This is a genomic window from Streptomyces sp. NPDC002386, assembly GCF_053593175.1.
In genome coordinates, this window is sequence record NZ_JBSFBX010000007.1 from 173,015 (window position 1) to 230,685 (window position 57,671).

18 protein-coding genes (2 of these 18 running past the window's edge) are annotated in these 57,671 nt (G+C 75.8%); 14 read left to right on the forward strand and 4 right to left on the reverse strand.

Annotation, left to right across the window (positions count from 1 at the left end; translation table 11 throughout):
- The 8 genes from ACWCPN_RS16545 to ACWCPN_RS16580 all read left to right on the forward strand — a co-directional run.
- A protein-coding gene (locus ACWCPN_RS16545; RefSeq protein WP_451206376.1) for an amino acid adenylation domain-containing protein crosses the window boundary here: on the forward strand, positions 1 to 905 show its 3' portion. Its footprint begins 7,192 nt before the window's first position; the window shows 905 of its 8,097 coding nt (coding positions 7,193-8,097); its start codon lies off the left edge, out of view; it ends in the stop codon at positions 903 to 905.
- Positions 906 to 1,038: 133 nt separating this feature from the next.
- Entirely contained in the window at positions 1,039 to 16,113 is a 15,075-nt protein-coding gene (locus tag ACWCPN_RS16550) for an SDR family NAD(P)-dependent oxidoreductase (protein ID WP_451206379.1), read from the forward strand.
- The gene (locus ACWCPN_RS16555) at positions 16,110 to 19,580 is read left to right on the forward strand and encodes an amino acid adenylation domain-containing protein (RefSeq protein ID WP_451206381.1); all 3,471 of its coding nucleotides are present in this window, start codon (positions 16,110 to 16,112) and stop codon (positions 19,578 to 19,580) included. The genes ACWCPN_RS16550 and ACWCPN_RS16555 overlap by 4 nt, the downstream gene beginning before the upstream one ends.
- Positions 19,581 to 19,651: 71 nt before the next feature.
- Positions 19,652 to 20,785 (forward strand): adenine nucleotide alpha hydrolase family protein, encoded by a 1,134-nt coding sequence (locus ACWCPN_RS16560; RefSeq protein ID WP_199212360.1) that lies wholly within the window; start codon positions 19,652 to 19,654, stop codon positions 20,783 to 20,785.
- Between the two features lie 29 nt (positions 20,786 to 20,814).
- Positions 20,815 to 23,463: a type I polyketide synthase gene (locus ACWCPN_RS16565; protein WP_451206384.1), complete on the forward strand. Its 2,649-nt coding sequence runs from the start codon at positions 20,815 to 20,817 to the stop codon at positions 23,461 to 23,463.
- Positions 23,464 to 23,599: 136 nt separating this feature from the next.
- Positions 23,600 to 41,695, forward strand: coding sequence for an amino acid adenylation domain-containing protein (locus tag ACWCPN_RS16570; RefSeq protein WP_451206387.1), 18,096 nt, complete (start codon positions 23,600 to 23,602; stop codon positions 41,693 to 41,695).
- Positions 41,692 to 44,961, forward strand: a complete 3,270-nt coding sequence (gene fabD, locus ACWCPN_RS16575; RefSeq protein ID WP_451206389.1) for an ACP S-malonyltransferase — start codon at positions 41,692 to 41,694, stop codon at positions 44,959 to 44,961. Before ACWCPN_RS16570 ends, fabD begins: the two co-directional genes overlap by 4 nt.
- A 151-nt stretch (positions 44,962 to 45,112) precedes the next feature.
- The gene (locus ACWCPN_RS16580) at positions 45,113 to 45,814 is read left to right on the forward strand and encodes a GNAT family N-acetyltransferase (protein ID WP_451206392.1); all 702 of its coding nucleotides are present in this window, start codon (positions 45,113 to 45,115) and stop codon (positions 45,812 to 45,814) included.
- Positions 45,815 to 45,856: 42 nt separating this feature from the next.
- Here the strand turns inward: ACWCPN_RS16580 and meaB are convergent, their stop codons facing one another.
- The 4 genes from meaB to ACWCPN_RS16600 all read right to left on the reverse strand — a co-directional run bounded on the left by meaB (position 45,857) and on the right by ACWCPN_RS16600 (position 52,689).
- A complete protein-coding gene (gene meaB / locus ACWCPN_RS16585; RefSeq protein ID WP_451206395.1) occupies positions 45,857 to 46,861 on the reverse strand; it encodes a methylmalonyl Co-A mutase-associated GTPase MeaB in 1,005 nt (334 codons plus the stop codon).
- A gap of 6 nt (positions 46,862 to 46,867) precedes the next feature.
- Positions 46,868 to 49,042 (reverse strand): methylmalonyl-CoA mutase, encoded by a 2,175-nt coding sequence (scpA, locus tag ACWCPN_RS16590; RefSeq protein ID WP_451206397.1) that lies wholly within the window; start codon positions 49,040 to 49,042, stop codon positions 46,868 to 46,870.
- Positions 49,042 to 50,859, reverse strand: coding sequence for a methylmalonyl-CoA mutase family protein (locus tag ACWCPN_RS16595; RefSeq protein WP_451206400.1), 1,818 nt, complete (start codon positions 50,857 to 50,859; stop codon positions 49,042 to 49,044). The genes scpA and ACWCPN_RS16595 overlap by 1 nt, the downstream gene beginning before the upstream one ends.
- Positions 50,860 to 50,967: 108 nt before the next feature.
- On the reverse strand, positions 50,968 to 52,689 hold the full coding sequence (locus ACWCPN_RS16600) for a hypothetical protein (RefSeq protein WP_451206402.1): 1,722 nt from the start codon (positions 52,687 to 52,689) through the stop codon (positions 50,968 to 50,970).
- A gap of 269 nt (positions 52,690 to 52,958) precedes the next feature.
- On the opposite strand from ACWCPN_RS16600, the gene ACWCPN_RS16605 reads away from it, so the two are divergent.
- The 6 genes from ACWCPN_RS16605 to ACWCPN_RS16630 form a co-directional block, all read left to right on the forward strand.
- Positions 52,959 to 53,348 carry a cell division protein SepF gene (locus ACWCPN_RS16605; protein ID WP_199212371.1) on the forward strand — a complete coding sequence of 130 codons (390 nt, stop codon included), beginning with the start codon at positions 52,959 to 52,961 and terminating at the stop codon, positions 53,346 to 53,348.
- 96 nt (positions 53,349 to 53,444) lie between these two features.
- Entirely contained in the window at positions 53,445 to 54,725 is a 1,281-nt protein-coding gene (locus tag ACWCPN_RS16610) for an AAA family ATPase (RefSeq protein WP_451206405.1), read from the forward strand.
- Positions 54,722 to 55,066: a nucleotide pyrophosphohydrolase gene (locus ACWCPN_RS16615; RefSeq protein ID WP_451206407.1), complete on the forward strand. Its 345-nt coding sequence runs from the start codon at positions 54,722 to 54,724 to the stop codon at positions 55,064 to 55,066. Before ACWCPN_RS16610 ends, ACWCPN_RS16615 begins: the two co-directional genes overlap by 4 nt.
- A gap of 179 nt (positions 55,067 to 55,245) precedes the next feature.
- Complete coding sequence (locus ACWCPN_RS16620; RefSeq protein ID WP_199212374.1) at positions 55,246 to 55,731, forward strand: DUF6099 family protein; 486 nt, start codon at positions 55,246 to 55,248, stop codon at positions 55,729 to 55,731.
- Between the two features lie 114 nt (positions 55,732 to 55,845).
- Positions 55,846 to 56,769, forward strand: a complete 924-nt coding sequence (locus tag ACWCPN_RS16625) for an LLM class F420-dependent oxidoreductase (protein WP_451206410.1) — start codon at positions 55,846 to 55,848, stop codon at positions 56,767 to 56,769.
- 109 nt (positions 56,770 to 56,878) lie between these two features.
- Positions 56,879 to 57,671, forward strand: partial view of a 3' terminal RNA ribose 2'-O-methyltransferase Hen1 gene (locus ACWCPN_RS16630; protein ID WP_451206413.1) — the 5' portion only. The gene runs 731 nt beyond the window's last position; the window shows 793 of its 1,524 coding nt (coding positions 1-793); the start codon lies at positions 56,879 to 56,881; the stop codon falls past the right edge of the window.

Sequence of the window (57,671 nt, forward strand, 5' to 3'; positions counted from 1 at the left end):
CCGACTTCGCCCGCCGGCAGGCCACGGCCGTCACGGCCGAGGAGCTCGACCGCCAGCGGGACCACTGGCGGCGACGCCTCGACGGAGCGCCCGGCCGCCCGTCGACTCGCACCGACTACGAGCGGTGCCCGGTGAAGACGTACCAGGGCGCCCAGGTCGAGCTGAGCGCCCCCGGCGACGTGGCCGCGGCTCTGCGGCGGCTCGGCCAGGAGCACGGCGCCACCCTCTACATGACGCTGCTGTCGGCGTTCGCCGTCCTGCTCGGCGGCGAGAGCGACGACCCCGACCTGGTCATCGGCACCCCGGTCGCCAACCGGCCCGACGCCGAACTGGAGGGCGTGGTCGGCTACTTCGTGAACATGCTGCCGATGCGTCTCGACGCGGACCCGGGGCGCGCCTTCACCGAGTTGCTGGCCCAGGCGAAGGACGCCACCGGCGAGGCCCACGCCCACAAGGACGTGCCGTGCGCGGACCTCGTCGGCGCCCTGGTGCCGCACCGCGACCCGTCCCGGTCCCCGCTGTTCCAGGCCACGTTCAACCTGCTGCCCACCTGGGACGTGCCGTCGCCCGAGGACGCCGGCGCACTGGCGGTGACCCAGCTCCGCACCGACGCCGGCACGTCCCGGTACGACCTGAGCCTGGTGGTGCAGGAGACCGGCGCGGGACTGGCCGGGTACCTGGAGTACAGCACCGACCTGTTCACCCCGGACACCGCCGACCGCCTGGCCCGTGCCTACGAACACCTCCTCGCCCGGATCGCCCGGGACCCCGGCGGCTCGCTCGCCGAACTGCGCGCCCCGGCACCGGACACCGGCGGAGGCCGGCCGCCCGCCCCGCGCTCCGGCGCCGCCCGGACCCAGCCCAAGGGCGGCCGCCGTCCCGCACGACGCCGGAGCGGACGGTGAACCGCCCCCGCCGGACACGGCAGCCGCGGTGCCCGGCCCCGGCACCACCGACGGGCACCCGCCCCCACCCCAGTACAGCCGGCAACCGGCCGTCCGCACCCGGACGGCCACACGAGAAGGAAGAGTTGGCCCAGTGAGCAGCCCCGAGGTCCAGGCGGCCGAGACGGATGTGGCGATCATCGGCATGGCCGGGCGTTTCCCCGGCGCCGACGACCTGGACTCCTTCTGGCAGCTCCTGCGCGAGGGCCGCGAGGGCATCACCCGGTTCAGCCCCGAGGAACTGGCGGCCGCCGGCGTGCCCTCCCGGCTGCTGACGGACCCCGCCTACGTCCCGGCGCACGGCATCATCCCCGGCGTCGACCTCTTCGACACCGGGTACTTCGAGTTCACCCCGGCCGAGGCCGCCATGACCGACCCGCAGCACCGCGTCATGCTGCAGACCGGGCACGCGGCCCTCGAGAACGCCGGCTACGACCCGGCCCGCTTCGACGGGCTGATCAGCGTCTACGCCGGCGCCGCCATCAACACCTACCTCCAGCAGCACGTCCTGCCGCACGTCGACCAGACCACCACCTCGAACCACTTCGCGGTGATGGTCGGCAACGACAAGGACTACCTGGCCACGAGGCTGTCGTACAAGCTCGACCTCAAGGGCCCGAGCTACACCGTGCAGACCGCCTGCTCCACCTCGCTGGTCGCCCTGCACCTCGCCTGCCAGGGCCTGATCAACGGCGAGTGCGACATGGCCCTGGCCGGCGGCGTCACCGTCAAACTGCCGCAGGTCAAGGGCTACTTGTACGAGGAAGGCGCCATCCTGTCCCCGGACGGGCACGTGCGCGCCTTCGACGCGGACGCCGGCGGCACCGTCCTCGGCAACGGCGTGGGCGTCGTCGTCCTGAAGCCGCTGCGGGACGCCCTCGTCGACCGGGACACCATCCACGCCGTCATCAAGGGCACGGCCACCAACAACGACGGCAGCGGCAAGGTCAGTTTCGCCGCCCCCGGCGCCGCAGGGCAGAGCGCCGTCATCCGGGAGGCGCACACCGTCTCCGGTGTCGACCCGCGCTCCATCGGCTACGTCGAGGCCCACGGCACCGCGACCCGGCTCGGCGACCCCGTCGAGGTGTCCGCCCTCACCAAGGCCTTCCGCGAGGCCACCGCCGACACCGGCTTCTGCGCGATCGGGTCGGTGAAGTCCAACGTCGGCCACCTCGACGCCGCCGCCGGCGTCGCCGGCGTCATCAAGACGGCGCTGATGATGAAGCACCGCACCCTGGTGCCGACCGTCAACCACCACACGCCCAACCCGGCCGTCGACTTCGCCGCGAGCCCCTTCCAGGTCAGCACCGCCACCACCCCGTGGACCGGGGACGGGCCGCTGCGCGCGGGCGTCAGCTCCTTCGGCATCGGCGGCACCAACGCGCACGCCGTGCTCCAGGAGGCGCCGCCCGCGCCCGCCGCCGGCGACTCCCGCCCGCGGCAGGTCCTGGTGGTCTCCGCCCGCACCCCGAGCGCGCTGCGCACCGCGGCCGACGACCTGGCCGCCCACCTGGAGAGCGACGACCCGGCCGCGCTCGCCGACGTCGCCTACACCCTGGCGGTCGGGCGCCGCGCCCACGAGTACCGGCTCGCCGTCACCGGCGCCGGCCCCGCCGCCCTCGCCGACGCGCTCCGCGGCGCGCAGGTGCCCGAACGGCCCGCCACGGGCGAGGTGTCCTTCGTCTTCGCCGAGGAGGTGCCGGACGCGGCCGGGCTGGCCGAGCGGTGGTGCGCCGCGGAACCCGCCTTCGCCGGGCACCACGCGGCGGCCGTGGCCGCCGGCGCGCTCGACCACGGCGCCCCCGGCGCCGCCTTCGCCGTGCAGTACGCGCTCGGCAGGCTGTGGCTGGACCTCGGTCTGCGGCCCGTCGCCGTCCACGGCGACGGACTCGCCGCCCACCTCGCCGCGTGCGTCACCGGCGCGCTGACCCCCGGCGAGGCCGTGGCCGCTCTCGGCCGTTCCGGCGCCGAGGCGCCGCGCCCCGCCCCGGGCCGCGACCGGATCGCGCTGCGCGGCGCGGCGGACGAGGTGCGCGGGGCCGCCCTCGGCGTCGCCGACGGGCCGTACGGCGGCGTGGCCCGCGCCTGGCAGGCCGGGGCCGACGTCGACTGGGCCGCCTGGTTCGCGGGCGAGGAGCGCGGCCGGGTGCCGCTGCCCACCTATCCGTTCGAGGGCCGCCGCTGCTGGCTGACCGGACCGGACCGGGCCACCGCCCCGCAGCTCGCCGCCCCGGGCCCGCACCCCCTGCTCGACGAGAACGTCTCCACCCTCGACACCCTCGCCTACCGCACCACCCGGACCGGCGAGGAGTTCTACCTCGCCGACCACCGGGTCCAGGGCGAACCCGTCATGCCCGCCGCCGCGTACCTCGAACTCGCCCGCGCGGCCGCTGAGTTGTCGCTCGGTACGGCCGTCTCCCTGCACGACGTCTCCTTCGAGCGCCTGCTGAGCCACGCCACCGGGCCGCGCACCTCGCTGATCTCGCTCTGGCGCGAGGACGACGGCGCCGGATTCGAGATCACCGGCGACGACACCGTGTACGCGGCCGGAGCCGTCGAGCCGGGACCGGCCGACCGGCCCGCCCCCGTCGACCTCGCGGCGGCGGCCGCCCGCTGCACCGAGACGCTCCGGCACCCCGAGTGCTACGACACGCTGCGCCGCCTCGGCCTCGACTACGGGCCCCGGATGCGTGCCCTCACCGAGGTCCGGCTGGGCGAGGGGGAGGCCCTGGCCACCCTCGAACTGCCCGACGGCGCCACGCTCGACGGCGCGGTCCTCAACCCCGCGCTCCTCGACGGCGCCCTGCACGCCCTGGTGCTGCTCCTCACCCGCGCCTACGGCGACACCGCCGAGGGCTTCCTGCCCCTGGCCCTCGCCGGACTGTCGGTGCACGCCCCGCTCACCGGTGCCTGCCGGGCGCTGGTCACCACCCGCCCGCTGGGCGAGCGCTCGGCCCGCGCCGACCTGACCCTCACCGACGACCACGGCACCGTCCTCGCCCGGCTGACCGACCTGACCGTACGGGTGCTCGGCGGAACGGGCGGGGCGCCCGCGGCCGGACCCGCCGCACCGGGTGAGCGGGCCCTGCTGGTGCGCCGCTGGACCGACGCGCCCGCCGACCCCGCCGGCACCCCGGCCGGCGCCACCGGCGTCGTCCTCGCCGCGACCGCCGCCCGCCGCGAGCGGCTCACCACCGCCCTGACCGGACAGGGCGTCGGCGAGGTGACCGCGCCGGACAGCGGGACCGGCCTGCCGGACGGGGCCGTACCGGACCTGCTGCTGGTGGACGAGCCCACGGCCGAGGAGGCGCTGGCGCTGGTCCAGCGGCTGTTGCGGGCCCGGCCCACCACGCCCGTGCGCGTCCTGCTGCTGCACCGCCACGACGCCGGCGGCGCGCGGCCCGAGCGTGCCGCGCTGGGCGCCTTCGCCCGGACCGTACGGGCCGAGAACCCGCTGCTCGCCGTCCAGGCCGTCGGACTCGCCGAAGGCGTGGACGAGACGGCCGCGCTCGCCGCCGAACTGGCCGGTGACGGCCGCGACCCCGAGGTCGCCCACACCGCCGCCGGCCGCCGGGTGCCCCGGCCCGCGCCCGCCCCGGCCGCCGAACCCGTCGCCGTCCGCGACGGCGGCGTCTACGTCGTCTCCGGCGGCGCGGGCGGACTCGGCCGTGCCGTCGCGGACTGGATCCTCGGCCGCGCCGACGCCCGCGTGGTGCTGCTCGGCCGCTCCGAGCAGCCGCCCGCCGCACTCGGCGAACGCCTCACCTACCGCACGGTGGACGTCTCCGACCAGGCGGCGGTGGAGCGGCGGCTGGCGTCGGTGCGCGCGGAGATGGGCCCCGTCACCGGGGTCGTCCACGCGGCCGGCGTGCTGCGCGACGGCTTCGCCCTGACCAAGTCCGCCGACGACTTCGCCGCCGTCCTCGCGCCCAAGGCGGGCGGAGTCCAAGCGCTCCACGCCGCCACCGCCGACGACCCGCTGGACTTCTTCGTCGCCTTCTCCTCGATCGCCGCCCACATCGGCAGCCCCGGCCAGACCGACTACGCGTACGCCAACGCCTACCTGGACGCCTACGCCGAGCGCCACCCGGGCATCACCTCGGTCGCCTGGCCCATGTGGGCCGACGGCGGCATGCGCCAGACCGACGAGGCCGCCGCGGACATCGCCGACCGCACCGGCTTCGGCGTCCTGCCCACCGGCACCGGCCTCGCCCTGTTCGAGCGGGTCCTCGGCGTGCCCGGCGCGTTCGTCGCGGCCCACGGCGACCTGACGCGGATCGAGGCCGCGCTGGCGGGACGCGCCCCCGCCGGCCGGGCCCCGGCCACCGCCGAAGCGGCCGGCGCCCCGGGCGGCGCGGAGCCCCGCGCCCTGGCCGTGACGCTGCTGCGGACCCTGATCGCCGCCGAGACGGGCCTGGACCCGGCCGAACTCGGCGAGGACGACCCGTTCGAGCGCCACGGCATCGACTCACTGACGATCACCAAGCTCAACCGCGAACTGGACAAGCGGTTCGACCGGCTGTCCAAGACCCTCTTCTTCGAGTACGCGACCCTCGGCGAACTCGCCGGCTACTTCGCCGAGCACCACGGCGCCGAACTGCGCGGCACCGCGGGGGCCGGGGAGACCGGCGGGACGGCCGCCGCGCCCGCGCCCGCCTCTCCGGTCACCGCGACGGCGCGCGCCTCCCGCACCGCCCGCGCGGGCCGTACCGCGCGTACGGCCCGCACCGCACCCGGCGACCGGTCCGCCGCGCCCGAACCGGCCGGCGAGGACGACGCCATCGCGGTCATCGGCATCGCGGGCCGCTACCCCATGGCGGACGACATCGAGGAGTTCTGGGCCAACCTGACGCAGGCCCGCGACTGCGTGACGGAGATCCCCGCCGACCGCTGGGACCACACCCGCTGGTACGACCCGGACCCGGCCGCGCCCGGCCGCGCCCACACCCGCTGGGGCGGGTTCCTGCGCGACGTCGACCGCTTCGACCCGCTGTTCTTCGGCATCTCCCCGCGCCAGGCGGAGCTGATGGACCCCCAGGAACGGCTGTTCCTGCAGAACGCCTGGCACGTCATGGAGGACGCCGGCTACCGCCGCGCCGACCTGGCGGGCCGTCCGGTCGGCGTGTACGTCGGCGTGATGTACGGCGAGTACCAGTTCCACGGCGCCCTCGACGCGCTGCGCGGCGGACGCCCGCTGACCGGCTCGTCGTTCGCGACCATCGCAAACCGGGTCAGCCACGCCCTGAACCTGTCCGGCCCGAGCATGGCGCTGGACACCATGTGCTCCTCCTCGCTGACCGCGATCCACCTGGCCTGCGAGAGCCTGCGCCGGGGCGAGAGCGAACTGGCCCTGGCCGGCGGCGTCAACGTCTCCGTCCACCCCTACAAGTACGCCTTCCTCAGCCAGGGCCGCTTCCTGTCCTCCGACGGCCGCTGCCGCGCCTTCGGCGCCGGCGGCGACGGGTACGTGCCCGGCGAGGGCGTCGGCGCCGTCCTGCTCAAGCCGTACCGGCGCGCCCTGGCGGACGGCGACCGCGTCCACGGCCTGATCCTCGGCAGCGCCGTCAACCACGGCGCCAGGACCAACGGCTACACCGTGCCCAGCCCGCGCGCCCAGCAGCGCGCGGTCACCGAGGCCATGGCGCGGGCCGGGGTCACCCCGGACGGCATCGGCTACGTCGAGGCCCACGGCACCGGCACCGCGCTCGGCGACCCGATCGAGCTGACCGGACTCGGCCAGGCGTACCGCACCGCGGAGGCCGGGCCCGGCACCTGGCCGATCGGCTCGGTCAAGTCCAACGTGGGCCACCTGGAGTCCGCCGCCGGCATGGCCGGACTCACCAAGGCGCTGCTCCAGTTCACCCACCGCACGCTGGTGCCCTCGCTGCACGCCGAGGAGCTGAACCCGAACATCGACTTCGACCGCTCCCCGTTCCGCGTCCAGCGCGAGCTCGCCGACTGGCCCGCCGGGGACACCCCGCGCCGTGCCGGCCTCAGCTCCTTCGGCGCCGGCGGCTCCAACGCCCACCTGGTACTGGAGGAGTCGCCGCACCCCGAGCCCGCGACCGACGTCCCCGCCGCGCGGCAGCACACCGGTGAGCCGGTGGCCTTCGTCCTGTCCGCCCGGGACGGGGAGCGGCTGCGCGCCCACGCCGAACGCGCCGCCCGCTTCATGGAGACCGAGCGAGTGCCGCTCGCCGACCTGTGCTTCACCAGCCAGACCGGCCGCGAGGCCATGGACGCCCGCTTCGCCGTCGTCGCGACCGACGGTGCCGCCGTCGCCGCCGCGCTGCGCCGGTGCGCCGCCGGAGAACCCCAGCCCCCGATCACCGACGACGGCCCGCTCGGTGAGCTGACCCGGCGCTGGCTGACCGGCGACGACGTCGACTGGCGGGCCTGGCACGCCGGCCGGCCGGGTCCCGCCCCGCGCCGGACCCGCGCACCGCTCTACCCGTTCGCCCCCGAGCGCTACTGGATCCCGCTCGACGCGGACCTCGGCCCGTCCGCGCCGCACCCGCTGGTCGACGCCAACGAGTCGACCGTCGACGAGGTCCGCTTCGCCAAGACCCTGCGCTCCGGCGACCCGCTGCTGCGCGACCACGTCATCGAGGGCCGGCGCATGCTGGCCGGCGCCGCGACGCTGGAGTTCGTCCGCGCCGCCGCCCACCTCGCCCGGCCCGGCGTCCGGCACGCGCTGCGCGAGGTGGTGTGGGGCCGCGCGGTGGAGGTCGCCGACGGCGAGCGGACGGTGTACGTCTCCTTCCGCCCGGACGGCGACGCCCTCCTGTTCGAGGTGTACGGCGAGACCGGCGGCGAACGCACCACCCACGCCCGGGGCCGCGCCGTCCCGGCTCCGGCCGCGGCGCCCGCCGCACCGGAGGACCTCGACGCGCTGCGCGCCCGGCTCCCCGTCCTGCGCGACCGGGCCGGCGCCTACACCGACTACACGGCCGCCGGGTTCGGCTACGGCCCCTCCTTCCAGGTCATCGACGAGATCCGCGCGGGGGCCGGCGAGGCCCTGGTCCGGCTCGACGCCGGCGACGGCGGCCCGGTCACCGAGATGCCCCCGGCGCTGCTCGACGGCGCCCTGCGGGCCTGCCACTGGGCGGGCCGCGACACCGCGCCCCGCGCGGGCGAACTCGCGGTGCCCTTCAGCCTCGGCGCGCTCGACGTGCACGCCCCGCTGCCGCCGGTCTGCCTCGCGCACGCCCGGCGGACGGGGGAGACGGCCGGTGTCCGCCGCTTCGACCTGACCGTCTACGACGAGCGGGGCCGCGTCCTCGCCGAACTCCGTGACTTCGCGGGCCGTACCCCGGCGCCCGCGACCGCGTCCGGGACCACCGGGCCCGAGGCGGCCGGGACCGCGTCCGCCGCGGGCACCACCGCGGGCGGCGAGCCGCGCCTGTACGAGCCCCGCTGGGAGGCCGCCGGCGAACCCGCGCAGGGGACCGCGGCCGACACCCTCGCCGTCCTCGGCCGGCACCCCGAACTGGAGGCGGCCCTCGCCGCCACCGGGGTGTGGCGCCGCGTGGTGAACGTCCCCGAGGACCCCGGCGCGCTCGCCGACGCCCTCGCCGGGCTCGCGCACCCCGGCGGCCTCGACCTCGCCGTCGTGGGGGGCCTGACCGCACCCGCCCCGGCCGCGGACGGAGGGGACCCCGCCGGCCTCCTCGACCGGGCCTGCGGCACGGTGCTCCAGGTGCTCGGCGCCGCCCGGTCCGACGACCTGCCCGGCCGGGTGCGCCTGCTCGTCCTCCACGCCCAGGAGGACGGCCTCGACCGGCCGGAGTGGGCCGCCCTGGCCGGATTCGCCCGGTCCACGGCGCCCACCGCGCCCCGCCTGGAACTGCTCACCCTGGGCGTCGACCCGGCCCTCGCGGCCGACACGACCGCCGAGGCCGTGGCCGCCGAACTGCGCGCCGTGCCCCGCGCGGCCGGGCTGGAGGCGCGCCGCACGGCGAAGGGCGGCCGGGAGATCCGCGTCCTGCGGCCGCTGCGGCCGTCCGGCGCCACCGCGTCACCCCTGCGGGACGGAGGCGTCCACGTCGTCACCGGCGGCGGCGGAGCCATCGGCCGCGTCCTCGCCGAGCACCTGGCCCGCACCCGCGCGGCCAAGCTGGTGCTGATCGGCCGCTCCGAGCCGGACGCCGGCGCCCGCGAGTGGCACCGCACGCTCACCGGCCTCGGTGCCGAGGTGCTCGCCCTGCGCGCCGACGTGGCCCGCGCCGACGAACTGGCCGCCGCGCTGGCCGCCGCCCGCGACCGCTTCGGGGCCCTGCACGGCGTGTTCCACCTGGCCGGCGTCGCCGACGAGGGCCGCGCCGACCCCGGCGACCGGGAGCGGTTCACCCGGGTGCTCGCGGCCAAGACCCACGGCCTGGTCCACCTCGACCGGCTCACCCGTGACGACGACCTCGACTGCTTCGTGGTGTTCTCCTCCGTCTCCTCCGTCATCGGTGACTTCGGAGCGGCCAGCTACGCCACGGCCAACCGGTTCGCCGACCTGTACACGGCCCGGCGCGAGGGCTGGACGCGGCAGGGCCTGCGGCACGGCCGCAGCCTGTCCCTGGCCTGGCCGCTGTGGGCCGTCGGCGGGGTCGACGGGCTGGTCCGGGAACAGGAACTGGCCGCCTACACCCGGCGCACCGGCATGCGGCCGCTCGACGGCGCCCAGGGCGTCGCCCTGCTCGACGGTGCCCTCGGCGCCGGCACCGCGTGGCTGGTCCCCGCCTGGGGTGAGACGGCCGCCGTCGACGCGGCCCTGACCGGCGCCGGCACGGCGCCCCCGGCCGCCGTCACCCCGGCGGCGCCCGCCCCGAACCCGCCTGCCGCAGCCGCAGCCGCGGCCGGCACGCCGGCCGCGACCGCCCGCCCCGCGGCGGACGACCGTGTGCGGGCCCGGCTCGTGGAGCATCTGCGCACCGCCCTGGCCGGGGTGCTGAAGCTGCCCGTGGGACGGCTCGACAGCCGGATCCCGCTCGACGACTACGGGCTGGACTCGGTGCTCGTCATGGAGTCCAACTCCCTGCTCGGCAAGGACTTCCCCGGTCTGCGCGGCACCGTGTTCTTCGAGTGCCGCACCGTCGACGAACTGGCCGACCACGTCCTCGCCGAACACGCCGACGCCGTGGCCCGCCTCTTCCCGGCCGGCACCGCCGGCACCCACGGCGCGGTGGGCACCACGACCGCGCCGCCCGTCACCGCGCCCGCCCCGGTCCCGGCGGCCCGGCCGGAGCCGGCCCGCCCGGCACCGGCCGAGGACGAGCCGATCGCCGTCATCGGCATCAGCGGGCGGTACCCCGAGGCCCGCGACCTGGACGAGTTCTGGCGCAACCTCGCCGAGGGACGCGACTGCGTCACCGAGGTGCCGGCCGACCGCTGGGACGCCGACGCCCTGTTCGACCAGGACCCCGCCGCACCGGGCCGCAGCTACGGCCGCTGGGGCGGCTTCCTGGACGACGTCGACAGCTTCGACTCGCTGTTCTTCCGGATCTCGCCCAAGCAGGCCCGCACCATGGACCCGCAGGAACGGCTGTTCCTGGAGACCGCCTGGTCCGCGCTGGAGAACGCCGGCTACCCGCCCTCCCGCATCCCCGCGCCCCGCTTCGGCGGCCAGGGACACGACGTCGGCGTGTTCGTCGGCGTGATGTGGGACGACTACGCCGTCCTCGCCGCCACCGAGTCGGCGCGCGGCAACCACCAGGTGGTCCTCGCCAACCGCGCCTCCATCGCCAACCAGGTCTCCTACTTCGGCGACTTCCGCGGTCCCAGCGTGGTCGTGGACACCGCCTGCTCGGCGTCCCTCGTCGCCGTCCACCAGGCCTGCGAGAGCATCCGCCGGGGCGAGTGCTCGTACGCCCTCGCGGGTGGCGTGAACGTCTCCGTCCACCCCGACAAGTACGTCCACCTCAGCCACCGGACGATGCTGTCCACCGACGGCAGGTGCCGCGCCTTCGGGGCCGGCGGCACCGGCTACGTGCCCGGCGAGGGAGTCGGCGCCGTGCTGCTCAAGCGGCTGTCGGACGCCGTGCGCGACGGCGACACCGTGCACGCCGTGATCCGCGGCACCGCCGTCAACCACGGCGGCCGCACCAGCGGCTTCACCGTGCCCAACCCGCAGGCCCAGCAGGCCCTGATCGAACAGGCCCTGGCCGCCGCCGGCGTCGACGCGCGGACCATCGGCTGCGTCGAGGCCCACGGCACCGGCACCGCCCTCGGCGACCCGATCGAGCACACCGCGCTCGCCCAGGCCTTCGCCCGGGACACCGGTGACACCGGCTTCTGCGCGCTCGGCTCGGTGAAGTCCGCCATCGGCCACCTGGAGGGCGCCGCGGGCATCGCCGGGCTCACCAAGGCCGTGCTCCAGCTCCGCAACGGCACCCTGCTGCCGACGCTGCACGCCGAGGAGACCAACCCCGTCATCGACTTCACCCGCTCGCCGTTCACCGTGCAGCGCGAGACGCGGCCCTGGCCCCGGCCGCACGACGCCGACGGCCGCCCGCTGCCGCGCCGCGCCGCCGTCAGCTCCTTCGGCGCGGGCGGCACCAACGCCCACGTCGTCGTCGAGGAGTACCTCGCACCCGAGCCCGCAGACGCCGGTCCCGAGGCGCCCGGGCTGATCGTGCTCTCCGCCCGTGACGAGAACCGGCTGCGCGCCTACGCGGCCGAGATGGGCCGCGCCCTCGGCGCCGCCGCGACCGGCCCGGCCGCGCCCCGGCTCGCCGACGTCTCGCACACCCTGCGCACCGGCCGCGAACCCCTCGCCGAGCGCCTGGCGTTCGTCGCCACCGACCTCGCCGACGCGGCGGCCGCGCTCACCGCGTTCGGGCGCGGCGAGGACGACCAGCGGCTGCACCGCGGCCGGGTGGAGCAGCACCCGGCGCTGGCCGGCCTGCTGACCGAGGCCGCCGGCGGCGGCGACTTCCTGGCCGCCCAGATCAGCGCCGGGGGAGACGACCTGCTGGCCCGGATGTGGGTGTCCGGCGTCACCGTCGACTGGGACCTGGTCGACCGGATGCGCCCCGGCACCCTCCGCCGGATACCGCTGCCCACCTACCCGTTCGAGCGCGTACGGCACTGGCTGGACACCGGCCCCGCGGCGGCTGGGGCCCCGGCGCCCCGGCCCGGCCCGGCCACCCCGCTCCGGGTCCGGGTGCCCGCCCAGCGCGTCCCCGAGCGGGCGGCCGCACCCGCCGCCTCCCGCGAATGGCGGCGGCGGCTCGCGGCGGACGAGCCCGTGCTGCGCGACCACGTCGTCGGCGGCCGGCCCATCCTGCCGGGCACCGGCCACCTCGACCTCGTCGCCGAGGCGCACGGCGCGCTGACCGGCCGGGCGCTGACCGACGTGCGCTGGATGGCGCCGCTGGCCCTGTCCGGCTCCGGCGACGACGTGTCCGTGGCCCTGGACGGCGACGGCTACGAGGTGCGCGGCCCCGACGGCACCGTCCGCTCCCGCGGCCGGGTCGGCGACGCCCAGGACGCCCCGGCCGCGCTCGACGTGGCGGAGCTGCGCGCCCGCCTCGACGCGGGCCCGGACGGGGACGCCTTCTACCGTCTGCTGAGCGGCCAGGGCCTGCCGTACGGCCCGTTCTTCCGCCGGGTGCGCGAGGTGTGGACCGGCGACGAGGAGGTGCTGGGCCGGATCGGCGGCGTGGACGGCGACGCGGACCACGCCCTGCACCCGGGCGTCCTGGACGCCGCCCTGCACACCGTCGCGGCCCTGATGGCACGTCACCGCCCGGACCGGAGCACGCCGATGCTGCCCTTCGCGGCCGACCGCGTCGACGTCCTCGGCCAGGTCCCGGTCACCGGCTGGTCGTACGTCCGCCGGACCGGCACCGACCGCTACGACGTCCTGCTCTGCGACGACGCCGGCGCCGCCCGCGTCCGGTTCACCGGCCTGACCTACCGCCGGGCCAAGGACCCGGCGGTGGTCGTCCACCGGCCCGTGTGGACCGCCCGCCCGGCCGGCGAGCCGGCCGGACCCGCCCGGACCGTGCTGCTGGTCGCCGAGCGGCCGGACACCGGCCTCGCCGCGGACCTCACCGCCGCCCACCCCGGGACGGACGTACGGCTGCTGCGGATCGGCGCCGACGGCCTGACCGACGCCGGCCTGGACCGCGCCCTGCGCGAGGCCACGCCGGACCTGGTCTACTTCCTCGGCACCGGAACCGGTGCGGAGACGGGCGCCGAAGCGACTGACCCCGCCGGACGCGAGCCCGCCGGAAGGCGTGAGCTCCGGGCCCTGACGGACCGCTCGGTCCTCGCCCTGCACCGCCTGGTGCGGGCCCTGGACCGGCACGGCGTCCTCGACCGGGCGCTGCGGCTGAAGGTCGTCACCACCGACGTGCACCCGCTGGAGGCGGGCGACGCCTCCGCCCCGTGGGCCGCCGGCCTCGCGGGACTGGCGTCCGTGGCGGCCAAGGAGTACCCGAACCTGAGGGTCGCGCTGGTCGACGTGCGCTCCGCGGAGGCCGCGCAGACCGCGCGGGCGATCGCGGCCGAGCCGTTCCCGGCCCGTCCGGCCCCGGTGTCGATCCGGGGCGGCGTGCGCCGGGTCCGCACCCTCGAACGCGTCGAACTGCCCGCCGCCGCGGCCCCGTTCCGGCAGGGCGGGGTCTACCTCGTCGTCGGCGGTCTCGGCGCCGTCGGCCGGGACACCTGCCGGCACCTCGCCCGCGCCTACGGGGCGAAGCTGGTCGTGGTCGGCCGTTCACCGCTGGACGAGACGAGCCGGCGCACCATCGCCGGGCTGGAGAAGGACGGGGCCGAGGTGCGCCACCTCGCCCTGGACGCCGGCGACCCGGCCGCGCTCGCCGAGGCCGTCCGGCTGGCCCGGCAGGAGTTCGGCGCCCTGCACGGCGTGTTCAACGCGGCGATGGTGCTGGTCAACCGGGAGCTGCGCGAGCTGTCCGAACCGGAGCTGCGCGGCGCCGTGGAGTCCAAGACGGACACCGCCTTCGCGGTGCTCGACGCGGTGCGCGAGGAGCCGCTGGACTTCGTGCTCTTCTACTCCTCCGGCGTGGCCTTCGAGGGCAACCACGGCCAGGCCGGGTACGCGGCCGGCTGCACCTTCGCCGACGCCTACGCCGCGCACGCCGGGCGGACGCTGCCCTTCCCGGTGCGGGTCCTGAACCTCGGGTACTGGCACGCGGGCGGTGACCCCGAACGCGAGCGCGTGCTGCGCCGGTTCGAGGCCGCCGGCATCCGGCCGCTGACCGCCGAGCGCGGCATGACCGTGGTGGAGCGCACGCTGGCGGCCGGCCTGCCGCAGGTGTTCGCGCTGGACGCCGAGCGGCACATCCTGGACAACCTGGGCATCGACCCGGACCGCACCCTGACCGTGCTGCCCGGCGCGCCCGGCGGCACCGCCGGCCCGCTGCCCGGGATCGGTTTCTCCGCCCGGACCATCACCGACGACGGCGAACTGGCCGGGCACCAGCGCGCGGTCGACCTCCTGGAGGATCTCGCGCACCGGCTGCTGGCCGGGGCCCTGCGCCGGGCCGGCCTGTTCGAGCGGTTCACCCCCGGCGCCCGGGCGACCGGCCCCGGGGAACTCGCCGCCCGGCTCGGTGTCGTACCGGAGCACCGGGCCCTGTTCGAGGCCCAGCTCGCCATCCTGGTGACGACGGGTCTGCTGCGCGCCGACGACGACGGCGGGCTCCGTCCGACGGGCCGCGCCGTGGAGGACGAGGCCGCCCTGGTGGCCGCGCTCGGCGACCTGACGGACCGGCACCCGGCCCTCGCCCCCATCGGCACGCTGCTGCGGGACTGCCTGGCCGCCCTGCCCGACGTGCTCACCGGCCGCCGCTCCGCGATGGACGTCCTCTTCCCCGACGGCTCCGCCGAGCGCGTGGCCGCCGTGTACCGGGGCGACCCGGTCACCGACCGCTGCAACGCCGAGGTGGCGCGGCTGGTGACCGAACGGGTTCGGGACCGCCTGGCCGCCGAGCCCGGCCGCACGGTACGGATCCTGGAGGTCGGCGCGGGCACCGGCGGGACCACCGCGACGGTGCTGGCCGCGCTGGCGCCGTACGCCGGTTCCGTGGAGTACGTCTTCACCGACGTCTCCCCGGCCTTCGTCCGCAAGGCCCGGACCCGGTTCGCCGCCGGCCACCCCTTCGCCCGCTTCGAAGTGCTCGACATCGAGGCGGCCGCCGAGGGCCAGGGCGTCGAACCCGGCGCGTACGACGTGGTGCTCGGCACCAACGTCTTCCACGCCACGCAGCGCCTGACCGGCACGCTGCTGCGGGCCAAGGCGCTGCTGCGGCGGGGCGGGGCCCTGCTGCTCGTCGAGGGCACCCGGCCCCGGGACCAGCTCGCGCTCGTCTTCGGACTCACCCCCGGCTGGTGGCTGTTCGCCGACCCCGAGCAGCGGCTGCCCCGCTCGCCGCTGGCGAGCGAACGCCAGTGGCGGGACGCGCTGGCCGTCTGCGGGTTCACCCACATCGGCGCGGCGGCACCGGCCACGGAGGCCGGTCCGGCCTTCCAGAGCGTGATCGCCGCCGTGAGTGACGGCCTGGTCCCCGCGTCCCGGCCCCCGGCCGTCCAGGCCGCGCCCCGGGCCGCGGGCGCCGAGGCCCCTGCCGCTCGCGTCGCCGCCCCGGCCGCTCCCGCCGGTGACCGCACGGCCGTCGACGACGAACTGCGCAGGGTGACCGAGGTGTTCGCCCGGGTGCTGGAACTCGCCCCGGACCAGCTCGACCCGGACCTCACCTTCGAGAACTACGGAGTGGACTCGCTGGTCGTGCTGGAACTGACCCGGGCCCTGGAGGCCGTGTACGGCCCCCAGCCGGCGACGCTGCTCTTCGAGCGCATCACCGTCCGGCGCCTGGCCGAGCACTTCCACGGCCTGCGGGCGACGACCAACGGTCCGGCCCCGGCGCCGGCCGGTGAACCGGTCCCGGAGCGGTCCGCCGGACCGGCCGCCGAGGCCGCGGTCCGGCCCGCCGAGCCGGCCGCCGCCGGGTCCCGGCCGGTCCCGGCACCCGCCGGGCCCGCCACCACCCCGGGGTCCGGCACGGTCCCCGGACCCGCCGCCGCCCCGGCCGGTCCCGGCCGGGCCGACGACGCCGGGCGTCTGATCGAGGGCCTGTCCGACGCGGCCGTGGACGAACTGCTGGCCGTACTGCTCGCGGAGCGCGGGAAGTTCGAAGGAGACGGACGATGACTGCCGAGCCGTTCGCTTGCGTCGTGATCGGCGAGGAGACCCTCCTCGTCGAGTGCACGAGACTGCTCCTGGCCCGCGGGCACACGGTGGCCGCCGTGGTGTCCCCGTCGCCCGAGCTGCTCGCCTGGGCCGAGGGCGAGGGCCTGCCCGCCGTGCGGTTCGGCCCGGATCTCGCCGAGCGGCTGGCGCCGCTGCGCTTCGACCACCTGTTCAGCATCGCCAACCTGCGGATGCTGCCCGAGGAGGTGCTGGCGCTGCCGACCGGGCTGCCGGTGAACTTCCACGACGGCCCGCTGCCCCGGCACGCCGGTCTGTTCGCCACGAGCTGGGCGATCCTGGAGGGCGACAAGCAGCACGGCGTGACCTGGCACGTGATGGACCGCGAGGCCGACACCGGCGACGTGCTCAAGCGGCGCGCGCTGCCCGTCGAGCAGGACGCCACCGCGCACGACCTGGACGTCGCCTGCTTCGAGGCGGGTATCGAGTCCTTCGCCGAACTGGTCGACGAACTCGCCGCCAGCACGGTCACCCGCACCCCGCAGGACCTCGGGCTGCGGACCTACCACGGCCGCTACGACGGACTGCCGCGCGCCGGTGTCTTCGACTGGCACCAGCCCGCCGCCGAGCTGGACGCGCTGGTGCGGGCCACCTCGTTCGGGCGCCGACGCAACGACTTCGGCACCGCGCTGCTCGCCCTCGGCGGTGAACTGGCCGCCGTCCGCGGCGTGGAGGTCACCGGCCGGGCCTCCACCGCGGCGCCCGGCACGGTCGTCGGCTTTGGCCCCGACGCCCTCACCGTGGCCACCGGCGACCGGGACGTGCGCCTCACCGGTCTCGCCGGTCTGTCCGGCGAACGGCTCGACCCCGTCGCGCTCGCCGCGGTCCTGGCCGAAGACCACGACGGCCGCTTCCCGCACCTCACCGACGACGAGGCCGCCGAGCTGGCCGAGGCCGCCCGCGCCGCGCACCGGCAGGAGCGGCACTGGCTGCGGCTGCTCCGGTCGCTGGAGCCCATGCTGCCGCCCCGGTTCGGCGGCCTGGCGGACCAGGACCGCCCGGCCGGGCCCGTCGCGCTGCCCGCGGCCCTCACCCGTGACGGCGCCGGGCCCGAGCGGGTCGCGCTCGCCGCCGTCCTGGCCTTCCTCGCCCGGCTCTCGCGCGGCGGTGAACAGGACGTCGCCGTGTCCGTGCCGCCCACCGGCGGCGCGGCGGCCGGGCTGCTGGCCCCCGAGGTGCCGCTGCGCGCCCCGCACGGACTGCTGGAGGACACCCTCGACGGCCTCACCGGCCGGGCCGGCGCCGAACTGGACCGGATCCGGGCCCGCGCGCCGTACCGCCGTGACGTGGCGCTGCGCCACCCCGAGCTGGCCGGTGCCGCCCGCACCGGGCTGCCCGTCGCCGTGATCCTGCCCGACGGGCCGGCCGGGCCGGCCCGCCACCCGCTGACCGTCCGGATCGACGCCGACGGCTCGGTACGCTTCGGCGGCAGCGAAGTGACGGAACGTCAGGAAAGCTGGCTGGCGGCGCACTTCGCCCGCTTCCTCGACGGCGTCGCGGCGTCCCCCGAGGGCCCGCTGGGCTCCGTCGACCTGCTCGGCCCCGGGGAGCGGGAGCTGGTGCTGCGGCGGTGGAACGACACCGCCGCCGACTATCCGCGCGAGCGCACCGTCAGCCGGCTCATCGGCGACCTGGCCTGTGCCGCCCCCGACCTCACGGCCGTGCGCTTCGAGGACCGTGAGCTGACCTACGCCGAACTGGACGCCGCGGCCGACCGGCTGGCCCGGCACCTGGCCGGGCTCGGCGCCGGACCCGGGAGCGTGGTCGGCGTCCTCCTGGAGCGCTCGGCGGAGCTGCTGGTCAGCCTGCTCGCGGTGATGCGCAGCGGCGCCGCCTACGTGCCGATCGACCCCATCTACCCCGCCGCCCGCATCGGCCACATGCTGACCGACTCGGGAGCCGGCCTCGTCCTCACCGACGAGACCCTGCGCGGCACCCTCGCCGGCTTCCCCGCCACCCCCGTCGTGGTGCCGGAGGTCCTGGCCGGCACCGCCCCCGCGGCGGACGGGACCGGGCCGTTCGACCGGTCCGAGCCGGGCGCGCCCGCGTACGTCATCTACACCTCCGGCTCCACCGGGGCGCCCAAGGGCGTCCAGGTCGGGCACCGGGCCCTGGTCAACTTCCTGTGGACCATGGCCCGTACCCCCGGCTTCGGCTCCACGGACTCGCTGCTCGCCCTCACCACCGTCTGCTTCGACATCGCCGGCCTGGAGCTGTACCTGCCGCTGGTGCGCGGCGGCACCGTGGAGGTGCTGTCCGCCGCCGTCGCAGCCGACGGCTTCGCCCTGCGCGAGCGGGTGGAGCGGTCCGCGCCCACGGTCCTGCAGGCCACCCCGACCACCTGGCAGATGCTGCTGACCGCCGGCTGGCCGGGCGATAAGGCGCTGCGCGCCCTGTGCGGCGGCGAGCCGCTGCCCGGTGAACTCGCCGACCGGCTCGCCCCGCTCGTCGGCGCCCTGTACAACATGTACGGGCCGACCGAGACGACCATCTGGTCCACCGTCGACCGGGTGCGTCCCGGCGAGCCCGTCACCATCGGCCGGCCCATCGGCAACACCCGCTGCCACGTCCTCGACGAGCGCGGCGTCCCGGTCCCGCCCGGGGTCCCCGGCGAGCTGTACCTGTCCGGCGACGGCGTCGCCGACGGCTACCTGGGCCGCCCGGAGCTGACCGCCGAACGCTTCGTGACCGCACCCGGGGACGGCGCCGGCCGGGCCTACCGCACCGGCGACCTGGTGCGGCACCTGCCCGACGGCCGTCTGGAGTACCTGGAACGCATCGACGGCCAGGTCAAGCTCAACGGTTACCGTGTCGAACTCGGCGAGGTGGAGTCCGCGCTGCGCCGCGCCGAGGGCGTCACCGCCGCCGTCGCCGTGGTGCGCGAGGACCGGCCGGGCGAGCGCCGTCTGGCCGCCTACGTCACCGGGCCCGGCGCCCCGGCCCCGGACGCGCTGCGCGCCGGCCTGCGCGAGGTGCTGCCCGCCTACATGGTCCCGGCCGCCGTCGTCGCCCTGCCGGAGCTGCCCCTCACCCCGAACGGCAAGGTGGACCGGGCCGCGCTGCCCCGGCCCGGCGGCACCCGGGTCGCGGGCGGCGGGGCGGCCGCCCGCACCGACCTGGAGCGCCGTATCGCCGGTATCTGGTGCGAGGTGCTGGGCCTGGAGGAGGTCGGCGCCGAGGACAACTTCTTCGACGCCGGCGGCGACTCGCTGCGCCTGACCTCCGTGGTCGCCGCCCTGCGGGAGCGGCTCGGCCTGGAGGTCACCCGCCTCGACATGTTCGGCCACCCGACCGTACGGGCCATGGCCGCGCACGCCGGTGAGGACGCCGCTCCCGCCGCGCGCCGGCCCCGGCGCTCCCGCGACGCGGGAGCGCTGGCCCGGCGCCGCGACCGGAGGCAGCGCCCGTGACGACCGGCCACCGCACCGCACCGACCACACACACCGCACAGCCGTATCCGACGGGTTCCACAGGGGGTTCCGTGTCCAGTTGCACCGTCTGCTCGCTCAAGGCCGATCACCCGGGGGTGGTGCTGGACGACCAGGGGGTGTGCAACCTGTGCAACCTGGACTTCGCCTCCGACCTCCTCGTCAACTACCGCTACACCAGTGAGGTGTTCACCGAGTTCCAGCAGGCGAAGGCCGGACCGGGTGAGTACGACTGCCTGTTCATGTACAGCGGCGGCAAGGACAGCACGTACATGCTGGACAAGTTCGCCAACGAGTACGGCAAGCGGGTGCTCGCCTTCACCTTCGACGTGCCCTTCGAGAGCGTGCACGCCGCGCAGAACATCGCGCTCGCCCGGGAGAAGATCCCGGCGACGTTCGTCCTCGACGCCGACGACGACAACATCAAGCTGATGATGCGCGAGGTGTTCAACCGCCCCGCGCCCAAGAAGCCGGGCAACTACCTCGACGAGAAGCTGCCCTGCGTCTCCTGCCGCACCTTCTTCGTGCTCCGCGCCATCCTCATGGCCTACCGGCAGAAGATCCCGTACATCGCGCTGTGCGCCGACCCGCAGCAGATCCTCACCATGGAGTCCAACGTCCGCGAGATCGTGCGCGGTTTCTACAAGACGTTCGGCGAGCGGCTCACCGACACCCTCTTCGGCGGACAGCTCGAGGAACTGCTCTTCGACGACGACGAGAACCTGCCGAAGATCGTCTTCCCGTTCATCGCGATGCGCCACGACTACGACCCCGACCGGATCGTCGAGGAACTGCGCGCCAAGGGCCTGTACGAGTCCTCGCCGATGGAGACCCACTGCACGCTCTTCCCGCTCCTGAACTACTACTCGTTCAAGAACTTCGACTGCATGTTCTACAAGCTCAACGCGGCCAGCCACGTCCGGTCCGTCAAGCGCAACGCCTCGTACGACCGGAACACCTTCAGCATCAAGTTCCCCCGCTCGCTCGACCTCGCGGACGTCGAGGAGCGGCTCGGCACGGTGGTCCGGGAGATCGCCGCCGGCGAGGGCGACCGCGACGAGCACGAACGCGCCCTGATCGACCTGTTCCAGCGCATGGACGCCGGCGAGGACGCCGCCCGTTTCGTCGCCCGGAGCTTCCTCGACATGCGGTCCGTCGCCGCGGACCTCGGCATACAGCTCGGCTGAGACACCAGCAGCAACAGGAGACAACCACCATGACCCCTTCCGACTCCGACATCGCCATCGTCGGCATGGCCTGCCGGTTCCCGGGCGCGGACTCCGTCGAGCGGTTCTGGGACGTGCTCAGCGAGGGCCGCGAGACCCTGACCCGCTACACCGACGAGGAACTGCTCGCCGCCGGCGTACCCGCCGAACGGCTGGCCGACCCCCGCTACGTCCGGGCCGCCCAGACCATCGACGGCACCGACCTGTTCGACTCCGAGCTGTTCCAGTTCACCCACGACGAGGCCGAGATCCTCGACCCGCAGCACCGCGTCTTCCTGGAGTGCGCCCTGGAGGCCCTGCAGCGGGCCGGATACGACCCCGGGCGCACCGACGGGCACATCGGCGTCTACGCGGGCGCCGGCCTCAACACCTACCTGCTGCACAACCTCGGCGAGCGCTACCGGGCCGCGTCCACCGTCGACCACTACCGGCTGATGCTCGCCAACGACAAGGACTTCCTGGCCACCCGGGTGTCCTACAAGCTCGACCTGCGCGGCCCCAGCATGAGCGTCAACACCGCCTGCTCCACCTCCCTGGTCGCCGTGCACACCGCCTGCCTCGCCCTGCTCGGCGGCGAGTGCGACATGGCCCTCGTCGGCGCCGTCCACCTCGCGCCGCCGCGTCAGGGCTACCAGTACCAGGACGGCATGATCTTCTCTCCCGACGGCCACTGCCGGGCCTTCGACGCCGAGGCCCGGGGCACCGTCATCGGCAGCGGCGCGGGCGTCGTCGTCCTCAAGCGGCTCTCCGAGGCGCTCGCCGACGGCGACTGGATCCACGCCGTCGTGAAGGGCTCCGCCGTCAACAACGACGGCTCCGCCAAGACCGGTTACACCGCGCCCAGCATCGCCGGGCAGGCCGAGGTCATCGCCGACGCCCAGGACGTGGCCGACGTCGACCCCGCGAGCGTCGGCTACGTCGAGGCGCACGGCACCGGCACCCCGCTCGGCGACCCGATCGAGGTCGCCGCGCTCACCGAGGCGTTCCGGCGGGGCGGCGCCGAGGGCACCGGGACTTGCGCGCTCGGCTCGGTGAAGACCAACATCGGCCACCTCGACACCGCGGCCGGGATGGCCGGCCTGATCAAGGCCGCCCTGATGCTGGAGCACCGCACGCTGGTGCCGAGCCTGCACTACACCCGGCCCAACCCCGAGATCGACTTCGCCGCCAGCCCGTTCTACGTCAACACCGGCACCACCGACTGGAAGGCCGAGGGCGACCACCCGCTGCGGGCCGGCGTCAGTTCCTTCGGCATCGGCGGCACCAACGCCCACGTCGTCCTGGAGGAGCCGCCGGCCCGCACCGAGACGGACCCGGGCCGCGCCCCGGAGCTGCTGGTGCTCTCCGCGCGCTCCGAGAACTCCCTGAAGCAGTCCGCCGGCGCGCTCGCCCGCCACCTCAGGGCTCGCCCCGGCCTCGACCTCACCGCCGTCGCGCAGACTCTCGGGCTCGGCCGCCGCGCCCACCCGCACCGGCTCGCCGTGGTCGCCCGCGGCACCCGCGAGGCCGCCATGGCCCTCGCCCTCGGCGACGAGGCACGCACCCGGCGGGGCGTCGCCGGAGCCGACGGGACCGGCGCCGTGCTGGTCCTCACCGGCACCGGCGCCGACGCGGCGGACACCGCCGAGCTGTACGGCGCGGTGCCCGCCTACCGGGACGCCGCCGACGCCTGCGCCGCCGCCCTCGGCCGGGCCGGCCGCACCGCGGACCTGCTCGCCGGGGACGACCCGCACGCGGACTTCGCCCACGAGTACGCCCTCGCGACCGCCCTCACCGCATGGGGCCTCACCCCGGCCGGCCTCGCCGCGGCCGGCACCGGAACGGCCGTCGCCGCGGCCCTGTCCGGGGCGCTCCCGCTCGCCGCCGCCCTCGCCCTCGCCACCGGCACCCGGCCGGAGCGCGCGCAGGCGCCCCGGCTGCCCGTCCTCAGTCCGCGCACCGGCCGCTGGATGACCGAGGACGAGGCCCGCGACCCCGCGGCCTGGACCGGCCCGGCCTCCCTCGACGCGCTGGACGCGCTGCTCGCCGGCACCGGCGGCTTCGCCCTCCCGCTCACCCCGCCGGACGGCGCCCCGGCCGGCCACGCCCACCTGCTCACCGTCGCCGCGCAGGCGTGGACACTCGGCGCCGCCCTCGACTTCGCGGCCGTCCACGGCGACCGGGACGTCCACCGCGTCCCGCTGCCCACCCAGCCCTTCGAACGGCGCCGCCACTGGGTGGAGCCCGGCAGCCACGGCCCCGCCACCGGGACCGGCCAGGACGACGACCGGCTGCTGCACCGGTTCGACCCGGACGACCCCGAGCACAACGTGCGGCTCGTCACCGACTACCTCACCGGCGAGATCGGCAAGGTGCTCGGCGGCCGCGACCGCGCCGTGCCCGACACCAACCTCTTCGACCTCGGCCTCGACTCGCTGGTCCTGATCGAGGTCGTCGCCAAGCTCGGCGAGCAACTCGACTTCGAGGTCCCGGCCACGGCCTTCGTCGAGTTCCCCACCATCCGGTCCTTCGTCGGCAACCTCGCCGAGCTGATGGGCCTGGCACCGGCGCCCGGCACCGGAGCGGCCGCGCCGGCCGAACCGGCCCGCGTGTCCCGGCGCGCCCAGCGGGCCGCGGCGCGCGCCACGGACCCGGCCTGACCCCCGGCGGCCCCGGACGTACCGCACCGGCCGCCACCTCACCCGACCGGGGCCGGCCACGGCCCCGGCCGGACCGCCCACCGGCGGCGAACTCCCGGCCCGCGGCGGCCGATCGAAGACCTGAGAGAGAGCAACTGTGGACGACAAGCGCAAGCTGCTGCTGAGCCTGCTGGCCGCCCGCGACCCGGGCCAGACCCCGGCGGCAGGCGACGGCGTGGCGATCGTCGGCGTCTCCGGCCGCTACCCGCTGGCCGGCACCGTCGGCGAGCTGTGGGAGAACCTGCGGGCGGGCCGGCACTGCATCCGCGAGGTGCCCGCCGACCGCTGGGACGCCGACACGCACTACGACCCCGCGGGGACCCACGGCAGCTACAGCAAGTGGGCGGGGTTCATCGACGACGTCGACAAGTTCGACCCGCTCTTCTTCCAGATCTCGCCCGCCGACGCCGAGGCCATGGACCCGCAGGAACGCCTCTTCCTGCAGACCGCCGCCGCCGTCCTGGACGACGCCGGCCACCCGGCCGCCCGGCTCGCCGCACAGGGACCGGTCGGCGTCTTCGTCGGCGTCATGAACAACAACTACGAGTGGATGGGCGGCGAGGCGAACGCGCGCGGCGTGCGCACCGACGCCCACTCCAACCACTGGTCGATCGCCAACCGGGTGTCCTACACCTTCGACTTCACCGGCCCCAGCCTCGCCGTCGACACCGCCTGCTCCGCCTCGCTCACCGCGATCCACCTGGCCTGCGAGAGCATCCGGGCGGGGGAGTGCCGGGCCGCCGTGGCCGGCGGGGTCAACCTGATCCTGCACCCCATGCACCTGCGCATGCTGGCGGACCGCGGGATGATCTCCCACGACGACCGGCTGAAGAGCTTCGGCGCCGGCGCCGACGGCTTCGTGGACGGCGAGGGCGTGGGCGCCGTGCTGCTGCGCCCGCTCGCCGACGCCGTCGCGGACGGTGACCGCGTGCTCGGCGTCATCCGCGGCTCCGCCATCAACGCCGGCGGCAAGACCGGCGGTTACACCGTGCCCAGCGCCGCCGCGCAGGCCGAGGTGATCCGGGCCGCGCTGCGGCGCGCCCGGGTGGAGCCGGCCGGAATCGGCTACGTGGAGGCCCACGGCACCGGCACCCCGCTCGGCGACCCCATCGAGATCGCCGGTCTCACCGAGGCGTTCGGCGGGCGGTCCGGCGCCGAGCGGCCGGCCGTCGCCGTCGGCTCGGTCAAGTCCAACATCGGCCACCTGGAGTCCGCGGCCGGCATCGCCGGACTGACCAAGGTGCTGCTCCAGCTGCGGCACCGCGCGCTGGCCCCGTCGCTGAACTCCGCCCGCCGCAACCCCGACATCGAGTTCTCCGGCACGCCCTTCGAGATCCAGCAGGCCCTCGCCCCCTGGACCCCGGCCGAGCCCGGCGCGCCGCTGCGCGCGCTCGTCAGCTCTTTCGGCGGAGGCGGCGCCAACGCCTGCGTCCTGGTGGAGGAGTACCGGCCGGAGACCGACGGCCGGCCGGCCGCCGAACCGGACGGCGAGCAGCTGCTGGTGCTCTCCGCCAAGAGCGAGGACCGGCTGCGCGCCGCCGCCGCGGACCTGGCCGCCCATCTGCGCCGCGCCGCCGAACCGGCCCCGGACGCGGACCCCGACAGGGCGCTCGCCGAGGCGCAGCGCCTGTGCCTGGACCTCGCCGCGCGCACCGTCGGCGTGCCCGCCGAACACCTCGACCTGGGCACCGACCTGGCCGAATGCGGGTTCTCCGTCACCGAACGCGCCCGCTACCAGGAACTGCTCGCCGCCGAACTGGACGGCGAACCGCCCGCCGCGCTCGGCGCGGCGGCCACCATCGGCGCCGTCGCGGCCGCGGTGGCGGCCGCCCGGCGCTCGGCGCCCGCCACCGCGCCCGCGGCCGGTGCGCCGTCGCTCGCCGACGTCGCCCACACCCTTCAGGCGGGCCGCACGGCCCACGAGTTCCGCCTCGCCCTGCCCGCCCGCCGGTTCTCCGACGCGGCCGCGGCGCTGGAGGCGTACGCCGTCGGGGGGACCGACGCACGGATCACCACCGGCCGCGCCACCCGCGCCCGCGTCGTCCTCACCGGAACCGAGGCCGAGGCCCTGGAAGCGGCCCTGGACCGGCGGGACCTGACGGCGGTCGCCGAGCGCTGGGTCGCGGGCGCCGACGTCGACTGGTCCCGCGTCACCCCCGCGACGGCCAGGCGGACCGAGCTGCCCTCCTACCCCTTCGCCCGCAAGCGGTACTGGATACCCCAGCCGCCCGCCGCCCCCGCCGCGCCGGTCCCCGAACCCGCCGTGGAACTGCCCGACTTCTACCGCCCGGTGTGGGTGCGCGAGGCCGCTCCCGCCGCTCCCGCCGCCCCGCGCGCCGGACGGACCGTCGTACTGGTCACCGCCGCCTCACGGCGGCTCGGCGAGGCGATCGCGGCCCGCGACCCGCTCGCCCGGGTCGACCTCGTCGCGCTCGACGAACAGCCCCTGGAGACCTGGCTGAAGGCCACCGAGGGCGCCGACCTGGTGATCCACCTCGGCGGCGCGGGCGCCGCCGTCACCGACGCCGTCGGCCTCGGCGAGGCGCGCGCACACCTGCGGCACGGCCCGCTGTCCCTGTTCCACCTGGCGCGCACCCTCGCCCCCGCCCGCCTCGTCGTGGTCACCAGCGACGTGCACGCGGTCGCCGGCGGCACCGCCGCCAACCCGTTCGCCGCCGGACTGCACGGACTGCTCCAGGTCGTCGCCAAGGAACGGCCCGACCTGAGCGTCAGCGGCCTCGACTACGCGGTCGCCGACCTCGACGGCGACCGCGCCACCGAGGCCCTCGTGGACGCCGTCCTGGCCGCCCCCGCCGACCCCGCGGGACGCACCGTCGCCCTGCGCGGCGGGGTCCGCTACGTGCGCCGCCTGGGCCGGGTCACCCTGCCCGAACCCGGCCCCGTCTTCCGCGACCGCGGCGTCTACCTGCTCGTCGGCGGCACCGGCGGCATCGCCCAGGAACTCAGCCGCCATCTCGCCCGGCACCACCGGGCCCGCCTGGTCTGGTTCAGCCGCAACGAGCCCGGCCCCGCGCAGCGCGCGGTCGCCGACGAGATCCGCGCCCTCGGCGGCGACGTCACCCACGTCCCCGGCGACGCCTGCTCGGCCGCCGACCTGACCGCCGCCGTCGACGAGGCACACCGCCGCTACGGCGCCCTGCACGGCGTCGTGCACGCCGCCATGTCCTTCGACAACCACCCGCTGGCCGAACTGGACGAGGCCGCCTTCACCGCCGCCGTCGAGGTCAAGACCGTGGGTGCCGCCGCGCTCGCCGCCGCCGTGGCCGGCCGGCCGCTGGACTTCCTGGCCTACTTCTCCTCCGCCGGCTCCTTCGGCAGCTTCGCCGGCAACGGCGCCTACATCTGCGCCTCCGCCACCGAGGACGCCTACGCCCTGTTCCTGCGCGACCGGCTGCCCCACCCCGTCACCGTCGTCAACCAGGGGTACTGGGGCCAGGTCGGCTCCGGCGCGCGGCCGGGCCTCGCGGAGATCTTCGCCGGACTCGGCATCCGCGACTTCGGCCCCGCCGAGGGCATCGCCGCCGTGCGCCGCGTCCTCGGCAGCGGACTGCCGCAGGCGATGCCGATCCGCGCCGGACGGCGCGCCCTGGAGGCCATGGGCCACGACCCGGCCCTGGACGGCGAACTGGCGGCCGGCGGCCACCCGGCCACCCTCGCCGGATCCGCCGCGGAGCTGGCGGCCGGACCGGGCCCGGACCCCGCCGCCCGCCGCGTCCTCACCGGCTACGAGGAACTGGAGGCCGTCTCCGCGCCCATGCTGCTCGGCGTCTACCAGCGCATGGGCGTCCTGCGGCGCTCCGGCGAGCGGCACGGCGCCGCGGAGCTGCGCACCCGCCTCGGCATCCTGGACCGGTTCACCCGCCTGCACGAGGCACTGCTCAACATCCTCACGGAGGCCGGCTACCTGACCCGCGACGGCGACCGGATCACCACCACCGCGGCCGTCGACACCGTGGACCAGGCCGAGGCGGCCGGCCGCTGGGAGGCGGAGTTCGACCGGATCGCCGAAGCCCACCCCGACATCGAACCCACCGTCACCCTCAACCGGCTCTTCCTCGACGCCTACCCGCGCATCCTGCGCGGCGAGGTGGGCGCCACCGAGATCATGTTCCCCGGCTCCTCGATGAAGCTGGTGCAGAACTTCTACAAGGGCAACCCGCTCACCGACTCCTTCAACGTCCTCGTCCGCGACACCGTCCGGCACTTCCTCGAAGCCCGGCTGCCGCAGCTCCCCGCCGACCGCGGCATCGAGGTGGTCGAACTCGGCGCGGGCACCGGCGCCACCAGCGAACGCGTCCTGCCCGCCCTGGCACGCCACGCCGACCGGGTCGGCTACACCTTCACCGACATCTCGCCCCGCTTCCTGGAACACGGCCGCGAACGTTTCGCCGCCCAGTACCCCTTCGCCCGCTTCCAGGTGCTCAACCTCGAACGCGGGCTGGCCGAACAGGGCTTCACCCCGGCCACCGCCGACCTGGTGCTCGCCACCAACGTCGTGCACGCCACCAGCGACCTGCGGGCCACCCTGCGCAAGGCCAAGGCCCTGCTGCGCCCCGGCGGCTGGCTGGTGCTCAACGAGCTGACCTCCGTACGGCCCCTGCTCACCATCGGCGGCGGTGTCCTGGAGGGCTGGTGGGCGTTCGGGGACGGCGAACTGCGGCTCCCGGACTCGCCGCTGGCCTCCCCCGGGGGCTGGACGCGGCTGCTGCACGAGGAGGGCTACGCCCCCGTCACCGCCCTCGGCGCCGACGACCCGGCGCTGGGCCAGACCGTGCTGGTCGCCGAGAGCGACGGCGTCGTGCTCACCTCGGACCCGGCCCCCCGCCCCACCGCCCCGGCCCCGTCCCGCCCCGCCGGGCCGCAGGCCGCCCAGGCTCCGGCCGCCGAGCCGGCCGGCCCTGCCGCCGGCGGCGCCGACGGCGTGGGGGAGCGGCTGCGGGAACTCGTCGAGCGCGTCCTGAAGCTCGACGAGCGGATCGACGCCGACCGGCCGCTCGCCGACTACGGATTCGACTCGCTCAGCGGCATGAAGATCGTCGCCGCCGTGGACGAGACGTTCGGCGTCGCCGTGCCGCTCGGCGACTTCTTCGAACGCCCCACCCTGCGCGAGCTGACCGCCCACCTCACCGCCGGCTGGCTGGCCGACGCGGCCGCCCCGCAAGCCGCACCGGCCGACGCCGCGCCGGCCCCGGCCGGGCGGCGGAGCGAGGACCCCGGTCCGGGATCCGGCGCGGCCGCCGAACTCGTCCTGCGCCCCCGGACCGACGCGGAGAGCCACGTCCACCCGCTGAGCGAGGGCCAGCGCGCGCTGTGGGTGATCGAGCAGATCGCCCCCGGCACCTACGCGTACAACCTGCCCCTCGCCCTCTGGCTCGACCGGGACCTCGACGTCCTCGCGCTGCGCACCGTCCTGCAGGACGTCGTGGACCGGCACGAGGCGCTGCGCGCGACCCTCCGCACCGGCGACGACGGCACCCCGTACGTCCGGGTCGCCGCCGAACCCGAACTGCCCTTCCAGCAGGTCTTCCTGACCTCCGTCACCGACGACGACCTGCGCGAGCGGATGCGCGCCGACCTGCGCCGCCCGTTCGAGCTGCCCACCGGGCCGCTGGTGCGGGCCACGCTCTACACCCTCGGCGACGGCCGCAACGCGCTGCTGCTCACCTTCCACCACGCGGTGTTCGACGGCGTCTCCATCGCCCTGCTGCTGCGCGAACTGGAGCGCGGCTACCGGGCGGTCCGCTCCGGCCTGGCACCGGACCCGGAGCGCCCCGCCCGCGGCTACGCCGACTTCGCCGCCTGGCAGCGCGACCTGCTCGCCGGCGACGAGGGCGCACGGCTGCGCGCCTACTGGACCGAACGGCTGGACGGCCGCCGCACCACCGTCCCGCTGCCGCTGGACCGGCCCCGCCCGGCCGTCCCCGGCCACCGCGGGGCGAGCCTGGACGGGCACATCCCGCAGGACGTCACGAGCCGGGTCCGCGCGCTGGCGTCCGCGGAGCAGACCTCCCTGTTCGGCGTGGTCCTCACGGCCTGGTTCGCGCTGCTGCACCGCTACGCCGACCAGGACGACATCGCCGTGGGCACGCCCACCGCCGGCCGGCCGCCGAGCGGCTACGACGACGTGCTCGGCTACTTCATGAACATGGTCGTGCTGGCCGAACGCGTCGACGGCGGCGAGGAGTTCCGCCGTCTGCTCGGCCGCGTCCACCGGACCGTGCTGGACGCCCTGGAACACAGCGCCTACCCGCTGATCACCCTCGCCGAGGACCTGCGCCGGGCCGACCCCGAGACCGGCGCCCCGTTCAACGTCGCCTTCTACTTCCAGAACTGGACGCGCGCCGCCCGTACCGGCGGACCCGCGGACGCCGTCGTGCTCGGCCCGGTCGAAGGCGTCCACCAGGAGGGCGAGTTCGACCTCACCCTGGAGGTGGTGGAGCAGGCCGAGGGCTGCCGCTACACCCTGAAGTACGACCCCGACCTGTTCGACGAGGCCACCGTGGCCCGTCTCGGCGAGCACTTCGCCACCCTGCTGGCCGCGGCCGTGGACCGGCCCGCCACCGCCGTCGGCGAGCTGGACCTGCTCACCGCCCCCGAACGGGCCCTGCTCGCCGCGCCGGAGCCCGCCGACTACCCCGAGGACACCCTCGTCTGGCAGCTCGTACGGCGCCAGGCCGAGGCACGGCCCGACGCGACCGCGGTCCGCCACCGCGGCACCGAGCTGACGTACCGCGAACTCACCGAACGCGTCGACGCCCTCGCCGCCCGGCTGACCGCGGCCGGCGTCGGCCGGGGCCGCACCGTGGGCGTCCTGCTGCCGCGCGACGCCGGTCTCCCCGTCGCGCTGCTCGCCGTCCAGGCGGCCGGCGGCACCTACGTGCCGCTCGATCCCGCCTACCCGCGCGACCGCCTCGCCTACATGGCCGAGGACGCGAAGCTCCACCTGATGCTCACCCACTCGTCGGTGACCGGCGACCCCGGCGGTGTGCCCCGGCTCGTCGTGGACACCGGCGAACAGCCGCCCGCCCTGCCCGCGCCGGGCCCGGCCGGCCCCTCCGACACCGCGTACGTCATCTACACCTCCGGGTCCACCGGCCGCCCCAAGGGCGTGTGCGTCCCGCACCGCGCGCTGACCAATTTCCTGTGGTCGATGGCCCGCGAGCCCGGCTGCGGCCCGGGTGACACCCTGCTGGCCCTGACCACCGTCTGCTTCGACATCTCCGGTCTCGAGCTGTACCTGCCGCTGATCACCGGAGCGACGGTCGAGATCCTCCCGGCCGAGGACGCCCGGGACGGCCTGCGGCTGCGCGAGGCGCTGGAGGCGAGCGCGGCCACCGTCGTCCAGGCCACCCCGGCCACCTGGAGCATGCTGCTCGCGGCCGGCTGGCGGGGCGACACCCGGCTGAAGGTGCTGTGCGGCGGCGAGGCGCTGCCCGCGGACACCGCCGAGGCCCTGCTCGCCGGGAACCAGGAGGTGTGGAACCTCTACGGGCCCACCGAGACCACCATCTGGTCCGCGGCCCGCCGCCTCGCGCCCGGTGAGCGCGTCACCATCGGCACGCCCATCGCCAACACCGTCCTGCACGTCCTGGACGGCGCCCGCAGGCCCGTCCCCACCGGAGTGCCCGGCGAGCTGTACATCGGCGGCCACGGCGTCGCGGACGGCTACCTCGGCCGGCCCGAACTGACCGCCGAGCGCTTCCTGCCCGACCCGTCCGGCGCCGGCCCCGACGCCCGCGTGTACCGCACGGGCGACCTGGTGCGCCGCCTGGCGGACGGCCGGATCGAGTACCTCGGCCGGATCGACTCCCAGGTCAAGGTGCGCGGCTTCCGGGTGGAGCTGGAGGAGATCGAGGCCACCCTGCGCCGCCTCGACGGCGTCCGTGAGGCCGTTGTCGTGGCCCGGGGCGCCGCCGCGGGCTCGCACACCCTGCTCGCCTGCTACGTCCTCGACGACGGCGCGGCCGAGCCCACCCGCGACCGGCTCGGCGCCTGGCTGCCCGAGCACATGGTCCCGGAGACCCTGCTCCGCGTCACCGGGTTCCCGCGCACCCTGAACGAGAAGGTGGACCGGGGCACCCTCGCCGCCCTGCCGCTGCCCGAACTGCGCGCCCGCTTCGGCGCCGGACCCGCGAGCCGGGAACCGGCGTCCGCCGCGCGGCCCGCCGCCGCGGGCGGCCGTACGGCGCTCGAGACCGACCTGGCCCGCATGGTCGCCGGCCTGACCGGCCTGCGCCCCGAGGACATCGGCACCCACACCCCGCTCGGCGAGACGGGCATGAACTCGGTGAGCTTCACGGCGCTCAGCGCCGAGCTGCGCAAGGCGTACGGCATCACCGTCTACCCGACCCTCTTCTACCGCCGGGGCACCCTGCACGCCCTCGCCGAGCACCTGTGGCGGGAGCACGCCCACGAGCTGCCGGCCCGCTTCGCCACCGCGGGCACCGACGGCGGGACGCCGGAACCGGGCGGCTCCACCGGGGCGCGCGCGGTCACCGTGACGCGGGACGCGAACGCGTCCGCCACGCGGGCGCCGGGCACCTCCGGCGACGGGCGGCACACTCCCGCCGACGTCGCCGTCATCGGCATGGCCGGCCGGCTGCCCGGCTCCGCCGACCTGGAGGAGTTCTGGACGCATCTGGCCGCCGGGGACGACCTGGTCGGCGAGATCCCCGCCGACCGCTGGGACTGGCGCGACCACCCGCGCTCCCGTTCCCGCTGGGGCGGCTTCGCACCCGGCGTCGACCGGTTCGACGCCGCGTTCTTCGGTATCTCGCCCCGCGAGGCCGAACTCATGGACCCGCAGCAGCGGCTGATGCTGGAGACGGTCTGGTCGGCCGTCGAGGACGCCGGGTACCGGCCGTCCGAGCTGGCCGGAAAGCGCGTCGGCGTGTTCGTCGCCGTCACCAACTCCGACTACCTGGAGGTGCAGCGGGCGGCGGGACGCGGCACCGAGGGCCACACCCTCACCGGTGCCGCCCTGTCCGTCATCCCCAACCGGGTGTCGTACCTGCTGGACCTGCGCGGCCCGAGCATCGCCGTCGACACCGCCTGCTCCGGTTCGCTGACCGCCGTCCACCAGGCCTGTGCCGCCCTACGCGACGGCACCTGCGACCTGGCCATCGCGGGCGGCGTCAGCCTCATCCTGGCCCCCGGCGTGTACGAGGCGCTGAGCCAGGGAGAGATGCTCAGCCCCGACGGCCGCTGCAAGGCGTTCGACAGCCGCGCCGACGGCTACGTACGCGGCGAGGGCGCGGGCGTGGTCCTGCTCAAGCCGCACGAACGGGCCCGCCGCGACGGCGACGCCGTGCACGCCGTGATCAAGGCCGCCGCCGTCAACCACGGCGGCCGGACCACCTCGCTCACCGCACCCAACCCCGACGCCCAGGCCGACCTGCTCGTCGACGCCTACCGGGGCGCCGGCGTGCCGCTGGACACCGTCGGCTACATCGAGGCGCACGGCACCGGCACCGCGCTGGGCGACCCGATCGAGACCACCGGTCTGAGCACCGCGTTCCGGCGGATCCGGGCGGAGCAGGGGCTCGCGGAACCCGCGCGGCCCTGCGCCATCGGCTCGGTGAAGACCAACATCGGCCACCTGGAGGCCGCCGCCGGCATCGCCGGCCTGTTCAAGGTGGTCCTCGCCCTGCGGCACGGCACCATCCCGGCCAGCCTGCACTTCCGCGAGCGGAATCCCTACCTGGATCTCGACGGCGGCCCGTTCGAGGTGGCCGCCACCGCCCGGCCCTGGCCGCGTCCGCTGGACGCCGCCGGAGCGGAGCGGCCGCGCCGCGGCGGCGTCAGCTCCTTCGGCTTCGGCGGGGCTAACGCGCACATCGTTCTGGAGGAACCACCCATGCCGGATGACCGCGACGACAGCGCGGCCGAGCAGCTCTTCGTGCTCTCCGCCCGTGACGGCGAGGCGCTGCGCCGCTCCGCCCAGCGGCTCGCCGACCACCTCGGGCGGCACGACGTCCCGGCCGCCGACCTCGCCCACACCCTGCAGACGGGCCGCGAGCCCATGGCGCACCGGCTCGCCGTCGTCGCGGACAGCGCCGCCGGACTGCGCGCCGAACTGCTGGCGCACCTGGCCGGGCGGCCCTCGGCGGTGCGCACCGGCCGGGCGGCCGACGACCGGCCCGGCACCCCGGCCGCCGGCTCCGGCGACCTGCGGGGCCACGCCGCCGACTGGCTGCGCGGCGCCGACGTCGACTGGTCCGCCCTCCACCGGGGCGCCCCCCGCCGCCGGGTCCACCTGCCGGCCTACCCCTTCGCCGGGCCCCGTCACTGGGCGACGTCCGGCCCCGCCGACCCGGCGGTCTCCGCCGCCGGGGAAGCCGCCGGTCCGGGCACCCCCGCCCGGCTGCACCCCACCCTCCTGGACACCGACGTCTCCGCTCCCGGTGAGCACGTGTACGCCAAGACGCTCACCGGGGACGAGTTCTTCCTGCGCGACCACGTCGTCGGCGGCGAGCGCGTCCTGCCCGGCGTGGCCTACGTGGAGATGGGCCGCCTGGCCGGTGAACTCGCCGCCGCCGGGACCCCCGTACGCGGGGTGGACGACCTGGTGTGGGCCGCGCCGGTACGGCTCCCGGCGGGCCGGTCCGAGCACCGGCTGACCGTCCGGGTCGGCGGTGACGGCGCGCACCGCTCCTTCGAGGTGTGCGGCGACGGCGCGGGCGCGCCGGTGCACGCCGCCGGCACCCTCCGCCCGGACGCACCGGACTCCCGGCCCGCCCGGGTCGACCTGGCCGGCGTCCGCGCCCGCACCCCCCGCGTCGTCACCGGCGCGGACTGCTACGCGGGCTTCACCCGGCTCGGGTTCGCCTACGGCCCCGCCTTCCAGGTGATCGAGGAGATCGCCGAGGGCCCGGACGAGGTGCTGGCCACCCTGGCGCTGCCCCAGGCACTGCACGCCGACGCCGGGGCGTACGCCTTCCACCCGGCGCTGCTCGACGCCGCCCTGCAGACGGCCGGCCGGCTGGTGCCGGGCGCCGGCGACCCGGCGGGCCCGGCACCGTACCTGCCGTTCTCGCTCGGCGCGGCCCGGCTGCACGCCCCGCTGCCCCGGCGGGTCTTCGCCCACGCCAGGCCGGCCGCGCGCCCGGCTCCCGAGGGATCGCTCTCCTTCGACGTCGCCCTGCTCGACGAGCACGGCGCCGCCCTCGTCACCCTGGAGTCCTTCACCCTGCGGGCCCTGCCCACGGCCGGCACCGTCGCCGCATTCGAACCCGGGTGGCAGCCCGCGCCCCGGCGCCGGCCGGGCCCGGCCGGCACGGTCCTGCTGCTGACCCCCGCCGACGGCACCCCGGCCGCGACCGAGGAGGCGCACCTCGGCGCCGCGCTGCGCGCGGCCGGCGCCGAGGTGCGCCGCGTCCCGCTGGGCCCGGGCTTCGACGCCGCCGCGGCCGTCCGCGCCGCGGGGGCCGGCCCGGTCCGCGTCCTGCACCTGTCCGCGGGCGAAGCGGACTGCGACGCGGCCGTGGAGTCCGGATTCCACACCGCGCTGGCCTTCCTGAGGGCCTGGCAGCTCGAACGGCACGACGCGCTGACCTATCTCCACGTCCACCCCGAGCCGGCCGCCTCGCCCGCCGACCCGGCCCTGGCCGCCTTCGCGCGCTCGGTCCGCCTGGAGCACCCGGCCATCGCCTTCGGCGTGCTCGCGGTCGCGGCCGGCACCCCGGCCCGGGACGTCGTCGGCGAACTCCTCGCCGAGGGCGGCCCGGAGACCGAGGCCCGGATCACGCCGGACGGCACCGAGCGCCGTTCCTGGCACCGGACCACGCTGCCGGCCCGCTCCGGCCCGGCCTTCACCGGTGCCGGCGCGCACATCGTCACCGGCGGCACCGGGGCGCTCGGCCTGCTCGCCGCCGAGCACATCGCCGCCGCCCGCCGCGCGGCCGGGGTGACCGGCGGCGGCATCGTCCTCGCCGCCCGCACCGCGCCCGACGCCGCCACGCGGGCCCGCGTCGACGCCCTCGGCGCCCGCCTCGTGCTCGCCGACGTCGCCGACCCGGAGGACGTGCGCGCGCTGATCGACGAGGCGCGCGGCGCCCACGGCCACGTCAGCGGTGTCCTGCACGCGGCCGGTGTGCTGCGCGACGGGCTGCTGCGCGGCAAGGAACGCGCCGACGCGGACGCCGTGCTGGCGGCCAAGGTGCGCGGCACCACCCTGCTGGACGAGGCCACCGCCGCGGAACCGCTGGACTACTTCGTCGTCTACTCCTCCGCCGCGGCCGCGTTCGGCAACGCCGGCCAGACCGACTACGCCTTCGCGGGCGGGTTCCTCGACCGCTTCGCCGAACACCGCGAGGAGCGGCGGCGGGCGGGCGCCCGCCGGGGCCGCACCCTGTCCGCAGCCTGGCCGGTGTGGTCCGAGGGCGGGATGCGCATCGACGCCAAGGCCGAGGAGTACATGGACCGCGTGCTCGGCATGCGCCCGCTGGCCACCCGTCCCGCCCTGGACGCGCTGGAGCGGGCCCTCGCCGGCACCGCCCCGGCCCTGCTGCTCGCCCCCGGCGACCCGGCCCGCATCCTCACCGCCCTGTCCGGCGCCCCGGCCGCGCCGCCCGCCGCACCCCGGCCCGGTGCCGACGCCGCCCCGTCCCCCGCGGAGGGTTCCGGATCGCGCGAGGAGGCCGAGCGGCTGGTCCTGCGGCTGCTGGCACAGGAGCTGAAGACGCCGGAGGCGGACATCACCGTCACCGAGCCCTTCGACCGGTACGGAGTGGACTCCCTGATCACCATGAGCCTCATCCGCGGCCTGGAGCAGCACGTCGGACCGCTGTCGAAGACCCTGCTCTTCGAGCACGTGACCGTCCGCGACCTGGCCGCCCACCTCGCCGCCGCCCACCCCGGCGCCTTCGCCGCCGCACCGGCGCCGCGCCGGCCGGAACCGGCGACCGCCGGGAACGCACCGGCCGCCCCCGCGACCGGGCAGGCCGCCGCCGGGAACGCACCGATCGCCCCCGCGACCGGGCAGGCCGCCGGTACCCCGCGGCCCGCCCCGGCGGCGGTGACGGTCCCCGCCGTGCCCACCGGCGGCGCCGACGACGACATCGCCGTCATCGGTGTCGCCGGGCGCTACCCCCAGGCCGGCGACGTCACCGAGTTCTGGCGCAACCTGCGCGACGGCCGCGACAGCGTCGAGGAGATCCCGGGCGACCGCTGGGACCACGGAGTCTTCTTCGACCCGGACAAGTCGGCCACCGGCAAGACCTACGGCAAGTGGGGCGGGTTCGTGCCCGGCGCCGACCGCTTCGACCCGCTGTTCTTCCGGATGTCGCAGATCGAGGCCGAGCACACCGACCCGCAGGAGAGGGTCTTCCTGGAGACCGTCTGGCACCTGCTGGAGGACGCCGGCTACACCCGCGAGCGACTGCGCGGGGGACGCACCGGCGTGTTCGTCGGCATGATGTACGGCCACTACCAGCTCTACGGCGTGCGGGACGCGCTGCACGGCGAGGGCTTCGCGACCTCCTCGTCGTACGCCTCCGTCGCGAACCGGGTGTCGTACTTCTTCGACTTCACCGGTCCCAGCGTCGCCCTGGACACCATGTGCTCCTCGTCGCTGGTCACCATCCACCAGGCCTGCCTGGCCATCCGCAACGGCGACTGCGACGTCGCGGTGGCGGGCGGGGTCAACATCTCCAGCCACCCGGTGAAGTTCCTCCAGCTCGCCCAGCGCGGCTTCCTCGCGGAGGACGGCCGCTGCCGCAGCTTCGGGGAGGGCGGCACCGGCTACGTCCCGGCCGAGGGCTCCGGCGCCGTGCTGCTCAAGCGCCTGGACGCGGCCGTCGCCGACGGCGACCGCGTACTCGCCGTGGTCAAGGCCTCGGCCGTCAACCACGGCGGAGCGGGCGCCGGTTACAGCGTCCCCAACCCCCGGGCCCAGGGCGACCTGGTGCGGGCCGCGCTGGACCGCGCCGGACTGCGCCCCGCCGACCTCGACTACCTCGAGGCGCACGGCACCGGGACCGCGCTCGGCGACCCGGTCGAGGTCAACGGCATGCTGCGGGCCTTCGAGGGCGACCTGCCCGAGCGGCTGCCCATCGGCTCGGTCAAGTCCAACATCGGGCACGCCGAGTCGGCCGCCGGCATCGCCGCGATCACCAAGGTGCTGCTGCAGATGCGGCACGGCGAGCTGGCCCCGTCCCTGCACGCCGACCGCCTCAACCCGAACATCGACTTCACGTCGACCCCGTTCGAGGTCCAGCGCGAGCGGGCGCCCTGGCCGCGCCGGGTGACGGCGGACGGCGCCGTGCGGCCGCGGACCGCGGGCGTCAGCTCCTTCGGCGCCGGCGGCACCAACGCCCACATCATCCTTCAGGAGCACCTCGGCCCGGACGCGCCCGCCCCGGCCGCGGCGGCCGGGCCGCACCTGGCGGTCCTCTCCGCCCGGGACGCCGACCGGCTGCTCGCGCAGGCCCGGCGGCTGGCCGCCCACCTGCGCGCGGAGACCGGCGGGATGACGGCCCAGCAGGTCGCCTGGACCCTGCAGACCGGGCGCGAGGCCATGGCCCACCGGCTCGCCGTCCTCTTCGAGGATCTGCCCGGACTCGCGGCACGGCTGGAGGAGTTCGCGGCCGGTGCCGGTCCCGCCGGCGGCTGGACCGGCGTGGTCGACCCGCGCCGCCCCGCCCCCGGCACACCGCCGTCCGCCGGCCCCGAGGCCCTGGCCGAGGCCTGGACCCGGGGGCAGACCGTCGACTGGACGGTCCTGCACCGCGGCGGCAATCCGGGCCGGGTGGCCCTGCCCGGCTATCCCTTCGCCGGGGACCGGGTCTGGCTGGCCGCCGCCGACGCCGAACTGGCCGCCCTCACCGGCGCGCCGGCGGACGGGGGCATGCTCCTCACCCGGCGGTGGACGCCCGCCCCGCCCGTCGCCCGCACGGCACTGCCGGGCCTGACCGCCGTCCTGGCCGCACCCGGCACCGAGGCACTGGCCGCCCGGCTCGCCGCCCTGCTGCCCGCCGCCGAGGTGCTCACCACCGACCGGCTGGACGCCGAACTCGGCGCGGACGGCACCCGCTGGGACCGCTTCGACGCCGTCGTCGACCTGGCGGGCTGCGCCGGCACCGGTCCGGCCCCCGACCACACCGCACTGCCCACCTGGCTGCGCTGGCTCCAGCATCTCGTCGACCGCGGCCGCCGCGACCTGCGCGCGCTGCTGGTCACCCGCGTCACCCCCGAGGGCGCACCCGGCCTCGGCGGCGCGGCCCGCATCGGCCTGTACCGGATGCTGCAGAGCGAGTACCGCCACGTACGGTCCCGTCACGTGGAGATCGACGGCGCGGCCGGCGACGAGCGGCTCTGCCGCTGGGTGGCCGACGAGCTGTGCCACGACGACGAGCCCGCCGAGGTCGCCTACCGCGACGGCGTCCGGCACCTGGCCCGGCTCACCGAGGAACCCGGCGGGACGGCCACCGCGCCCCGCTTCCCGGCCGGCCACGTGCTCTGGGTCACCGGCGGCACACGCGGCATCGGACTGCTGACCGCACGTCACTTCGTCGCCGAGCACGGCGTGCGCAAGCTGGTCCTCACCGGACGCGAGGAACTGCCGCCGCGCGCCGAGTGGGCCACGCACATCGCCCAGGACGGCCCCCTGGGCCGCAAGCTCCGCCCGCTGGCCGAACTGGCGGACCAGGGCGTGGAACTTGAGGTCCTCGCGGTACCGCTGGAGGAGCGGGAGGCGCTCGCCAAGGCCCTCGCCGACGTCAGCGGGCGGCTCGGCCCGGTCGGCGGCGTGGTGCACAGCGCGGGCGTCACCGACTTCGAGAACCCGGCGTTCGTGCGCAAGCCCCACTCCGGCGTCGCCCGTGTCCTCGGCCCGAAGGTGTTCGGCCTCGACGCCCTCGTCGAGGTGTTCCGCGACGAGCCGCTGAGCCTGTTCGTCGTGTACTCCTCCATCGCCGCCGCCGTACCCGCCCTCGCGGTCGGCCAGAGCGACTACGCCATGGCCAACGCCTACCTGGACGCGGTCGCCCTGCACCGCCCGTACGGGCTCCCGCTGGTCAGCGTGCAGTGGCCGAGCTGGAAGGACACCGGCATGGGCGAGGCCCGCAGCGCCGCCTACCAGGCCTCCGGGCTGGCGGCGCTCGCGGACGACCAGGGACTCGCCCTGCTGGAGCGGGCGCTGGGCAGCGGCGCCCGGGTGGTCATGCCGGTCGTGCCGCGCCCGGACGCCGGCTTCGACCCCGGACGTCTGACCGCCCGCCGCCTGGACCCGGCGCCGGCCGCGCCCGCGCCCACCGGCTCCACCGCTCCCGCCCAGGGGACGGACGGGGACGCCGGGGTGCGCGCGGCGGTCGAGGCGGCCGCGTCCTGGCTGCTCGACCGGCTCGCCGAGGAGCTGCGCTTCGACCGTGCCCGGCTCTCGGGTGATGTACCGGTCCAGGACTACGGCATGGACTCGATCATGGTCTCCCAGCTCGTCCAGTCCGTCGCCAAGCGCCTGGACGTCTCCGTCGACCCGTCGGCGCTGCTCGAACACCCGACCGTCGACGCCTTCGCCGGGTACCTCGCCGAGGCGCACCGCCCGGAACTCCTCGCCGTCTTCGGCGCTCCGATGCCGGACACCGCGCCCGGATCCGTGCCCGCACCCACGCCCGCGTCCGTCCCCGCACCCGGCTCCGTCCCGGCCGGACCTGCGGCCGGCCTCCCCGTGAACGGCTCCCCGGGCGGACGGGACACCGTCCCGGCGCCCGTCCCGGCGTCCACCGCGTCCGCCGCGCAGGACGCTTCGGACATCGCGGTCGTGGGCCTCTCCTGCCGCTTCCCCGACGCCGGCTCCGCCGACGCCTACTGGGAGCTGCTGCGCGAGGGCCGTTCGGCGCTGCGGCCGGTCCCCGAGGAGCGCTTCGGCCGCCCGCTCGGGCACCACGCCGGCCTGCTGCCGGGCGTCCTGCGGTTCGACCCGGAGGCGTTCCTGCTGTCCGAGGCGGACGTGGCCGCCATGGACCCGCAGGCGCTGCTGCTGCTGGAAGAGGTCAACAGCGCCGTGCACCACGCCGGTTACCGGCCCGCCGACCTCAAGGGCCGCCGGATCGGCGTGTACGTCGGCGGCCGCGCCACCCACACCCCGGACCCGGGTGCGCTGGAGCGGTCCAGGAACCCCGTCGTGGTGACCGGGCAGAACTACCTGGCGGCGAACGTCTCGCAGTTCTTCGACTTCCAGGGCCCGAGCCTGGTCGTGGACACCGCCTGTTCCTCCGCGCTGGTCGCGATGGACACCGCCGTGCAGGCGCTGCGGTCCGGTTCGCTGGAGGCGGCGGTCGTCGCCGGGGTGAGCCTGCTCGCCGACGACCGGGCGCACCAGGTCTTCGGCCGGCGCGGACTGCTCAACCCGGGACCGGAGTTCCACGTCTTCGACCGCAGGGCCGCCGGACTCGTCCTCGGCGAGGGTGTCGGTGTCGTGGTGCTCAAGCCGCTGGCGGCCGCCCGTGCCGCCGGCGACCGGGTGCTCGCGGTGCTGCGCGGCATCGCCGTCAACAACGACGGCCGTACCGCGGGACCGGCCACCCCCAACCTCCAGGCGCAGAAGGCCGTGATGACCGAGGCGCTCGCCCGCAGCGGCCACGCCCCGGCGGACATCGGCTGGGTGGAGACCAACGCCACCGGGGCCGCCGTCACCGACCTGCTCGAACTGAAGGCGATCGACGGCGTCTACGGCACCGCCACGGCCCGCTCGGCCCCGGTCGCCCTCGGCTCCGTCAAGCCGAACATCGGGCACCCGCTGGCCGCCGAGGGCATCGCCGCCTTCATCAAGGTGGTGCTGATGCTCCAGCACCGCACCCAGGTGCCGTTCCGCTCCGGGCAGGAGCCGCTGCCGCACTTCGACCTGGACGCCTCCGCGCTGTACTTCCCGCGCGCGGCGGCCCCCTGGCCGGCCACCGCCGAAGCCGCCGCGCTCAACTGCTTCGCGGACGGCGGCACCAACGCGCACCTGCTGCTCGCGCCGGCCCCGGCGGACCACCGCGCCACCCGCGCCCCGCTGCCCGAGCCGCCGCTCGACCGCAGGGTCGTCGTACGGGGCGCCGGCGGCCGTCCCGAGGACCCCGCCGTGCCCGCGGCACCCGCCGTGCCCGCGGCACCCGCCGTGCCCGCCGTGCCCGCGGCACCGGCGGCGGCCGAGCCCGCGACGGCGGGCCTGTTCTGGGACACGTACCGATGAGCGGCACCGCGCCGGAAGCGCTGCCCGTGGTCTTCATGTTCTCCGGGCAGGGCTCGCAGTACTACGGCATGGGCCGGGAGCTCTTCGCCGAGAACGAGGTGTTCCGGGCGGCGCTGCGCCGCTACGACGACGTCGTGGCCGAGGAGCTGGGCGAGTCCGTGCTCGCCCGGCTGTTCGACCCGGACCGGCGCCGCAACGACCCCTTCACCGACACCCGGCTCACGCACCCGGCGATCGTCATGACCGAGCTCGCCCTCGCCGAGACCCTGCGCTCGGCCGGGGTGGAGCCCGACCACCTGCTGGGCTCCAGCCTGGGCGAGTACGCCGCGGCCGCCGTGTCCGGCAGCATCGCGCCCGACACCTGCCTGCGACTGCTGGTCCGCCAGGCCGAGGGGCTCGGGGCCGGACCGCGCGGCGGCATGCTCGCCGTGCTCGCCCGGCCCGGCGTCCTGGACCGGGTGCCCGAGCTGCGGGCCTGCGAGATCGCCGCCCGCAACTATCCGGGTCACTTCGTGGTCGCCGGCACGGACGACGACCTCGACCGGGCCGAGGCCGCGCTGCGCCGCGCCGACGTGCTGCACCAGCGCGTCCCCGTCGAGTACGCCTACCACTCCCGTCTGATGGACGAGGTGCTCGACGCGTGCCGGCCCTCACTGGACGAGGTCGGGTTCGCCCCGCCGTCCCTGCCCTGGGTGTCCTGCGTGGACGGGGAGCCGGTCGAGCGGCCGAGCGCCGAGCACTTCTGGCAGGTGGCCCGGCGGCCCATCGAGTTCCAGCTGACCATGGACCGGATGCGCGCCCGCGGCGACTTCCTCTACCTGGACCTCGGCCCCTCGGGCACCCTGCACAACTTCGTACGAGGCAATCTCCCGGCGGGCACGCGATCGAGGTCGCTCGCCCTCCTCAGCCCGTTCGGCCACGACCCGGGCCTGCTGGACAGGGCCCGCGAACTGGCCGCCCCGGCGACACGGAACCGACCGAAGACACCAAGGAAGGCACATCGCATGAAGGTCTACGGTTTCCCCGGCCAGGGGTCCCAGACGCGGGGCATGGGCCGGCAGCTTTTCGAGAAGTACCCCGAGCACACCGCGACCGCCGACCGGGTGCTCGGCTACTCGCTCGCCGAGCTGTGCGTCGACGACCCCGAACGGCGCCTGGGGCAGACGCAGTTCACCCAGCCCGCGCTCTACGCCGTGAGCGCCCTCGGCCACCTGGAGCGGCAGGCCGAGGACCCCGCGCCGGCCGACTACCTGATCGGCCACAGCCTCGGCGAGTACGTGGCCCTGTTCGCCGCCGGCGTCTTCGACTTCGAGACCGGGCTGCGCCTGGTGCAGCGGCGCGGCGCGCTGATGGCCGAGGCCGGCGGCGGCGGCATGGCGGCCGTGGTCGGTCTGGACGAGGCGGGTCTGCCGCGGGTCCTGGCCGAGGCGGGCATCGAGGACGTCGACATCGCCAACCACAACGCCCCCGACCAGATCGTGCTCTCCGGCCCGCGCGAGTCCCTCGAGACGGCCTGCGCCGCCGTGGAGGCCGCGGGTGCCCGCGCGGTGCGGCTCAACGTCAGCGCCCCCTTCCACTCCCGCTACATGCGCGGTACGGCCGAGGAGTTCGCCCGCTTCCTCGACGGGTTCACGCTGCGGGCGCCCGACGTTCCGGTGCTGGCCAACGTGGACGGGCAGCCGTACGGCCCCGACGCGATCAAGGAGACGCTGACCGCGCAGATCGTCTCGCCGGTCCGCTGGACCGACACGGTGCGCCGGCTCATGGGCCACGGCGACTTCGACTTCGTGGAGATCGGACCCGGCCGGGTGCTGACCAACCTGGTCGCGAAGATCAGGAAGACCGCCGAGCCGCTGCCCGTCCCCACCCCGCGCCCCGTCCCCGTGACGCCCGCGCCCGGCCCGCACACCCCGTCCGTGTCCCGGTCGGCCGCCGCCGAGACAGCGGTCACCGCGCCGGCCGCCGCCGAGGCACCGGTCACCGCGCCGGCCGCCGCCGCGGTGAGCGCCGACACCCTGGGCGCCGCCACCTTCCGGGAGCGCTACGGCCTGCGCCGCGCCTACCTGCTGGGCTCGCTGTACGGCGGGATCTCGGGCCGCCAGATGCTCGGCGCCGCCGCGAAGGCGGGCCTGCTCGGCTTCCTCGGCACCGGCGGCCTGACCCTGGAGGAGGTCGACGGCCGGCTCCGGGAACTGGCCGGCGACCTCGGCCTCGGCGGCGCCTTCGGCGTCAACCTGCTCTACCGGCACGGCGCCCCGCAGGAGGAGTCGGCGCTGGTCGACCTGCTGCTGCGGCACGGCATCGACCTGGTGGAGGCCTCCGGCTTCCCGCTGATCACCCCGGCCCTGGTGCGGTTCCGGCTCAAGGGCGGTCGGATCATCGCCAAGGTCAGCCGCACCGACGTGGCGGCGGAGTTCCTGGCCCCGCCGCCCGAGCGGCTGGTCGCCCGGCTGGTGGAGACCGGCGAGGTCACCGCCGAGGAGGCGCGGGCGGCGGGCGGCCGGCCGATGGCGGACGACCTGTGCGTGGAGGCCGACGGCGGCTGGCTGACCAGCAGCGCCGACCTGCTGACCCTGCTCCCCGCCGTGCTGCGGCTGCGTGACGCGGCCACCACCGCGTCCGGGCACCGGGTCCACGTGGGCTGCGCGGGCGGCCTCGGCACCCCGGAGGCGGTGTCGGCGGCGTTCCTGCTCGGCGCGGAGTTCGTGCTGACCGGCTCCGTCAACCAGTGCTCCGCCGAGGCCGCCACCAGCGCCGAGGTGAAGGAGGTCCTGCAGGCGGCGCGCGAGTACGACGTGGACACGGCGCCGTGGGGCGAGCTGTTCGAGTTCGGCACCCGGGCCCGCTACCTCAAGCGGGGCCTGTTCTTCCCGGCGCGGGCGTCCCGGCTGCACGAGCTGTGGCGCCGGCACGCCTCCACGGCCGAGCTGGACGACGAGACGACGGCCCAGATCCTCGACCGCTACCTGGGCGGCGCCCACCCGGCGCCCGCGGCGCCCGGAGCGGACCCGAAGCAGGAACTGGCGGAGTTCTTCCGGGCCTACTTCACCCGCGGCTTCCGGCTCGCGGTGACCGGCGACGACCGGCACCGGGTCGACTACCTGGTGCACTGCGGACCGGCGATGGGCGCCTTCAACCAGGTGGTCGAGGGCACCGCTCTCCAGCCGTGGTCCGCCCGCACGGTGGAGGCGATCGCCGACGCCCTGATGGAGGGCGCGGCCGCCCGTCTCACCGCCCGGCTGAACGCCTTCCACCGGGCCGGCTGACCCCGGCGGGCCGGGCGGAGGAGCGAGCCGCACCTCCGCCCGGACCGCCCGGCCCGCCCGGCCCGCCCGGGGCTTCGCCCGCCGCGACGGCGCGTGCCTATGATCGCCACCCGGGGCGAACGGCCCGCGCGCCGGACGGAGGGACAGCACGATGGTGAACCGCGACGCCGAGGCACTCGACGACCCGGTGGGCGCGTCGCTCCGCGGCCATCACGCCCGTCTCGCCCGCAGGTACGGCCGGGCCGCCGGCTACCTGCCGGACGTGGCGACCTTCTGCGCGGTGCCCGCCGACCCCGGCCCGGCCGAATGGGCCGACCTGGCCCGGCTGCTCGGCCCCGGTGCGTTCGCCGACATGTTCAGCTGCCCGGCCGTCCCGCCGCCGGACTGGGAGCCGGTCTTCACCCTCGAGGGCCGCCGGATGACCTGGTCCGGCGACCGGTCCGCGCCCCCTCGCCCGGAGACCGGCGCGCAGGTGCTCGAACTGGGCCCGGAGAGCGTGCCCGAGATGCTCGGCCTCGTCGAGCTGACCCGCCCGGGACCGTTCCGGCCGCGCACCCCCGAACTGGGCACCTACCTCGGCATCCGCGACAACGGCAGGCTGGTCGCCATGGCCGGGGAACGGCTGCGGCCCCCGGGCTGGACCGAGATCAGCGCCGTCTGCACCGCCCCCGAGGCACGCGGCCGGGGCCACGCAGTCCGCCTGATCGACGCCCTCGTCGCCCGCGTCCTGGAGCGCGGGGAACGTCCCTTCCTGCACGTGGCGGAGGCGAACACCGGCGCGATCGCGCTCTACGAGCGAACGGGGTTCACGTCCCGCGAGCACGTGACCTTCCGGGGCTTCCGCACCCCGTGACGCCCCCGGGCGCATCCTGCACCGCACCCGAGCCGCCGGGGCTCACCGCCCCGGCGCCGGGTCCCGCCGTTCCCCGAACGCGCGCAGGATGCCCTCCGCCGCCAGGGTCGCCGTCAGCGTGCCGTCCCTGACCTGCCGTTCGAGAGCGGGGGCGGCCTCGCGCACGGCCGGATCGGCGTGCAGCCGGCCCAGCAGTTCGTCCCGGACCATCGACCAGGTCCAGTCGACCTGCTGGTCCCGCCGCTTGGCGGCGAGCCGGCCGGTGGAGTCCAGCAGCGTGCGGTGCTGCTCCAGCCGCTCCCAGACCACGTCCAGGCCGGTCGACTCACGGGCGCTGCAACTGAGCACCGGAGGCGTCCAGAAGGCGTCCTTGCCGTGCATCAGCCGCAGCGCACCGGCCAGTTCGCGGGCCGCCGCCCGCGCGTCCCGCTCGTGCGGGCCGTCGGCCTTGTTGACCGCGATCACGTCGGCCAGTTCCAGGACGCCCTTCTTGATGCCCTGGAGCTGGTCGCCGGTGCGGGCGAGGGTGAGCAGCAGGAAGGAGTCGACCATGTCGGCGACCGCCGTCTCCGACTGGCCGACCCCGACGGTCTCCACCAGGATCACGTCGTACCCGGCGGCCTCCATCACCACCATCGACTCCCGGGTCGCCTTCGCGACGCCGCCCAGCGTGCCCGCGCTGGGCGAGGGCCGTACGAAGGCGTCCGGGTCGACCGCGAGGCGCTCCATCCGGGTCTTGTCACCCAGGATCGAGCCACCGGTGCGGGTGGAGGACGGGTCCACCGCGAGGACCGCCACCCGGTGCCCCAGCGAGGTCAGCAGCGTGCCGAACGCGTCGATGAACGTCGACTTGCCGACGCCCGGCACGCCGCTGATGCCGATCCGCCGCGCCCGGCCGCTGTGCGGGAGCAGCTCGGTGAGCAGCTCCTGCGCCAGCGCCCGGTGCTGCGGGCGGGTGGACTCGACCAGCGTGATGGCGCGGGCCACCAGGGCCCGCCTGCCGTCGAGCACACCCTTCACGTACGTGTCGAGATCGATCGCTGCCATACGCGGCTACCGCTCGTGGCCGAGGCCGGCGGACAGCCGCTTCACCAGGTCGTACGCCGCGTCCGGAATCACCGTCCCGGGCGGGAACACGGCCGTGGCGCCCATCTCCAGCAGGGTCGGCACGTCCTGCGGCGGGATCACCCCGCCGACCACGATCATGATGTCCGCGCGGCCCTCCTCGGCGAGCTTCTCCTTCAGCGCCGGTACGAGCGTGAGGTGACCGGCGGCCAGCGAGGACACCCCGACCACGTGCACGTCCGCCTCGACCGCCTGCCGGGCGACCTCCTCCGGCGTCTGGAAGAGCGGGCCGACGTCGACGTCGAACCCGAGGTCGGCGAAGGCGGTCGCGATCACCTTCTGGCCGCGGTCGTGGCCGTCCTGGCCCATCTTGGCGACCAGGATGCGCGGCCGGCGCCCCTCGTCCTCCTCGAAGGCGTCCACCAGGGCACGGGTGCGGTCCACGGACGGGGACTCGCCGGCTTCGTTGCGGTACACCCCGGAGATGGTACGGATCTGGCTCGCGTGCCGGCCGTACACCTTCTCCAGGGCGTCGGAGATCTCACCGACGGTCGCCTTGGCGCGGGCCGCACGCACGGCCAGCTCCAGCAGGTTGTCGTCGCCGTCGGCGGCCCGGGTGAGCGCGTCCAGCGCGTCCCGGCAGGCCTGCTCGTCCCGCTCCGCGCGCAGCCGCCGCAGCTTCTCGATCTGCTGGGCGCGCACCGAGGAGTTGTCGACCTTCAGGACCTCGATCTGCTCGTCGCTGTCCACCCGGTACTTGTTGACGCCGATCACCGGCTGGCGGCCGGAGTCGATGCGGGCCTGCGTGCGGGCCGCCGCCTCCTCCACGCGCAGCTTGGGGATGCCGGCGTCGATGGCCTGCGCCATGCCGCCCGCCTGCTCCACCTCCTGGATGTGCGCCCAGGCCTTGCGGGCGAGGTCGTACGTCAGCCGCTCCACGTAGGCGCTGCCGCCCCACGGGTCGATGACCCGGGTGGTGCCCGACTCCTGCTGGATGAGGAGCTGGGTGTTGCGGGCGATGCGCGCCGAGAAGTCGGTGGGCAGCGCCAGCGCCTCGTCGAGGGCGTTGGTGTGCAGCGACTGGGTGTGGCCCTGGGTCGCCGCCATCGCCTCCACACAGGTGCGCGTGACGTTGTTGAACACGTCCTGCGCGGTCAGGGACCAGCCCGAGGTCTGCGAATGGGTGCGCAGCGAGAGGGACTTGCTGTTCTTCGGCTCGAACTGCGAGACCAGTTTGGCCCACAGCAGCCGCGCCGCGCGCAGCTTGGCGACCTCCATGAAGAAGTTCATGCCGATCGCCCAGAAGAACGACAGCCGGGGCGCGAACGCGTCCACGTCCAGGCCCGCCTCGCGCCCCGCCCGGATGTACTCCACGCCGTCCGCGAGGGTGTACGCCAGCTCCAGGTCGGCCGTGGCCCCGGCCTCCTGGATGTGGTAGCCGGAGATGGAGATGGAGTTGTAGCGGGGCATCCGCTGCGAGGTGTACGCGAAGATGTCGGAGATGATCCGCATCGACGGCTTCGGCGGATAGATGTAGGTGTTGCGGACCATGAACTCCTTCAGAATGTCGTTCTGAATGGTTCCGGCCAGCTTCTCGGGCGGTACGCCCTGCTCCTCCGCCGCCACGATGTACAGCGCCAGGATCGGCAGCACCGCGCCGTTCATGGTCATCGACACGGTCATCTTGTCCAGCGGAATGCCGTCGAAGAGCTGCCGCATGTCGTAGATGGAGTCGATGGCCACGCCGGCCATGCCGACGTCACCCGTCACCCGCGGGTGGTCGCTGTCGTAGCCCCGGTGGGTGGGCAGGTCGAAGGCGACCGAGAGGCCCTTCTGGCCGGCCGCCAGGTTGCGCCGGTAGAAGGCGTTCGACTCCTCGGCGGTGGAGAAGCCCGCGTACTGGCGGATCGTCCAGGGCTGGTTGACGTACATCGTCGGGTACGGGCCGCGCAGGAACGGCGCGACGCCCGGGAACGTGCCGAGGAAGTCCAGGCCCTCCAGGTCACGGCCGGTGTAGAGCGGCTTGACCCCGATGCCCTCCGGGGTCTCCCACAGCGGCTCCTCGCTCCCGGTCGCCCGCTTGACGGCCGTGCGCCACTCCTCGGCGCCGCCGTCGACGGCCGGCGTCCCCAGCTCGATGCCGGAGAAGTCGGGGATTCCCATCAGGACACTCCCATGCGGTCGAGGGTCGCGGACAGCACGTCGATGGCGTCGCAGCCCGCGAAGACGTACGAGTCGACGCCCGGGTGCTCGGCCGGGCGGCCCGCCAGGAACACGTGCCGGGCGCCGGCCGCGCGCAGCGACTCGGCGGCCTGCCCGGCCCGTTCGGCGTAGAGCGCGTCGCTGGAGCACAGCACGGCCTCGGTGGCGCCGCTGTCCTCGAAGGCGCCGTCGGTGACCGGCTCGATGCCGCCCGCCTGGAACAGGTTCGCGGCGAACGTCGAGCGCGCGGTGTACTCGGCGGGCGAGCCGAGCGCGGCCAGGTAGATCCTCGGCCGGGAGCCGGTCGCGGCCAGGTGGGCGTCGGAGCGGGCCCGCAGGGCCTCGAACGCCTCGTCGCGGCGCACCCGGGGCAGCCCGCCGGACGGCGGCTCGGGCGCGGGCTCGCGCTTCACGGGCTTCTCGGCCAGCAGCGGGAACTCGCTGACACCGGTGATGGGTTCGCGCCGCTTGGCGAGCTTCTTGGAGCGCTCCGCCCAGGTCGTCGCCAGGTCCGTGCGGATCCGGCCCGAGCGCAGGCACGCGGCCTGGCCGCCGTCCCGCTCGACCGACCGGAAGTACGCCCAGGCGGCCTGGGCGAGTTCCTCGGTCAGCCGCTCCACGTACCAGGAGCCGCCCGCCGGGTCGATGACCCGGGCCAGGTGGGACTCCTCCAGCAGGATCGTGGAGGTGTTGCGCGCGATCCGGCGGGCGAACGCGTCCGGCAGGCCCAGCGCGTGGTCGAACGGCAGCACGGTCACCGAGTCGGCGCCGCCCACCCCGGCGGCCAGCGTGGCCACCGTCGCGCGCAGCATGTTCACCCAGGGGTCGCGGCGGGTCAGCATCACCGGCGAGGTCACCGCGTGCTGGACCTGCGCGCCCGCGGCCGGCGCCCCGGCCACCTCGGCGACCCGCGCCCACAGCCGGCGCGCCGCGCGCAGCTTGGCGATGGTCAGGAACTGGTCGGCGGTGGCCGCGTAGCGGAACTCCAGCTGGCCGCAGGCCGCCTCGACCGGGAGCCCGGCCTCGGTCAGCGCCCGCAGGTAGGCCACGCCGGTGGCGAGGGAGGCGCCGAGCTCCTGCGCGGCGGAGCCGCCCGCCTCGTGGTACGGCAGCGCGTCCACGGTCAGCGCGCGCAGGCCGGGGTACGTCGCGGCGCAGCGCGCGGCGAGGGCGGCGAAGGGGGCCGGGTCGAGCGGGGTGCCGGTGCGGGCCTCGTGGCCGAGCGGGTCGCCGCCCAGGCCGCCGCGCACCGTGGCGGGGTCGACGCCCCTCTCCTCGTACAGCCGCAGCAGCGCCTCGGCGGCGGCCTCGGTGTCGCGGCCGGCGTCCAGGACGACCGGGGCCAGGTCGAGGAACACCCCGTCGAGCGCCCGGCCCAGTCCGGAGACCGGGATGCCGCCCTCGCCGAGCACCAGCCACAGCGAGGTGACGCCGTTCTCCAGGTCGGCCAGCACCGCGCCGTCGGCGGCGCCGCCGAGCGCGGTGTGCCGCTGCCGCACGTCCCAGCCGCCGGCCGTGCTGCCCTCCGGGCGGCCGCCGCGCACGTACGGGGCGAAACCGGGCAGACCGGGGTCGGGTGCGGCGTCGCGCGCGGTGTACAGGGGCCGGGTGCGCAGCCCGTCCTCGAGCGTCGTGGACAGGGCGTCCTCAACTGCCGCGCCCGAGACTTCCTTGCCCGACTTGCGCAGCACACCCTCGACCAGGCGGTGCCACTGCTCGTGTGTCGCGTCAGGGAACTCGGCGGCCAGTGAGAGCCCGTCGTCAGGCAGGACCGTCATGCTCGGATGCTAGGGCAGGGTGCTCATGTGACAGCAGAGCGAGGGCTGTGACGTTTCCCTCTCTGCGGCTGTGACCTGCACCTCGCCCGGACCCGGCCGCCCGTTTTCCTACCGTTCGGGTGTCTTCCCGCGGCCCAGGTCGGCCGGTCGCAGGTCCCGGGTGGAGAGCGTCTGCGGGTCCCCCGTGAAGGCGCGCAGGCGCAGCTTCGAGCCCGCCGCGGCCGGCAGCGTGAACCGGCCGGACGGTGCGCGCAGTTCGACGGACGCCGTGCTGTGCGCGGCGATCGTGGCCGGACCGCGCGTCAGGGACCAGTATCTGCTCATTCCGTGGCTGGTGGTGAGCATGTAGTGCGGGGTGAGCGCGGTGTCCCCCGAGTTGGTCACCCGCAGGCTCAGGCCGGACAGCGAATGCGCCGTGGCCCGCCGCGCCGCCGTCACGTCCATCCGCAGCGGCGGCCGGCCCGTCGCCGCGAGGACCGCGCTCATGAGCGCGGGCAGCACCAGCAACGCGGCCGCGCCCGCCAGCGCCGGCCGGCGGCGCGGGCCCCTGAGCCACCGGGGGCGCGGCTGCCAGGCGTTCGCGAAGTCCGACAGCGGCACGCTGACCGCCGCCGCGAGCCACAGCGGGGTCATCATCAGGTAGTAGCCGTCCTGGGACCGGGTCGCCACGTAGAAGGCGCACCAGGGCAGCACCGTCGCCGCCGGGCCCAGCCGCCGTACGAACAGCACGTACAGCGCCAGCAGCGCGGCGGCGAGCAGCGCGCTCGCGTGGCCGTACCAGTCGAGGTGGTCGCTGCCGTGCGTGAAGTACAGCGAGACGTCCACCAGGCCCTGTCCGTGCAGCACCGCGCCCTGGGTCAGGGGCAGCGCGACGCCGTCGAGCCAGGGTCCCGGCTCGTGTGCGATGAAGTACGTGTTGACCAGCAGCCACGTCGTCGCGGCGATCCCGAGGATCCGCGCGCAGACCGCGGTGGCCGCGCGTCCGCCCAGCTCGCCGCGGCGCACCGCGTGGATGCCGGCCAGCAGGAACGGCGCCACGAACCAGGGGAGTTGCTGCGTCGCGCACGCGGCGCCCAGGCACACGGCCCGCGCGATCCCCGGGGTGCCGAGCCGGCCGCCGCGGCCGATGCGCGGCCAGCCCACCACCACCGGGATCAGCAGGACCATGGCCGGGATCGCCGGATAGCCCGAACGGGCGTATCCCGGCAGGAAGCCGAAGCCCAGGCACGCCATCGTGGCCGCCGAGCGCCAGGGCACCGGCAGCAGCCGCCACAGCAGCACCGCCCCGGCGACCAGCGCGATCGTCGCCGCGGCCGTCGCCGGAGCGCCCCCGCCGCCCACCCACAGCAGGGGTGCGGCCAGCAGCGGGGCGAGCGGGGGATAGCCGTACGTGAAGTCGTAACCGCCGTCTATCGTCGGCGTCAGCGCGACGTTCGGGCCGTGGAACAGCCAGGGCCAGGGCTGTCCGTACACCGGGTGCCCGGCGACCAGTTCCCGTGCGGCCTGGGCGGTGAGGACCGCCTCGTCGCCGCCGGCGTGGTTCAGCCACCAGGCGCAGGCGGTGAGCGTGACGGCGGTCAGCAGCACCATCAGGTCGACGCGGGCCAGCGAACGCGTCCGGCGGACCGTCAGCGCGAGGACCCCGCCGGTCAGGATCGAGACGTAGCAGAGCGAGACGACCGCCACGAGGAACAGGTCGCGGGTCGCCGCCTGCGACCACAGGGACCGGGTCCCGATGAACAGGCTCACATCGGCGAGCAGGGTCAGGACCCGGTGCCACTGCGCGGGACCGGGGAGGTCGTCGGTGGGACGTCCCCGGGCGGTGGACATCGCCGGCCGTGTCCACCGCCCGGGCGCCACTGCTTGTGTTTCTGCCAAGTGCACGGCACCGGACGCTAGTGGCGGCCGGTGAGCGGGGCGGGGAACGACATGAAGAGACCGGTGTGAGGGCGGTAAGAAGGGGTTTTATTCGTACATGTGCCGGATGGAACAGGACGCATGAGCGGTCGCGCAGTGTGTCGTTGTTGGGCTGAACGGGTGACTTGGCGTAAGAATTGACCGGTGCAGGCATTGGGTGCGAGTCAGGTCAGGTGGAGCCGGTGAGCCGTTACGACGTCACCGATGAACAGTGGGAGGGGCTCGCCCAGGTCGTGCCACTGCGGGGAAGGGACGCCTGGCCGTCCGCGGTGCGCCACCGCTCGCTGCCGGACGCCGAGACCGAGACCCGGCGCCGGTTCGTCGTCCTGCGGGTCAACGTCTTCGCGGACGCCCGGGAGGTCGCCGAGACGCTGATGGCGGGGGTGCCGGTGCTGCTGGACCTGTCCGGGGCGGAGGGCGATGTCGCCAAGCGCGTCCTGGACTTCAGCACGGGTGTCGTCTTCGGCCTGGGCAGCGGGATGCACCGGGTCGACCGCAACGTCTTCCTGCTGACGCCGCCCGGCACCGAGGTCAGCGGGCTGATGGAGGGCGCGGGGATGGCCGGCGGCTGAGGCCGCCGACGCGCGCGGTGCGGGTGGTCCCCCGATCGTAGGAAGGTGCGGCGGGCAAAACGGTTCGCCGTTCCGGCGGAGGCCTACCGTCCGCATATGGCCGTCCCTCCCGTGTCCACCGGTTTCCCGCCGCCTTCCGGGCCCCCGGAACCGTCCTTCGAGCCCCTCGCCCCGCCGCCCGCCGGCCCGGCGGACTCCCCGCGGGTGCCGGGGCGGGGCGGGCGGTTCGCGGGCGGCACGGGGGAGCGGCTCCCCGGCTCGCCCGACGTACGCGCCCGCGTCACCGAGTTGCGGCTGTCCGCCTTCGCCGGGCACCGGCGGGCCGCGTTCCCGCTGGGCGCCGTCACCCTGTTCGCCGGGCCCAGCGGCTCGGGCAAGTCGACCGCGCTCGCGGCGTACGAGGCGCTCGCCCGGCTCGGCGGCGGGGCGCCGCTCGACGAGGTGTTCCCGGAGCCGGCCGCCTGGGTGCCGGAGCGGGCGCGGCCCGACGCGCAGCGGCGCCGTGGGTTCCGGATCGGCTGCACGGCCGACGGCGCCGGGGGGCCGGTCCGGCTCGACGTCGCCGTGCAGGCCGAGCCGGAGCTGCGGATCGTGGGCGAGCGGCTGACGGCGGACGGGGTGGTCCTGCTGGAGACCGCCCTGCGCGACCCGGGACGCCGCGCCGTCCAGGCCGCCTGGCACACCGCGGGCGCCTCGCCGGTGACCCGCGCCCCGCTGCCCGACGACCTGCTCGGCACCCCGCTGCTGCCGCTGCGGGTGGCGGGCAAGACCGACGGCCAGCGGCGGGTGCTCGCCGCCGCCGAGCAGATGGTCGTCGCCCTGCGCTCGGTCTTCCCCTGCGACCCGCGCCCGGAGCGCATGCGTGCCCCCGTCCCCACCGGATCGGGGCGCCTCCTGCCCGGCTGCGACAACCTCGCCGACGTGCTGTGGCGCACCCGGTCCGAGTGCGCCCGCCGGCACGCGGCGCTCGTGGAGGCGCTGCGCGGCGGCTGCGCCGGCCCGGTGGCCGACCTGGTCCCCGAGCCGCTGGCCGACGGCACCGTACGGGCGGTGCTCGACCGGGGCGACGGCCTGCGCACCGAGCTGGCCCGGCTCGGCGACGGCGAACTGCGCTACGTCGCGCTGGCGCTGGTGCTGCTGACCGGCCCGGGCGTCCTGGCGGTGGACACGCCCGGCGAGGTGCCCGACGCGCTGCGCACCCTCACCGTGCTCACCGACGGCTTCGATCGCGGTCTCGACCCGGCCCAGCGGCGCGCGCTGCTGCGGACGGCGGCCCGGATGGGCGAGCGGGGCCACATCCGCTGCGTCGGCGCCGTCAGCGACGCCTCCTGGGCCGTGGGGGCCGAGGGGGTCACCGTGGTACACCTGAGGCCGTGACGGACCACCCCGACCTGGCCGGACTCCAGCGCAGACTGGCCGAGTTCGCCGCCGCGCGCGACTGGCAGCCCTTCCACACCCCCAAGAACCTGGTGGCCGCGCTCAGTGTGGAGGCCTCCGAACTGGTCGAGATCTTCCAGTGGCTGACGCCCGAGGAGTCGGCCCGGGTGATGGACGACCCGGGCACCGCGCACCGGGTCCGGGACGAGGTCGCCGACGTCCTCGCCTATCTCCTCCAGCTCTGCGAGGTCCTCGGCGTGGATCCGCTGGCCGCCCTGTCCGCCAAGATCGACCGCAACGAGGAGCGTTTCCCGGCCCCGGGGCCGGACCCGGCCGACTGACGGAGCGCCATCCTCCGCTATCACTCTGCGCAGTCATGGGCCGCCCCGAATCCGAATTGTTGTCCACAATTTCCCGCCCATCTCTGGCTTTACGTCTCAGGCGCCCTCACTCTGGGTAGTGAACAGGGGAGTTCACGCGGGCGCGCGAGGACGCACGGCGGACTGGACGGGGGCAGCGCATGGATGCGGTGCGACTCATCGGGACGAGCAGGCGGGCCCTGGCCCAGGGCACCGACCGGCCCGAGATCATGGCCGAGGTGTGGCAGGCGCAGGCCCTGGCCCAGGCGATCGGCAGCCGGCTCGCGGTGTCCGGTCCGCCCGAGCTGCGGGGCGAGGCGCTGGGCCTGACCGAACTGGCGGGCCGGGGCTGCGGCGTCCTGGACGCCCCGGAACTCGACCCGGGCGACCTGCGCGCCGCCCAGCTCACCGAGCTGGCCGACGCCCGGCTCACCCTGCTCTGCCTCGGCGGCCTGCTGGGCGAGGTCGGCATGGCACTGGTCGGCATGGCCAGCTCCGCCACCGACGAGACGGCGTACTGGCAGTGCATGGAGGCCATCGACGCGGCGGACGAGTCCCGGGACCGGGTCCTGGAGATGCTGCGCAAACTGGCCGCACGGGTGGCGGCGTTACCCGAGGGCGCGGAGGACAGCCCGTCGGGTGTGTGACCGGCCGGACCGCACCGACTCCGCGCCCGCGACCACGGGATTCACCTGATCGGGACGGCCGCGCCCGGCGGTACCGATGAGACCGGCGGGGCCGGTGCCGTGCAGGATGGGTGTATGGACCTTCGAATCTTCACCGAGCCCCAGCAGGGGGCCACGTACGACACCTTGCTCACCGTGGCGAAGGCCACCGAGGATCTTGGCTTCGACGCGTTCTTCCGCTCCGACCACTACCTCCGGATGGGCAACGCGGACGGCCTGCCCGGCCCCACGGACGCCTGGATCACGCTGGCCGGCCTGGCCCGCGAGACCAAGCGCATCCGCCTGGGCACCCTGATGACGGCCGGCACCTTCCGCCTGCCCGGCGTGCTCGCCATCCAGGTCGCCCAGGTCGACCAGATGTCCGGCGGCCGGGTCGAGCTGGGCCTCGGCGCGGGCTGGTTCGAGGAGGAGCACAAGGCGTACGGCATCCCGTTCCCCAAGGAGAAGTTCGCGCGCCTGGAGGAACAGCTCGAGATCGTCACCGGGCTGTGGGCCACCAAGACCGGCGAGACCTTCGACTTCCACGGCACCTACTACGACCTCACCGACTCGCCCGCGCTGCCCAAGCCCGCCCAGCCGAGGATCCCGGTGCTCATCGGCGGCCACGGCGCCACCCGCACCCCGCGCCTGGCCGCCCGCTACGCCGACGAGTTCAACATCCCGTTCGCCTCCGTCGAGGACAGCGAGCGGCAGTTCGGCCGGGTGCGCGCCGCCGCCGAGGCGGCGGGCCGCGGGCCCAGCGCCCTGACCTACTCCAACGCGCTGGTGGTGTGCGTCGGCCGGGACGACCAGGAGGTCGCCCGCCGGGCCGCCGCCATCGGCCGCGAGGTGGACGAGCTGAAGGCCAACGGCCTGGCCGGTTCGCCGGCCGAGGTGGTCGACCGGATCGGCCGCTACGCCGAGACCGGCTCCACCCGCATCTACCTCCAGATCCTCGACCTCGACGACCTGGACCACCTGGAACTGATCTCCTCCCAGGTCCAGACCCAGCTCGCCTGACCCGGACGCCCCGCCGCCTCGGCCGCTGCGCCCCGGACCGGGCGCAGCGGCCTAGGCGTCCCGGAAAACCACTGGTCGACGGGGTGCGGCAGCGGGGAGACTCGGACACGTGTTCCTGACGATCTCCACACGCGGCGACGCCGCCCACCCGGCCACCGACCTCGGGTACCTGCTGCACAAGCATCCCGACAAGGCGCAGACCTTCTCGACCTCCTACGGCACCGCGCACGTCTTCTACCCACAGGCGGACGCCGAGCGCTGCACGGCCGCGCTCATGCTGGAGGTCGACGCGGTCGCACTGGTGCGGCGGAGCAAGGGCAGGGGCCGCGGCGGAGCGCCCGACGCGGCACTCGCCCAGTACGTCAACGACCGGCCCTACGCGGCCTCGTCGCTGCTCGCGGTCGCGCTGAGCGGCGTCTTCTCCAGCGCCCTGCGCGGCGTGTGCAAGTCCCGCCCGGAGCGGGCCGCCGCGCCCCTGCCGCTGCGCGTGGAGGTGCCCGCGCTGCCCGCACGCGGCGGCCCCGACCTCGTACGGAAGCTGTTCGAGCCGCTGGGCTGGACGGTGACCGCCGAACCCGTCGCCCTCGACACCGAGTTCCCGGCGTGGGGCCACTCGCGCTACGTCCGGCTCACCCTGGAGTCGGAGGCGCTGACCCTCGCCGAGGCGCTGCGCCACCTGTACGTGCTGCTGCCCGTCCTCGACGACGCCAAGCACTACTGGGTCGCCTCCGACGAGGTCGACAAGCTGCTGCGCGCCGGCGAGGGCTGGCTGCCCACGCACCCGGAGCAGAAGCTGATCACCAGCCGCTACCTCTCCCGCCGCTGGTCGCTGACCCGACAGGCCATGGAGCGGCTGGAGCTGGTGCGGCTGGCCGAGGCCGACGACAGCGAGGTCGAGGCGA

Excerpts from the sequence above, each read along its gene's own strand:
- ACWCPN_RS16555 (WP_451206381.1), top strand. The coding sequence starts at position 16,110 with ATGACTGCCGAGCCGTTCGCTTGCGTCGTGATCGGCGAGGAGACCCTC.
- ACWCPN_RS16565 (WP_451206384.1), top strand. The coding sequence starts at position 20,815 with ATGACCCCTTCCGACTCCGACATCGCCATCGTCGGCATGGCCTGCCGG.
- fabD (WP_451206389.1), top strand. The coding sequence starts at position 41,692 with ATGAGCGGCACCGCGCCGGAAGCGCTGCCCGTGGTCTTCATGTTCTCC.
- ACWCPN_RS16580 (WP_451206392.1), top strand. The coding sequence starts at position 45,113 with ATGGTGAACCGCGACGCCGAGGCACTCGACGACCCGGTGGGCGCGTCG.
- meaB (WP_451206395.1), bottom strand. The coding sequence starts at position 46,861 with ATGGCAGCGATCGATCTCGACACGTACGTGAAGGGTGTGCTCGACGGC.
- scpA (WP_451206397.1), bottom strand. The coding sequence starts at position 49,042 with ATGGGAATCCCCGACTTCTCCGGCATCGAGCTGGGGACGCCGGCCGTC.
- ACWCPN_RS16595 (WP_451206400.1), bottom strand. The coding sequence starts at position 50,859 with ATGACGGTCCTGCCTGACGACGGGCTCTCACTGGCCGCCGAGTTCCCT.
- ACWCPN_RS16600 (WP_451206402.1), bottom strand. The coding sequence starts at position 52,689 with ATGTCCACCGCCCGGGGACGTCCCACCGACGACCTCCCCGGTCCCGCG.
- ACWCPN_RS16610 (WP_451206405.1), top strand. The coding sequence starts at position 53,445 with ATGGCCGTCCCTCCCGTGTCCACCGGTTTCCCGCCGCCTTCCGGGCCC.
- ACWCPN_RS16620 (WP_199212374.1), top strand. The coding sequence starts at position 55,246 with ATGGATGCGGTGCGACTCATCGGGACGAGCAGGCGGGCCCTGGCCCAG.
- ACWCPN_RS16625 (WP_451206410.1), top strand. The coding sequence starts at position 55,846 with ATGGACCTTCGAATCTTCACCGAGCCCCAGCAGGGGGCCACGTACGAC.